Below are 57,671 nucleotides of genomic sequence, written 5' to 3'. Positions count from 1 at the left end.
ACCATTAACGAAGAAGCTTCCTATAATCATACTTGTTCCTGCGGTACCAAGCGCCGCTGAGTACCACTTGACACTAGTACCCTTCTGGTACTTTTCTAAATACTCAGAAGCAATCTTGTCTTTTTCTAAGTAGAACCTCAGTCCTTCCCCTTTTTGTGTTGAGTTTGCATCAACTAGAACCTCTTGCTGATTAATAATAGCGGTTCTAGAGCAGGTTTCCTGAGCAATACAATTCCCAGATAGTAGTATAGTTAACAATATTAGTTTGATTAAATTTATCAATTAAACTCCAATTTCTTCTAGATACTAGCTTATTATATACATTTTATAAATACATGATGGTGGCCGGTTTTACCGTATATTTGTGTTGTGTGTAATATATTATCATTAACTTATGGATTTAATTAAAACAGGTATTGGAATAACTAAAACTATTAGAAATGTTTCTCGATTGAGGGAGATCGTTGTCATCTTTGCCAAGCATGGTTTTGACGAGTTTATTTCTGGTTCCGTTACTCAGCTAATACCAGACTTTGTTCTTCCAAAGAGTAAAAGAAGTATTAAAGAAGAATTAGAGGAAGACAAAACAAAGGATTGGGGAGATGTCATTGGCTTTCGTCTTCGTAAGTGTTTTGAAGAACTAGGTCCTGCTTTTGTTAAATTTGGTCAATTATTATCATCTAGAGAAGATATTTTTGATGAGTCTTTTATAGATCAAATGAAAATTTTAAGGGATCAAGTCAAGCCTGTTCCATTTGATGAAGCTGTAAAAACTATTAATGAAAGTCTAGGTGAGCCTTGGAAGAATGTATTTCTAGAGATAGACCCTCATCCTATTGGAACAGCTTCAATTGGAGTAGTTTTTAAAGGGAAGCTTCTTGATGGTACTAAGGTTGTTATCAAAGTCAGACGTCCAAATATTGAAAAAGAGATGTTAACTGATTTCTCTATTATGAAATATGTTTCATCTCAGATAGAAAAAGTTAGTGAAGAAATTAGGTTCCTAGGTATTTCGAGAATAGTTCATGATTTTTCAATTTCTTTACAAAATGAATTGAACTTTAATATTGAGGCACTTAATAGTGAGAAGTTGAAAAAGAATTTAGACTCTCATGGTGCAAGTGAACTTTTCTATATTCCTAAAGTCTACAAAGAGTTAAGTAGTGAGAAAATGCTTGTAATGGAGCAACTTATAGGAACTCCATTTAGTGAGGCAGAGAAACTTGATGACCATACCTCCCTTATTCAACCAAAGCTTCAAGAAGGTCTGAATGTATTTATAAAAACATTTCTAAATGATGGTTTTTTTCATGCTGACTTACATGGAGGAAATTTCTTCTATCTCGAAAATGGAATGATTGGTCTGATTGATTTCGGATTGATGGGTCATCTAAGTAAAAAAGGACGCGAGAATTTTATAGCAATTATATATTCTTTACTTAGTTTTAACTATGAAAACCTTGTTTTTGAGTTCTTGGATGTTGCTGAGTACGAGAAAGTTCCAGATGTAGATATTTTGATTTCTGATGTTAGAGATAGTCTATCTCCTTTTGTAGGGCTAACTGTTCAACAGACAAATTTTACTATAGTTCTACGCTCAGTCATAACAACCCTGAGAAAGCATGAGATATTTTTACCACGAGAGTGGTTTATTGTATTTCGTGCACTAATAACATTAGATGGTGTTGGGAAAAACTTAAAGATGGATATAGATTTATTTTCTTTAATGGAAAATGATATCTATGAAATAGTTAAGAATAGTTTTAAAAAAGAAGATTTGGCCGAAGAAGCAATATGGCTAGGAAGAGATTTGCTTTCTAGCTCAAAAGTACTTCCGCGGCATATGAAATGGTTTTTAAAGGATTGGGCGAAGAAAGGTTATGCTTTTGAGGTTGTTCATAAGGGCCATGAAAAGCAGTTTGACCAAGTTACTCATGCTATTCTCTTTTTAAGTAACTCACTTCTTGTATCAGTCTTCTTCGCCGCAGGTGTATATCTTGTAGGATCAGGAGATATTGAGCATTTTACAGATATCCCAATGATTACTTATGTTCTTTGGTTTTTAAGTTTTGTTCTCTTTGTTAGAGGATTCGCAATATCTAGAAAAGCCTAAATTGAATCTACACCATTAATAAAAAGAGATGGTAAGATTTCTGAAAATTCTTTTATTTGATTAGGCCCAAATAGTGAGTTCGTAAATTCTTTCAAAGAAAGTGAATATTCTTTTTCATCAAATTTAAATTGAATACTCTTTTCGTCTTTAGAAATTAAATTAATTCTTGAATTAGAAATTTTAGTTAAGAAAATGTCTAATTTCTTAACATTAGCTATCTTAATAAAGTATCCGTAGAGAATCTCTTTTTTTCTGTATATTTTATTAAAATCTTCACTGAGCCACAGTTTATATATATCTAATTGATTTAGCGATTTTTCAGTATTGCTAAAGTAATGTTCATGAATAATTCCTTCAAGATCATGTCCTTTCCCTAAAAGAAAATACTCTAAGATATTGTTACCATCATTTTTGTAAAATATTTTAGTTGAACTAATTTCTCTAATTAAAGACCAATCATTCTTTGTCCTTGTAACTTTAAAGCCCTGTTCTTTTTCATAAAGGACACTAAGAGATTTAAACAGTGGCAAGGGAATATCTTTTAGATTAGATTTCTTCCATTGAGGAGGAAGGGATTCTTCTAGTAGTACTTTCTTTCCTGTCTGAATCATTCCTCCACATTCATAAAAGAAAAATTTCTCATATAAAGAGCTTTGGTCAGACCATAGAAACATTAAGGCGAGCTCTTCATTATACTTGGAAAGGATATCTTTAAAAAAAGTAGAAAAGACTCCTTGTCCTCTATACTTGCTATCTACAGCAATACCTCCAATAAATCCAACATCTAGGGATTGTCCTTTAAAAGAAATTTTTCGTTTCTTAATTGCTACATGAGCTATAACTTTTTCTTCATCTATAATGATATGGCAATCATCATGATTCGACGGACTTATTAAAGGATAAAAGTCAGTAAGAAAGCTATGGTGCTTTGGATAATTAAAAGATCTTTCTAATAAAGATATAGTCTCTTCAAAGAAGCTTGGGTTTTTGGCCAATGTAGATTGTATATATCGCGACATTGTAAAATATTTTAACAGTTCTTTATCTAAAATATATATTTTTTTGTTGTCTCTAGAATATAAAAGCTCTTTTACCAGGCCTTAAGTCTTTGAAATTATGACGAGGTAGGCAATAAGTTCCATATAATTAGAGTGTCTAAAATATAATCACTTTTTTCTAAAGGAGAAAGTTTAACGGTCGATAGGTTGTTTGAAGGATAGGTTTTATATGTAAGACCTAATTAATCGGCGAAAAGGATTTTGCTGAAACCCCATCAAGGAGGATGAAATGGGACTTCGAATTAACACAAATGTGGCGTCATTAAATGCTCAGAGAAATTTGAGTGGTACGCGTCTTAACATGAACAGGTCGTTAGAAAAACTATCATCTGGTCAGAGAATCAACAGAGCTGGTGACGATGCTGCCGGACTCGCAATTTCAGAAAACTTAAAAGCTCAAATCAGAGGTTTAGGACAAGCAGAAAGAAATGCTGAAGATGGTATTTCACTAGTTCAAATTGCTGAAGGTGCCTTAGGTGAAGTTTCAAACATTTTAATTAGACTTAGAGAACTGTCTGTTCAAGCAGCTTCTGATACAATCGGGGCAACTGAAAGAAAGTTTCTAAATGTTGAATTTGAGCAATTAACTTCAGAAGTTGATCGTATTGCAAACTCAACAGAATTCAACCGTGTTCCACTTCTAAATGGAACAGGAGCTGTATTTGATATCCAAATCGGAACGAGAAATGACCCTATTAGTGATAGATTAACGTTTGATGCATCAAGTGCTGACGTTAACGTTGCGGCGTTAGGTCTTAACCTTGCTTCAGTTGCTGATAAGATTTCTGCACAGAACTCATTATCTTCAATTGATCAGGCGATTGTTTCTGTTTCTGGTATTAGAGCGGACTTTGGTGCTCTTCAAAACAGACTTCAATCAACAATTAATAATATTGCTGTAAGTATAGAAAACTTATCTGCTGCAAATTCTCGTGTTAGAGACACTGATATTGCTGCCGAGACTGCTGAGTTAACGAAGCAGAATATACTTATGACAGCGGGTACATCGGTTCTAGCTCAGGCTAACTCAAGTACTAAGAACGCACTGAACTTAATCCAATCAGCCTCTCAAGGGTAATGGTCTAGGGTCGTAAGACCTTAGATAGGATTAGATTTAAGTTTATTAGCTTTTAAAGTACTAGGAGGGTCTATGTTTGGACCAAATGGATAGTTGTAACTATAGTGATTGATTTCCTGCAAGATTCAATCGCTAGTAAAAACATAAGTTATAAAAAGAACAATTTAAAAACTTAGTAATTGCAGAATGAGAAACAAATATTAACTTAATTTTTTTGAACAAGATGTTCGAAGTATGCCACAGGAGGTTGCAGTGTTTGAAGGAGATTAATCATGGGAATGAGAATAAATACAAACGTGTCTTCATTAGCGGCACAAAGAACGCTAAGTACGACAAATAGAAAACTAAACGACAACCTGAGAAAATTATCTTCAGGTGAGAGAATAACAAGAGCTGCTGATGATGCGGCAGGACTCGCTATAAGTGAAAACTTGCGGGCCCAAATTAGAGGAATGGGACAAGCAAAGCGGAACGCAAACGATGCTATATCCTTAATACAAACGGCTGAAGGTGGACTAAATGAGATTTCAAATATCGTTATTAGACTTAGAGAACTCTCTGTACAAGCTGCCAACGACACGCTTGGATCAGAAGAGCGAAAGTTTTCTGACATTGAATTTCAGAATCTTAAAGAAGAGATTGATAGAATCTCAAGATCTAATGAGTTCAATGGGATTAAACTTCTCGATGGGTCAGGCGGTAGATTGGAATTCCAAGTTGGGGTTCACAATGATCCGATCAATGACAGACTTGTCTATGACGGAACTGGCTCAGATGCAACAATTGCAACTCTGGGGCTTTCAGCTGAAAGTGTTTCTTCTAAAGAGGGTGCACAGATTTCGCTTAAGAAACTTGATGATGCACTTGTGCAGATCAACGGTGTTAGGGCCAATATGGGTGCCTTACAAAACAGACTTTCTTCTACGGTCAACAACTTGGGGATCAGTGAAGAGAATTTAAGTGCGGCTAAGTCGCGAATTAGAGATGTAGATATTGCTTCAGAGACAGCCGAATTGGCCAAGCATAACATCCTAATTCAATCGGGTACTTCGGTTTTATCACAAGCGAACCAGTTCCCGAGCATAGCCACTAAATTGCTTGGTTAAAATTGTTCTTTATTGCCCTTGGCTTCGTATGAAGCAAGGGCATTTTTGCGTATTCTTACAACTTCTTTATATTTTTGTTATTATTAATTCATGAATAATGTAACAACTCTCGTACCTAAGAGAGAAAAAACTATTTTAATTTTTGGTATATCTTCATTTGTAGGATCGAACCTAGCAGAGTTTTTCAAAAAAGATTATCGAGTCGTAGGAACCTATAATAAGAACCCTGTTTTTATTCCTGGTGTTTTATCTCTACCTTGTGATGTTTTAAATAAAGAAGAAGTTCAGCTATGCCTCTACGCCTTGAAGCCTGATATTACGATATATGCAATAGGGCTTTCCTCTCTTATGGACTGTTCTCGTAATGAAGACTTAGCCGATGCTTTAAATGCGAGTGGTTTATTCAATGTTGTAGAATATTGCCAAAGATATAAATCTCAAGTCTGTTATATTTCTTCTGGCTTTGTTTTTGGTGGAGAAGATAAAAATTATATTGAAATGGATATTCCAGACCCAAATACGACTTATGGTAAAACTCAGGCTTCTGCAGAGTTTTATATTCAAAAATCTTCCCTAAATTATTTAGTGTTTAGAACATGTAAGCTATATGGACGTGGCTTCTTAGAAAGTCGTACTACTCAATTTGAGAAGTTGCAAAATAGCTTTATGAATCGTAAGAATGTTAACTGCGATGATAAAGTAAAAACAGGCTATTTAGATATTTACTACTTAGCGATGGTTCTTAAAATAACATTTGAAAAAAATGTGAAGAATAGGCTCTTCCAAATTAGCTCCAATGATACGGCTACGTTCTATGAGTTTTCTAAATATTACTGTGAAACTTTTTCAGAAAGTGAATCTTTAATTCAAAAAGGAAGATGGGGATATCCTATTCTTGCTACCGCTGCGACTATACCTACAGGTGAGAAAATTAATTTCAAATTAGATATTTCTAATATTGAAGGTTTTTTAAATATTAAACTCCCTAGTGTTAAAGAGTCTTTAGAGTTTACTTTTAAAAAGTTACATGGAGTTTCAAAAGCTTCAGGTGGAAGAAGCGCAGGTAGCGGAGATGGTGTTACTTTTATCTAGAGCAATAAGAAATTGCTCTAGAAAGTTTATCTTGCAGAGTTTCTAATGAATTCCGATAAGTAGTGTCTAACTAAAGCATCGGTTTCAACTGTTTCACCACCAAATCGCCAAGTTATATTGTTGAATGGACCAAGGTGGGCCCTTACTTCATGAACACCTTGTGAACCAGCACTATCAGTAGATCTTAATCTCGCTGTAAAGACTTCTTTTCCATTTGCGAGAAAACCAATAGTAATTAAATCAGCAGCTTTTCTTGCAATAATTAATCTTAGGCTATTTCTAAAAAGCATGAAGTCGTTTATTGTATTTGAAATCTTAAAGATCTTAATTGATGAACCAGACTGATTAGAGCTTCTGTATTCGTTGAATTTAGAAACATAAATTTCAAATTTTTCTCTAAGGTCTTCCATGAATTCAATTGAAGACTCTTCAAGCATATGAACAGGATTTAGGTGGTCATTCATATTGACGACACCTGACTCCTCCATATTTATTTCTTCAAGGGCCAGATTTTCAATCCATTTTGTAGGTGTTTCATTTTGTTGATTTACTTGATTCATATAATAATAATCAGCAATTAGAGGTCTACTGTCAACTTTAAGAATAAAGTTTAAGTTAAAAAGATGGGTCTTGAGTCAGACAATTTGGAGTTTTCCGCCCGTCATATGACAGGTGGGTGCAGTATTTAATTACTTTAGGCTTCTCACTAACTTTAACCATTTAGTAAAAGTGTAAGCTTGCTCACCATAATCAGGGACCGCCTCCGTTAAAGAGAATGTAGGGCGAAAAAACTATTTTGCCAACTACAAGACCCACATCCATTATACTGCTCTTTGACCTATACATATACAAGAAAAGTGATGCTCCTGTAATTACTATAGGTTAGAGTTTTTCAAGTAGGAAATGTTGTTTTTTGAGCCGCGTTACGGAAAATCACTGTATAATATAGGTAGATACCGGAGTTATCCGGTCGGTTATTTATTAATTCTAATACTTTGAGAAAAATCTTAAGTTTTGGAATGACCGACCGATAAGTTTATCCAAAGGAGAAAGTTATGAAAAAAACTTTGTTAGCCTACTTAAAGGATGAAAGCGGACAAACATCAACTGAATATATCTTATTGGTAGCTGTTGTTGCTTTGATTGTTTTCAAGTTTAAAGATGTCGCTACAACAAGACTGAACGGAATCACTGAGCAAGTGTTTGGTAAAGCCGAAGGTTTCGTAAACGAAATGGATTAAGTCTTAGATATTATTGAGGCGTGCTTCAATATATCTAAGCTATTCTTTTTAAACTCAAAACTAGGAATATAATTCCTAAGAGCGTTGTAATATCTATTCTTCTGTACACTTAAATGTATGTTACACAAGAACTCCGGTCAGGCCCTGATCGAATACCTTATTTTATTTTCATTTATGGCCCTCATAGCAATTAATATGGTTAAAGGCATGGGTGGAATGATGACGACTTCAATTAGAACGATCGGTTATCAGCTGACACAACAATTGACGATTGGTGTTTGTGAAAGAGAGTGTTGGTATTCTGCTTATGAGAACAGGACCTACTAATATGCCAGTTTCGGTCTACTTCTTCTTAATGATCCAATTGTTCTTTGTTGCTTATAATGATTTCAAGAATAAAAAAATTTCTAATGTATGGCCGATTATAAATATTGCTCTATACTTTGCTGTCGTTTTTTTCTTTCCTACTCAGTATAAAATTAATTTTGAAACTTTTATTTTTCCTTTGGCCTTTTTCTTTGTCGGAATTATTTTATTTATGATGAAGATAATGGGAGCAGGTGATTCGAAGTTTCTTTTGTCTTTTTATTTGCTCATTCCTCTTGAGATGCATGAACAGGCATTTATCTTCTTAGCATACTCGACTGTTGTGGTTGGTCTATCTCTACTCTTTACAAATATTTTTAAAAATTTAGATACAATAATAGTGGCACTTAAAACTAAGAATCTCATTCTTATTAAAGGTGTCTTTGGGCAGAGGTTTTCTTATGCTCCTGTAATACTCGTTTCATGGCTGTGGTTTGGATGGACAATAAAAGAAAAAATTTATTTTTAAATAATAGTGGTCAAAGTGCTGTTGAGTATATCTTGTTATTATCAGTAATAAGTGTACTTACTTTCTCTATCGTTAATTCAAAGCGTTTTAAAGACTTCATGGGCCCAGACTCTTCATTCTTTGCAGCAATAAGAGCTAGAATCGAGTTCACCTATAGGCATGGATACGATAATGTGATCGGAAATGATAAAACGAATAATAATTATACAAGAATTCATGAAACGTATTATAATAGTGAATTAAGTACTACTCGTTTTTTCACAGGAGCCGACGGATATCCACAATAATTAAAAGAGATGAAGGTCAGTCTACTATAGAATTTCTAATGACTTTCGTTTTTTCTTTCGGATTTATTTTTCTCTTTTATAAGATTGCTATTGATGCGACAAGTGGTTTCTATATTCACTATGCTAACTATATGGCTTCGAGAACTTATCTAACGTATGAGAATAATACTAATACGCCAGGAAGTAGTGATAACCCTGCTTTAGTTGAAGCTCGTAGAGTATTTGATAGTTATAAACCTACTGTAATGATCAAAGACTTCAATGGAACACTTTCTGCCAATGATCCTGAGAGTGTTGGAAACCAACTCTATGTTGGAACCTTTGTTGAGTATACTATTCCGTTTTCATTTACTGCGATGATCGGAGGTAAGGAGCCTGTGAAATATTTTTCAGAATCTTTTCTTGGTAGAGAGCCTACAAGATCAGAGTGTTCATTAAGAGTTTGCAAATCAATGGAAGACCTGGGGGCCCAGTGTCAGACTAATATAACATTTTACGATAATGGCTGTTAAAAAGAAAAAAAATATATTCCTATTAGGTGATGAAAAAGGTCAAGCTATCTTTGAGTTTGTAATATTTCTACCGTTTCTTATTTTTATCTATACCGCATTTATAAATATCTCTAGCGCTATTAATGGATCAATTAATCAGCAAAAAGCTACACGAGGTTACTTTTACAGAGTATTACTGCACGATTCTAAGGCGCCTAATCGCCATACTATGGAAACATTAGCAAGCGCTGGAAGAAACGTTTTAGGTCCAGTCTCACTCGGCTGGAGGGTTAAGTCTGAAGGAGATACCAAGTCCTATGGAGCTTGTTATAAGTTTTTAGGTTTTTTTGGAAATGGAAGCGACGAAGAGTGTGATGAAAGTAGAAGTGGAGAAAATGACTCAAACTTTATAAAGGTATTCACCTTCTATGGTGTGTGTGGAAATACATATATGCGTTCTACGAATGGATACTTTGAAGAAACAAATTTCCTCAGGATTGGAAACTATGCACCTCTTTTAGACAGCGATCAGTGCGTTCAGCAATAAATTATAAAAGTCCTTAGTGACACTTCTTTCCCCCGTTTTCAAGCATTCGAAATTACTAGTAAAATTAATCGTAGTCATTAAATAAGGTAAGAGCATGAACACTAGGGCACTGACATTAGCATTAATTATCGCATCCTTTGCGATGTTTATGGTTTATACATATATCGAAGATGAAAAAACTAAAATTATAAAAAAATATGGTAAAGAGAAATCTGTTGTTATTGCCAAAGTCGATATTCAGGAACTTGAACTTATTGATGATTCAAAAGTGACTGTAACATCTATGCCTTCAAATTTTGTTCACGAAAAAGCATTTAAAATGATTTCTGAAATTCAAAATACAGTTGCAACAGTTCCTATATTAAAAGGGGAGCAGTTGACTAAGCCGCGAGTTAGTTGGCCTGATGAAAGAAGTGGTCTCTCGAGACAGGTAAGTGTTGGAAAGAGAGCTATATCGTTAGAAGTTACCGAAGGTGCTTCTGTTGGTCGTCTTATTAAGCCGGGAGATAGGGTTGATATTTTAGCAGGTATTGATTATGCCGGTGGACGTAAAGACTTACAAAAGATGAAGACGGTGCTTCAAGATGTATTAATCCTTTCTACAGGTAGAAGTATTTCAGGAAACTTACCAATCATTGGTGTTAAAACACCAAGAGTTATTAAGAAAATGAAATTAAATACATATAGTGACTATCAATCTGTAACACTAGAACTTGATCCTTATGAAGTTCAGAAGCTTGTATTCTTAGTGAACTACAATAGTCAAAGACCATATCTTGCACTTAGAAATAACTCTGATAAAAAGCCTGTCAGAATTAAGTCTACGAAGCTTTACGATATATTAGGAGAGGATGCATCCGAAGCGAAGCTTTTCTTTTCTGAGAAATTTAAAAAACAAGGTAATTAATGAAGTTTACTTTAGTTCTATTTTTAAATCTTTTTTCAATGTTGGCATATTCGCAGCAAGACGCAAAAGTGCCTGAGAAAAAGGTTGAGATAGTTCTTGGTATAGACAAGATCGAAAAGCTTGATTTTGCACCTTCAACAAAAGTTCAGGTTGGTAATGATTCAATCTTGGCCCATACAATAATTCCGCAAAAAAGAGAAATTACTTTCAAAGGTTTAAAACCTGGTAATACTTCTGTGATTATTAGAAATACAGTTGGAGAAAGAAAGGTTAAGTACCTTGTGAATATAACTGCTACCGATCAGTCTAAGGTTGTTCAGAACCTTAAAGATTACTTGGGTGATGTAGAAGGTTTGGAGATTGGAATAAAAGGAAGCAAGGTCTATGTTGGTGGTGAAATTGTTGTGCCATCTGACATAGGGCGAGTCGTAGTTGTTCTTGCCGATTATCCAGATGTTGTTCAGTTAGTTGAACTCTCTCCGCAAACTCAAAGAGTTATTGCAGCCAATATGCAAAAAGAAATTCAAAAAAGTAATATGCCAGATGTAACAGTTCGAGTTGCAAATGGACTATTTATGATTGAAGGAGTCGTAAGCTCAGATGCAGATAGAACAAGAGCTGAGCAGCTAGCTGCTATTTATGTTCCTGATATGATCCAAAACCTAGCAAGAAGAACTGAGGCCGTTCAAACAGCAAAGAAAAATATTATACAAAATTTCATAAGTGTAAATGCAAAGAAAAAGCCTCAGCCTGTACCAAAGATGGTTAAAATTTCAGCTCAGTTTGTTGAGCTTACAAAAGATTATAATAAAATTTTTGGTTTTAAGTGGGAACCGACATTAGGTGGTGGCGGAGGAAGTATCTCATTTGGTAAAGGGGCTGATGGAGGAGTGACCTCCAGTTCAAGTGGAACTCTATCTGGAACAATTTCTAACCTCTTCCCAAGATTAGCTTCTGCAAAAGGAGCAGGGTATGCGAGGGTTATTCAGTCTGGTGTTGTTATAACAAAAGATAAGGTTACGAGTAAAATTGTAAAGAAGAGTGAGAAGCCGTTTGCTATTGGTACTGGTGAGTTTACGCGTTCTGAAAAAGCAACCGCTGGATTTGACTTATCTATTACTCCTACAATTCTTCCTCAGGAAAAGATAGATCTAAATATGGCAATCAATGTTAGTGCTACAATTGGGGACCCTCCTGAGACGATATCAAATACAATTCAAACGGCACTGGTTGTAAAAAGTAAAGAAAGTGCTGTCGTCGGTGGGGTTGTTATTAATAAATCATCAACAGACTTTGATCGAAATCCTCCTGGAGGAGTAGATGAAGTTTCTGATGGACAACAGTTGTTTTCTTTTTTGAAATCAAAAGCATACTTAACAAACAAGTCTCAGTTCGTTGTTTTTGTGACTCCTGAAATTATCGAGTCATCATCAACTGGAACAGAGGAAATTAAACGAAAGTTTAGAAGTAGAAGAAGATAGTGGCCGGATATATTATTACTATTATTGGTGGAAAAGGTGGACAAGGTAAGTCGCAAGTTGCTGCAAACCTTGCCTTTGCATATGCGGGTGAATCTCGAAGTAAAGTCCTCCTTCTCGATTTTGACAAGAAGGCCAGTGGAGACCAGAACTTCATTACAGGTATGAAGTCTCGTAAAACAGTTAAAGACTTGTCTGAATTTTCTGGTGCAATTGACCCTAAAACATTAATGCAGTTCATGGCGCCACATCCTTCGGGAGTTCACTATATAGGAATGCCTACAGATCCAACTGCATCAGAGGGAATCAATGCAGAAGGTCTTGGAAAGACACTTAAAGCAATCACAAATATATTTCCTGTAACAATTATTGATGCTGGCTGCGAGCTTAATGATATGGCCCTAAAGGCCCTAGAGTTTTCAACAGTAATTTTCTTAGTCGTTACGCCGGATATTCTTGCTTTAAATCAAACGAAGCGATTATATAGTGATCTTGTAACAATGATGTTTCCAAAAGATATGTTGCAAGTTGTTTTAAATCAAAGCCAAAAGGGACACCCTGTTACTCCTGAAGTAGTTGGTAAGTCTTTTGGAAAACCGATCTTTGCAGCAATTCCTAAAGATGATCAAACTTGTGTTCTGGCCCTAAACCAGAAGAAACCAGTTATGGTCGTTGCCAAAAATAGTAATTTTGCTAAAGGTGTAGTTGAGTTTTCCAGAAAGATAATACAAAAGAATATACTTAAGTCTCTAGCAAAACTAAATGTCACAATTGATAAAAGTGCTAAAAGTGATAGCTCTCCAGCTGATGAAAAAAAGACCAAGAGTGCATGGACAGAGCTTAAATCTAGAATTCATAAAGCTCTTATTGATGAAATGGATTTAAAAAATAGTGATGATGGTGATCCAAAAGCAGCAATTATCATGCGAGAACAAACGAAGAAAATGGTCGTAGAGCTTTTGGGGAAAGAAGACACAAAGACGATAATACCTACCCGCGATGATATGAATAGAATTGTTAAAGAAATTCTTGATGAAGCGCTTGGGCTTGGACCATTAGAAGATTTACTTGCAAATAAAGATTGTACAGAAATCATGGTAGTTGGACCAGACAAAATTTTCTACGAAATGAATGGTAAGGTTAAAAAATCTGATATTACCTTTACTAATGACAGACAAGTTCTAAATGTAATTGAAAGAATAGTAGCGCCTATCGGTAGAAGAATTGATGAAAAAACTCCTTACGTAGATGCTCGTCTTCATGACGGATCAAGAGTTCACGCGATTATTCCTCCGTCTGCACTTGATGGTTGTTGTATAACGATTAGAAAGTTTCCTGAAGAGGTTGTAACTTATAAAGACTATATTAAGTGGGGCTCTCTCACTCAAAATATGGCTGACTTTCTGAGGATTGCTGTCGAAGGACATAGAAATATTGTTGTAAGTGGTGGTACTGGTTCTGGTAAGACCACTTTAATTAATATCTTAGGTGGCTTTATCCCTTCGAATGAAAGAATTATCACTTGTGAAGATTCAGCGGAACTAAACTTTCCTCAAGATCACGTGGTACGCCTTGAAACAAGGCCTCCATCTCTTGAAGGGGATGGTGAAATTGATATTCGATGTCTTGTGAAACAAACACTAAGAATGAGACCTGAAAGAATTGTTGTTGGGGAATGTAGAGGAGGTGAAACTCTGGATATGTTACAAGCAATGGGAACCGGGCATGACGGATCTATGACAACTGTTCACTCGAATAATCCTCGTGAATGTATCGGTAGACTAGAAACTCTTGTTCAATATGCAGGAGCAGGAATTAGTCCCAAAGCTATTCGAGAGATGATCGCTAATTCTGTGCATATGATTATTCAACAAAAAAGACTCGATGATGGGTCTAGAAAGATGACCCATATATCTGAAATTGGTGGAATTCAAGGTGATGTTATTACATTGCAAGATATTTTTCTCTTTCAGCAAAGAGATATTGATAAGAATGGAAAAATTATTGGTGAATTTCAAGCGTCTGGTTTTATACCTAAATTCATAGAGATTCTTGAGAGAAAAGGATATAACGTTCCTAGAGGCCTTTTCAGTAACTCTAGTCCATCTGGCGGAGGGGGAAGTAGTTCTGGCGGTTCAGCACCACCTAGTCCTTCTGGAGGTAGTTCTTCTGGGAAGAAGCCATCTTCATCAGACCCTAATCGACCTAAACAGCGGCCACCAGGAAATAGACCTGTTAAGAAGAGGCCACCAGGATGAGTTTTTTTATAGCGCTTCTTGGCAAGAGCGGAATCATTGGTCTCATTGGCTGTATTCTCTTTTTATTTTGTTATAAATATTCTCAAGGTATTTTTAACTGGATTGAGAATCAAACCTTTGGAACACGAACGTATATCATGGAGAAGCTTGAGCTTCTCTTTATTGAAATTCCTGAACAAAAAATAACTTATCTTCTATTGGGATGTTCTGTCGGCCTTGGTTGTTTTATCTTTTTACTTTGTGGTCTCCTAGGGCAGTGGCTAGTTGGTTTTATTTTTGGAATGTTCTTTGGTTTTCTTGGATTTAAAATACCTAAGCCATTTATAAATCATCTCGTTGAAAAGCGTATTGATGAGTACTCTGGACAGATGGTAGATGCTCTAACATTGCTTTCAAACGGGATTAGAGCAGGCCTATCTGTACCTCAGGCGATAGGGATGGTCGTCGATGAAATGCCTGCACCTGTTTCTCAAGAATTTAATATGATACTTCAACAAAACAGAATTGGGGTACCTCTTGAGGAGTGTTTTGATAATTTAGCTAAACGTGTACCAACCGAAGATAATGATATGTTTGTATCATCAATTAATATTCTTAGAGAGACTGGTGGTAATCTGGCTGAAGTCTTTGACACAATTGTTGATGTTATTAGAGAGCGCGTTCGATTAAAGCAAAAGATCGATACCTATACGGCCTCTGGAATGTTTCAGGGGATGACAATTTTTATGATGCCTTATGGAATTGGCTTTATCTATTTTCTCTCAGATCCTGAGTCTGTAAAACCCATGTTTACCCATCCCCTTGGAATCATTATGACTGTTGTTGCTATGATGTTCGACTTTGCAGGTGGTTTTGTCATTATGAAGATAGTGAAAATAAAGGTTTAGGTAAATATTAAAATTTAGTTTAAAGTTTTAAAAAAGGATCTCCGATAAATTTACGAGAGAATTATTGTGTTCAAAAAAAGGATTAATACATGAAGCTTGGTAAACTACTCCTATTATTACTTTTAATTCCAGCTACAACATTTGCTGGGGTTAATCTTAAAAATGGAAATTTCTATATTTCTTATACAGATATAATTGTACCTGGTGGAGGTCATGATCTTGAGATCTCAAGAACATATAATTCGAAGTCTACCGAAAAAGGTTGGTTTGGTTTTGGTTGGGGTTCTGACTACGAAACATTTTTAAATATCTCTGCAGATGGTTCTGTAGTAGTTCATGAAAATGGAAGTGGTGCTCAAACGAGATTTACTCCTAAAGAAGCGGTTGATCCTGTTTCTGCTGCCAATAAAATTATTGAAGCAATGAGAAAGAGAACAAGTGTAACTGAACAAGTTGCAAAAACTCTTAAAGTTAAACTTGTTAATGATGCAGAACTTAGACAAGCTTATGCAAGAAAATTTAATGTTAAAGCTCAACTGGCCAACGGGACAGTTCTTTACTCTAATACTAGAGGATTGCAAGAGATTCACAAAATTAGAGATGGGTTTAAAAGAGTTTATAATGACGGAAAGATTCAGTATTTCAATGCTGAAGGACGTTTAAGTAAGATTAAAGACAAGCATGGATACACTATTAGTTTTGAATATAAGAATGGAAATCTATTAAAGATTAAAGATTCTGATGCAAAACAATTATTCTTTCAGTGGTTTCAAAACGGAAGAGTTAAAAGTATCTCATCAACAGCGAAGAAGAAAACAAGCTACAAGTTTGAAGGTGACGACCTTGTAGAGTCAGTAGATGTTGCTGGAAATGTTTTTAAGTACGATTACGATGCTAATCACAATATGAAGTCAATTTCATATAAAGACGGTTCTAAAATGGAGATTAACTATACTCCTAAAACTCAGTTCGTAGCATCAGTAAAGAGTAGAAGTGGTGATCTTACTAAGTACAAGTACGATTCAAACCCTAAGAACTCTGATCTTCATTATTGGACAATTGTTTCTAAGAAGTCTCCTACAGGGAAAGAGGTTTCTAATAGATATGAGTACGAGGTTAAGGCCAGACCAGATGGTTCGCAGTATACTTACAGAATTTTAACTGAAATAAATGGTTTAAAAACTGAGACTATTTACTCTGAGTGTTGTTCTCTTCCTCTGAAAATTACACGTGGAAGTCATGTAACGTCTTTTGATTATAATGACAAAGGGTTATTGACTAAGAAAACTTCAACTAAGGGTGACTATATTGAGTTAGCTTATCATAAGAAGTTTAATAAAATTACTCGTGTAGTTAATAAGAAAGGGTGGACTAACTTTCAGTATGACGAAAAGTCTGGAAACCTATCTAAAGCTGAAAACTCAAGTGGAAAGTCTGTACTACTTCTTTATGATAGAAAAGGTCGTATCAAGAAAATGCACGACTTAAATAAGGAAACAGGTAAGAAGAGATCACTATCGTTTATCTACAATGCTCAAGGTAAGCCAGTAGAAATCTCAATGGATAAAATTGGAAAGATTAATGTTCAATATGACAACTATGGCGAGATTAAGAAAGTAGAGTCTAAAGCAGGTCATAAAATGGCACTGCAAGTAACTCAGGCATTTCAATCACTGTTGGCCATTGTTAAGCCAGCGGGAGTTAACTTGAACCTTTAGAATTTGCCTATAATTGAAGGCACATAAACTTATGTGCTTTCAATGAGTTAGTCAGAAAGAGGCAATTAGTTAGTGATTTTGATATAATAGAAATAGATAAATGGTAGGAGAAATATTATGAAAAAGTTTATTACAATGGTTTTACTTTTAGGTTTTCTAAGTCCGGCCTTAACATTTGCTGCTGATGGAACAGGTGAGCAGTCTGATTCTGAAGTAGATTGCACAAAGATTTTTGAAGGAACAGGACAACCGGCTCCTGAGGGTTCTGGTGAAGAAACTAAGAAGAAGAAAGATTATCAAGGTTAAATAATACACTATAGTTAATGAGAGGCCTGTCTTTGTACAGGCCTTTTTTTTTGCTTATTTTTTTTTCACTGTATAGATATTATTCACTCACTAATGACTTAAGTTCTTGAATTTTCGCTAATACATTGGCACCAATTATGCTTATAAGAAGTTACACATAAAAGGAGTAACTTATGAAAACACTTATTACACTATCGCTACTATCACTTTCTACACTATCTTTTGCTGGATCAGTTGGTGAGTCATCTACTGACTGTTTAAAGAACCAATCTACTCAGTCTAGAGGTTCTAAACAGATTATTAATACTGATACTAGTGCTTCGGTTGAAACTTCATCTAAGAAGCAAAAAGAGCAATAATTCTCTATATATCAGTGATATAATGTCCTCATTATTTAGATGAGGACATATGAATTTAGAAAGAATCGATGAAGTAGTTAAAAATCAGCGCTCGCTGAATCAAAGTAAATCTAATTTTTCATTAAAAGAAAGACTCAGTTTATTAGATAAACTAGAAAAATCTTTATTAAAGTATGAGAAAGAAATAAATGAAGCTCTCTATGAAGACCTAAGAAAGTGTCACTTTGAAGCGCAGATTTCAGAGTTTCTTTTTGTGTTAAATGAATTGAGATCTGCTAAAAAACATTTAAAAAAATGGATGAAAAGAAAGTCCGTCAAAACTCCGCTAATTTACTTTCCTGCCAAGAGCTATATTCTCTCAGAGCCCTACGGAAGTGTATTGATTATTAGTCCTTGGAATTATCCCTTTCAGTTACTTATATCTCCGCTTATAGGAGCGCTAGCTGCTGGAAATAGAGTTGTTGTAAAACCTAGTGAGGTATCAGCGTCTACTTCCAAAGTTATTTCAAAAATAATTTCTGAAACTTTCGATGAAAGTACTGTCTATTGCGTTGAGGGTGGAGTTGAGGAGACGACTAGACTTCTAGATAATAGATTTGATTACATATTCTATACAGGTAATGGTCATGTTGCACGAATCATTATGGAAAAAGCTTCTAAGAACCTCACACCGTTAACTTTAGAGCTTGGAGGGAAAAGTCCTTGTTTTATTTTTGGAGCTCAGAAAATTGATCTTGTCGCTAAACGCATTGTCTCTGGAAAATTCTTTAATGCTGGTCAAACTTGTATTGCTCCAGATTATATTCTCGTTGAAGATAAGCATTATGAAGAACTTGTTAATAAATTAGAAAAATATATTCTAAAGTTCTTTGGCAAGAACGCTCAAAAAAGTTCTAGCTATGGAAGAATCATTAATGAGAGGCATTTTGACAGAATCGTTGAACTGATTGAGTCAGAAGAGCTTTTGTATGGTGGTGAAAGTGATAAAGATGACCTCTATATATCTCCATCTATTATAAGCGCAAAGAAAGATTCACATATTATGAAAGATGAAATCTTTGGTCCTCTACTGCCTATAATAAAAATGCAAAACTTAAAAGAGGCCATTGATTTTGTGAGTGAAGGAGAGAAGCCTCTGGCCAATTATATCTTTTCAGAAGATAAGAAAATAGTTGAAGTCATTTTAGATAGAGTTAGCTCGGGTGGAGTCACGATCAATGATACACTTATGCATATTGCTAATGAAAATCTACCCTTTGGGGGAGTTGGAGAAAGTGGAATGGGTGCTTATCACGGAAAGAGCTCGTTTGATCTCTTCTCTCATAAGAAGAGTGTATTTGCTTCTTCTAGCAGTTTTGACCCACCTTTTAAGTATCCACCATACTTTGGAAAGATGAGGCTTCTTAGGTGGCTGTTGAAGTTTTTTGGCTAGAAATTACTCAGTGTATAATCTTTATACACTAGTTATTATTCTAAGGTGTTGTTTTTACATTCTCTTGTTTGGCATCTGTCTTGCTTAATAGAAGGTAACTAAAAATAAACCTTGGGAGAGCTTTATGAAAAAATTATTTATTGTATTAGGAATGTTTGCAGCACTATCATCACAATCATTTGCAGGAACTGTAGGTGAGTCTTCAACTGATTGTATTAAGAATCAATCAACTCAGGCACGTGGAGCTAAAAAAGTTCAAGAGTCTGAAGTAAGATCTGAAGAAGTGAAAGTTAAAAAACAAAAAGAATCTTAAATTACTTTTACCCCTTAATATGTGTAAGAAGGCCAGCTCTTAGAGTTGGCCTTCTGTATTTAGGACCTTTTTTAACATTTCTTTTTCTTCGATTGTGAAGGATTCATGATTAGACTCAATTGCCTGCTCAATTTTCTTAACTTTCTTTTTCATTGAAGAGTATTTAGTCTTAATTTCATCAGTATTAGGCGATGAGTTTGAAAAAAGCTTTGAACTTTCTTTAATACCTTGAGAAACATTACTCTTAACAGATTTATAAATATTGTCTGTGTAAGGGTGTGCAATTTTATTAACATGCTCAAAAACCGTTTTATCAGCGATTGGAAACGACAAAATTACAAAGCTTATTGCAAAATACAGGGCAAATTTAAACATAAAGAACATACTAATTATCCTTTTCCATTTCTATTTCAATCTTTTCTAGTGATCTAATGAGGTCTTGTTCGCCAAATGGTTTAGTTAAGAAATCGATTGCACCATTGGATATTGATTCAATTATGATACTTTCCATATTTAATGATGACATCATAATAATCTTTATATCTTTACCATTCTCTGTCAGCATCTTTGCCAGCTCGAGTCCACTAACTTCAGGCATTACAATATCTACTAAAAAGACATTCGCTCCTGTTACAAGTAGAGGAACAGCGTCGTTAGCACTGCTTGCTTGTCCAACAACGTTGAAACCATTTTTCTCAAGTATTGTGATTAAGGAGTTTCTTGAAAAGTCAGAATCATCGACAACGACGATTTTTAAATCTTCATTTCTTATATTGCTCATTTGTAACTCATCCATGTTTACATTTTTCTAAAATTATAGCACAAAAAAGGGAGCTGATAAGCTCCCTTTTATATTTATGCCGCTATTGGCGGATGTGAATTCTTGCTCTTTTTTAGCTTTGGCTTAGCTTCTTTCTTTTTCCAGCCAACTAAAGCTATTTCGACAACTTCATCAAAGGTTTTAACCGGAACGAAGTTAAGTTTCTTGCGATACTCTTCTGGAATATCGATCAGGTCCTTCTTGTTTTTCCATGGAATGATAACAGTTTTTATATTCATTCTCATTGCTGCAAGGGCCTTCTCTTTTAATCCTCCAATTGGAAGAACTTTTCCGGTAAGAGTTATTTCACCTGTCATGGCGACACTCTTATCTATTGGTGTATCTGTAAGTAGAGATACAATTGTTGTCGCTAAAGTGATTCCTGCGCTTGGTCCATCTTTAGGAGTTGCGCCTGCAGGTAGATGAATATGAATTTCATTTTCATCAAATGCATCTTCACTTACATGAAATTGATCGGCCTTACTTCTAATGTAACCAATAGCTGTCTGGGCAGATTCTTTCATAACATCACCAAGTTGACCGGTAAGAGTTAGACCTTTTCCTTTCATCTTAGTTGATTCAATGTATAGGATTTCTCCACCATGTGCTGTCCAGGCCAAACCTGTTGCAACACCAACTTCATCACACTCTTTTTCATCTTCTTTTGTATAAAGAGGAGGACCTAGAAGCTTCTCAACTTCTTTTGGAATAATTTGGGTTTTTGACCCTTCTCCTCTTGCGATTTTTGTCGCTACCTTTCTACAGAGAGCACCAATTCTTCTTTCGAGGTTTCTTAGACCTGCTTCTGAAGTAAAGTTTCTAATTACTGACTGGACACCCTCATCAGTAAATTCGATATGATCGTCAGTAATACCATTCTCATTCATTTGTTTTGGAATAAGATACTTCTTACTAATTGCAACTTTTTCTTCTTGTGTGTACCCTGATAAATTTAACACTTCCATTCTATCTCTAAGAGGTCCTGGAATTTGATCAAGAACATTTGATGTTGCTATAAACATTACATTTGATAAATCAAATGGAATATTTAAGTAGTGATCTCTAAACGCACCATTTTGTTCAGGATCTAATACTTCTAGTAACGCACTTGAAGGATCACCCTTGAAATCGCCACCAAGTTTATCAACTTCATCAAGAAGTATAACTGGATTATTTGTTTTGGCTTGCTTAAGGGCCTGAATGAACCTACCTGGCATTGAACCAACATATGTTCTTCTGTGTCCTCTAATTTCAGCTTCATCTTTTACACCACCAAGACTTATTCTTACGAACTCTCTTCCTGTGGCCTTGGCAATAGACTTACCTAGCGATGTTTTACCAACACCTGGTGGCCCTGAGAAACAAAGGATTGGACCTTTTAGCTTTCCACCTTTAAGTTTTCTAACAGCTAAGTACTCTAGAATTCTTTCTTTTACTTTCTCTAAATCCATATGGTCTTCATCTAGAATTGCTTTGGCTTTATCAAGATCATAAATTTCTTCAGAACTCTCAGACCATGGAAGATCAGTAAGCCACTCTAGATATGATCTAAGAATGCTAGATTCTGAAGAATCTGGATGCATTTTCTCAAGTCTTCCAAGTTGCTTTAGTGCTTCTTTTTCTGACTCTTCAGGCATCTCGCTATTGTTTATTTTATTTCTAAACTCTTGGAACTCATCCTCAACGGGAGCAGCTCCTGATTCATCACCAAGCTCATTCTTAATAGCTTTAATTTGCTCTCTAAGAAAGTACTCTTTTTGTGATTTATTAATTTCATCTTTCGCAACATGCTTAATCTTTTGTTGCATCGCTAGGATTTCTAATTCCCTAGATAAAATATCATTTATTTTATGAAGTCTTTCGATTGGATCAAGTACTTCAAGAATCATTTGAGCTTCACCTACATGGAGATTTAGGTTAGAAGCAACAAGATCAGCTAGTCTTCCAGGGTCTTGAATATCCTCAAGTACCATTAGAATATCTGGAGAGAGAACTTTTCCTAGAGTAATAACTTTTTCTAATTGTTCTCTGATATTTCTCATTAATGCATTTACTGCAACATTTCCAGCGTCAACAGCAACGTCCTCAACCTTGGAAACTTTAGAAATAAAGAAAGGCTCAGTTTGATCAAAGCTCATAATTCTTGCTTTGGATAGGCCTTGCACTAATATCTTTATTCTACCATCAGGTAGTTTTCTCATCCTCATGATCATTGCAACAGTACCAAGCTCATATATCTCTGAAGGCTCTGGAGCTTCTGCAGTAATATCCTTTTGACTTGCTAGTAGAATTAATCGATCTGTATTATTAAGAGCATGCTCGACAGCTTGTATTGAGGACTCTCTGCCTACAAATAGAGGAAGGATCATGAATGGATATACAACAATATCTCTGATCGGTAAGAGGGGAAGTTCATTTTTGAACTCAATGTTATCACCCTCGTAGTTAGTAACCATAATATCTCCTTCAGATGGTCTTGTCTTAACCTTACTTATTTCACCTAAAGCATCGGGGAAAAAGAGATAAGTCTTTAAACTTTTTATGAATTTTGTTATATTTTTTTCTATTAATTTAAGTAAGTTAGTCGGGTATTCATACATTAATGGCAACTTAGCCTACTTAATAATGTGGATTGATCGGTTGTTTGAAATATGGGATTATTTCTATCAACTTTAAGAAATAAATAAGGGATATTTTATGAAGACAAAATTAGGCACGGTAATTCTTTCCGCAGGAGCTGGAACTAGAATGAAGATGAAACTTCCAAAGCCTCTCGCTCCTTTTATGGGTAGATGTTTAGTCGATTTCCCTATTGAAGAAGGACTCAAGCTTAATAAAGCAATTGGTGAATCTTATAAGGTTAGCTTAGTAACTGGACATGGCAGCGATCTTGTAAAAGATTACGTAACTTCTAGTTACCCGGAAGAAGAGTTTGGTTTCGCTTATCAAGAAGAACAGTTAGGCACAGCACATGCTTTGAAGTGCTACTTCGATCAGGTTAGCTTTGCAAAAGACTGTGAGTATACACTGGTTCTCTGTGCAGACACTCCACTTATTAATATGGCTTCATTAGAAACTCTTTATAAAGAGCTAATAACTAATGATTTAGATGGAGTCGCAGCAACCTTCTTGGAGGAAACACCTAAGGGGTACGGAAGAATTATTCGCTCCAAAGAAGGAGGCTTTCATATAGTCGAGGAGAAAGATGCTGATGATATTCAAAGAAAAGTTAATGAAGTCAATTCTGGAATGTATGTTTTAAAAACAAAGTTCATTTTAGATCACTTGTATTCAATCGGCTCGACTAATAAGGCCGGAGAATTTTATCTAACGGATCTTTTTAAAGATGATTATAAAGTAAAGCCTGTTCTCTTCGAAGATAAAATGCCATTTGCTGGTGTAAATGATCTTCATCAGCTCGAAAGATCAGAGCAGGCAATGAGAAGAAGAATTGTTTTTAATTTAAGAGAAAAGGGTGTTCGGTTTATTGACTCAAGACATACGTATATTGATACAGAAAATATTGGAGCAGGAAGCGTAATTTATCCTAATGTTCATATTGATCATAAAAGTTGCATTGGTGAAGGAGTAACACTTGAAGCGGGCTCTATCATTATTGATTCAACAATCGAGGATGAAGTAATTCTAAAAGCATATAGTCACTTAGAGGGGGCAATCTTAAGAAAGAGTTCTGTGGTTGGACCTTATGCTAGGATGAGGCCAGGTGCGGATATTGGTAGTGAGTCTAAGATTGGGAACTTTGTAGAGATTAAAAAGTCTGTACTTTCTCGTGGTGTGAAAGTTTCCCACTTAAGTTATGTTGGGGATGCTGAAATAGGTGATCAAACAAATATTGGATGTGGATTTATTACTTGTAATTATGATGGGGCCAATAAGCACAAAACAGAAATTGGTGAAAATTGTTTTATTGGGTCAGATTCGCAAACTGTGGCACCTGTTAAAATAGGTGATAATTGCTTTGTTGCAAGTAGCTCAACGATTACCAATAATATGCCAGATGGAAGCTTTGCAATCTCTCGAACTAAGCAAAGCACTAAAGAAGGCATGGCAAAACGCTTTTTAAAGTCAAAATAATTCAAAAGTGCCATAATATTGATATTATGGCACCTATCTCATAGTTCAATATTGGCAATAGGCCAGTGCTAATGGTATCTTTTAGCGAATATAAATATACATTGTTGCATAGAGTAATAAGGCGAAATATATGTGTGGAATCGTAGGTCACTTAGGACCAAAAAATTCAGTTGATATAGTTTTAGAAGGTTTGAAAAGACTCGAGTACAGAGGATATGATTCTGCAGGAGTTAGTTTTATAGATGAGAGTGATGAGCTTCAAATTTATAAAAAGAGTGGAAAGCTAGATAATTTAAAAGGTGTTCTTGAGGGAAAAGATTTCCAAGCAAGAATGTGTATTGGTCACACGAGATGGGCCACTCATGGTGAAGTCAACGATACAAACTCTCATCCTCATATGAAAGATCATATTTCTATTGTTCATAATGGAATAATTGAAAATGCGAGCGAACTAAGAAAAGAGTTGAGTGCTGGAGGCTATGAGTTTCAGTCTCAAACAGACTCTGAGGTTTTTCTATCTCTTCTAGTAACTGAGCTTGCTAAAGGTTCGGACTTTAAAGCTGCCATGTTGAAAAGTTTTGCTAGAGTTGAAGGTAATTCGGCCTTTGTTGTTTTAAATAAAGATGTAAAAGAAATTATGTCGATTAAAAAAGGTGCACCACTAGTATGTGGAATTAATGAACAGAACTCAGAAGTTTTTGTCTCTTCTGATCCATATGCTTTAGCTGGAATGGCTTCTAAGTTATACTTTCCGGCAGATAATGTTCTTTGTCACTTGAGTGCAAGTAATAAAAACCTTCTTAACTTCTATGGATTAGATGGTAAACCAACTGAGAACTATGTATCTAAGCTTCAAGATATGACAGTTGGTCCAACAGATAAAGGTGGTTATGAGCACTTTATGCTCAAGGAGATTCATGAACAGCCTGAGTTAATTAGATCTCTTACTCAGTTCTATTTCCAAGGTGAAGGCCTTGAGAGTTTAAAAAAGGCAGGTTCTTTTACTCCTACAAAGTTTCATATGACAGCATGTGGAACTGCTTATTATGCAGGACTTTTAATTAGAGACTTTTTAGAATCTATTAATAAGATTCCTTGCTCTCCTGAACTAGCAAGTGAGTTTAGATATAGACAACCTCTTTTACTAAAAGGTGAAGCGGGTCTATTTATTAGTCAGTCAGGTGAGACCGCTGACACGCTAGCAGCACAAGAGCTTTGTACAGAAAATGGTGTTAATACTCTATCGATTGTAAACGTCGATGGTTCAACACTATTTAGAAACTGCGACAATAATTTATTGATTAGAGCTGGAATGGAAATTGGAGTTGCAAGTACTAAAGCATTTACTCAGCAGGCATTGACTGGAAGATTGCTCTCATTCGCTCTTTCACAGAAATTAGGTAATGAAAGTGAAAGAGTTAGCTTATCGGCACGATTTTCATTATTAGCGGAAAGAATTGATTTATTATTTGGAAGAATAGAAGAAATCAAGTCTATTGCTGAATCAATATATAATTTAAAAGGCTTCTTTTATACAGGAAGAGGAAGGTATTTTCCTGTGGCGCTTGAGGGAGCCCTTAAGTTAAAGGAAATAGCGTATGTTCATGCAGAAGGTTATGCGGCAGGTGAACTAAAGCATGGTCCAATTGCAATGATTGATGAAGAAATGGTTAATGTCGCATTAGTTGGTCCTGAATTATTTGAAAAGACTGTTTCTAATATTCAAGAAATAAAAGCGAGAAAGGGTGTAATTCTAACGATAGGACCTAAGAATAATCCGGAATTAGAAGAATTGTCGGATTACTATTTTGGACTAGACTTTGACGGTCTTGATGAGCTTTCCCCTCTTTATGTAAATATTGTAAACCAGTTACTTGCTTACTATGTGGCTAAGTTCAAAGGGACTGATATTGATAAACCAAGAAATTTAGCGAAATCTGTAACCGTAGAGTAGTATGAACTTAGATGGATTAAATGAAGCACAAAGAGAAGCAGTTTTAAAAACTGAAGGTCCTGTGATGATTCTAGCTGGAGCGGGATCAGGAAAGACTAAGACGCTTGTAACTAGGATTGCTTACCTGTTAGAAGAAATTCACGTTAGTCCGTTTCAAGTTTTGGCCTTAACTTTCTCTAATAAAGCTGCAAGGGAGATGAGAGAGAGAATCTCTAGCATGGTTCAGGCCGATATTGGGGCCTTACAGATAACAACCTTTCACTCATTTTGTGCAAGAATTTTGAGGACCGAAGCAAATTATCTTGGCCTTTCTAAAAATTTCACTATCTATGATACCTCAGAGCAAAAAGCGGTTGTTAAGGCAATCTTAGGTCGACATGGGATAAGTACAAAGGAATTATCTCCATTTGAAATCTTATATTATATGGATGATCTTAAAAACCACGGTCACTATAACGGAAGAGATTTATCTGAAGCTGACTACGAAATTGATGAAAGTCATTCTTTCTATACCTATTACCAACAATATGAGGCCGAGCTGCATAAAGCAAATGCAGTCGATTTTGGAAGCTTGATCACGGGGGTTATTCAACTTTTTGAAAAATTTCCAGAAGTTCTAAAGCGATATCAAGATAGATTTAAGTATCTTCTTGTTGATGAGTATCAAGATACAAACCGAGCACAGTTTGATCTCGTTAAAATGTTAAGTGAAAACAATAGAAATATCTGTGTAGTTGGAGATGAAGATCAATCAATTTATTCTTGGCGTGGCGCAGATATAAGAAATATTTTAGACTTTGAAGAAGTTTTCTCTGACGCAAAGATTTTAAAATTAGAACAAAACTATAGATCGAGTAAAAATATAATTGAAGCAGCGACTTGTGTAATCGCGAGAAACTCTCAGCGTAAAGGTAAGGAAATGTGGACTAATAATCCACATGGAGAAGATATAGAAGTTATCGAGTGTTTCAACGATAAAGATGAAGCAGATTATATAGCTAAAGAGATTTTAAAATTATCTAAGAATGGATCACCCTTTAAAGAGATGGCGGTCTTTTACAGAACAAATACTCAGTCGAGATTGATTGAAGATTATTTAAGAAAGTCTAATATACCTTATAGAGTTGTTGGCGGAGTAAAGTTTTACGAAAGAAAAGAAATAAAGGACCTTCTTGCCTATATTCGAATTGTAGTTAATGACAAAGACTCATTAGCACTTTCTAGGATCATTAATGTTCCTGCACGAGGAATAGGGGCGACATCCTTAAGAAAGCTAGAAACAGAAGCAGTAGATAAGAACTGCTCTTTGTGGGACATCTTAGATGAAGTTGTTACTAATCCATCTGACTTTAAACATATTAGACTTTCTGCAAAGGTTAAATCTGCATTAAATCACCTCGTAACTTTAATCAATGATGTGAGAACCTCAAGTGACTCTGTGGCCCCAAGCTCTTTATATGAAAGAATACTTCATGAATCAGGTTATTATGACTTTTTAAAATCTAGTAAGGACTATGAATCTATTGCAAGAATGGAGAACTTAGAAGAACTCGGAAATGCGATTGTTCAATTTGAGCAGTCTAATGAAGGAGCTACGTTACTCAACTTTTTAGAAACAATAACGTTAGATACTACACAAGAGTCTGATAACCCTGAAAATACTGGTGAAGTATCTCTGATGACTATTCATGGAGCCAAGGGACTAGAGTTTCATAATGTATTTCTTTGTGGTGCTGAGGAAAATGTTTTTCCTAGTTATAAAAGTTTAGAAAATGGTGATACTGCAATTGAAGAAGAAAGACGACTTTTCTATGTCGCTATGACAAGAGCAATGGAAAAGCTTCATATAACTTTTGCTCAAGGAAGAATGCTATTTGGGCAATTAAGGTTTAATGGACCGAGCCGTTTTATTAATGAAATTCCGGAGAAGTTCTATCAATGGAAAAAGCCTAATGGCGGAACTAGAAAGACTGGTGATTCTTGGGATTCCGGCAGTTCTTCTTGGGATGATGACTTTAATCAAGACAGTAGCTATGACGATGAGCCTGTTTATCAAACGGCTTCAATTGATAAGGTTATAGATGCTCCTAAGCCTAAGTTTCCAAAGGGTGTTAAGGTCATTCATTCTTTATACGGAGCTGGTACCGTTTTAGACTCTGATGGCTTTGGTAAAGAAGAGAAAGTTTCGATTAAGTTTTCTGATGGTGCGAGAAAGAAGTTTCTTGTAAAGTTTGCTCCTCTAGTCCTAGCTTAGAAGATTAAAATTTGACCCTTACCTTCGAAATGGCGATAATATTTAGACCAATATCAAAAGGAATTGATACATGAAGTCAAATAAGACGAAAATAATTTTTATCGTACTATTTAGTGTTATTACTATAATTTTTGGAGGAGTGTATTTCTATGCGAAATCACAAGTTTCTCCAGAAAAAGTACATCGACACACTCTCAATTTATTAAATAAAACTTTTCCAAGGGCCAAGGTAAATCTAGGTAAGGCGGAGTTAACTTTTGGCCTTTCTATAAAAGTTAACTTTGAAACTTTACAGATTGAAGATGCTGGTCAAGAACTAGTCTCTTTAAAAAATTTAGATTTAGTCATACCTCTTTTATCAATACTAACTGGTGGAGGAGATTTAAAAATTAATCTAAAGAGCCCTTCACTAAATTATAGAGAATCGAAAAAATCAAATAACTGGTCAGATGCTTTGTTAAAAGAAACATCTACTAAGCGTGAAAAAAAGTCTGTTAAAAAGAACGGGGAGTCTCAAAAAAATGAAGCCTTATCGGCCCAAAAGACACTTGCTCTACCGGCATTTCTTTTAAACAGCACACTTAGTTTAGATATAAGGGATATTAAAGTTAATTATCTCTTAAAGGATAAATCAAGTGGAAATATAAAAGTTGAGAAAGTCATATTAAAAAAAATTGGTCTTAGGAATTCTAGTGGTTATGAAATTCAGTCACTAATAGAATATACAATGAAAAATAATGAGAAGTTAAAATTAGACGCTTTATTGATAGGTCAGTTTGATTTTTCTCATTTTTTAAAATCTGGAACACTTGAAACAGTTTCGGAGTTAAACCTTAAGAATATTTCTATTCCAGGAATTAAAGGAACCATTCCTGAGATAAAAACGCACATCGCTACCAATATCGGAAAGTTAGGGAAAATCTCAATTGATTGGAAAAGCTCTTTTTTGCAAAGTAATCATATAGCGCTTAAGGCAGAATTAGACAGTGGTAGAGTAGAGCTAAGTTCTATCTCATCTAAGTTAGCGCTAAAAGATTTATTTTCAATCTTTGCACTGAAGGTAGACGGATTAACAGTTGGAAATGGCCAGGTTGAGCTTTCAGGAAAAATAAATATATCGAAAAAAGGTCATATAAATCCGAAATTAGATTTTTCAATCGGACCAAACTTAAAGTTTGTCAAAAAGAATTTTAGTGCGGAAACAGCGTTTTCTGGATCTTTAAGAGGTAATGAGTTCAAGAGTATGGCGGAGTTTAAACTGCTCGATGGAGTTGTAACTCTTCAAAATACTGCAAAGCTTGATTTAAATAATCCTCCAACTATGAATTCACTACCTAAGGTTATTACGCTGCTTTCAGTTAACAACCTAACAATTAAAGAAGGTCTGATACAAGATTTACTCTATTCGGTAGATACAACTAGCACTTCATCACAAGAGTTTACAAGTAATGGTGCTGATAAAGAAGTATCAAAAGATCAAGAACAGTCTGTGAGCGCTGTTCCTATTATTCCTCCTGGTGAAGTTACGGTTAAATTAAACAATATAAAAATTGACTCAAAGAATTTTAATTTAAACTCTAAATTGTATCTAAGTAAAAATAAGATTGCTCTAGATAAGAGTTTATTTTCATTCTCAAAGGGAAAAGGAGAAGTCTCCGCAACAATTGATTTTAATAAAGCATCGGCTCCAAAAGGAATTTTTAACTTCGACTTAAAGAACTTTGACTTAATTGCTTTGAAACCTTTTCTACCAAAAGATATCTTAAAAGCATTGTCAGGAGAATTTACTGGCAAAACAAGTGGTTCATTTAGTATTAAACCAGGAGCCGTTGAATACGATGTCTTAGCTAAATTAAATGCTACAAACGGAGAAGTTCAAGGTGTTAATATTTCTGAATATTTAACACCGATTGTACTAAAGGTTCCAAAGGTTGGACCAAAGTATGCGGATAAAATTAAAAATATAGATGGCAAGTTTCAACTTCTGAATGTTGATGGTCGATTCAGACAAAACAACTATGAGCTTAAGAATTTTAAATTCATTGGAATAAGTAAGAAGATAGAATTGTCTGGTAGTGGAAATGTTAGTCCAAGCCCTAAAAGAGCAAGCCAGATATTAATGAACTATACTGATCCAACAGGTAAAATAAGCTCAGAGTTAAAAAAAGAAATAGGAATAGATTATCTTCCATTAAGGCTAGCAGGAACCGGATTTTCGCTTAAGCCGGATATTAACTATACGTTAAATAAGATATCTAAAACTGCAATTAAGACACAAGGTAAAAAAGAAATAGATAAGTTCTTACAAAAGGACAGTACTAAAAAGAAAATCAATAAATTATTTAAAGGGCTTTTTAAGTGAAAAATTTAATAAAACCACTCGAGTGGAGAAATGGAGTACTAGAGTTACTTGATCAAAGAAAACTACCATTAGAAGAAGTGATTGTAGAATGTCATAATCTGGAAGATGCTTTTAATAGCATTAAAGATATGGTCGTTAGAGGAGCTCCTCTAATCGGATATACTGGAATTTTCGGCATGGCACTTTATGCAAAGAGTGAAAACCTATCTATTGAAGAGATTTCTAAAGCTGCTGATTATCTAAATTCAGCAAGACCAACAGCTGTTAATCTTGGTTATGAGTTAGGTCGTTGTGTTGAAATGGCTAAAGAGTGTTACGAAGAAACGGGAAGCTTTTCTAGTCTGGAAGAGAAGCTAGTATCATTTGGTTTCGCTCAGCTTGAACAAATTCATAAAGATAATTTGGAGATGGCTAAAATTGCTAAAGCTGACTTAGAGTCTAAGTTTGGAAAGCGAAAATATAGGATCATGACTTTATGTAATACTGGCTATCTTGCTTGTGGTCCAATGGGGACGGCCCTGGGAGTTATTTCTCACTTGGCAAGTAATGATCAAATTGAGCATGTTTACGCTTCAGAAACTAGGCCCTATATGCAAGGGATAAGACTAACTTCATACGAATTAAAGAAACAAAATATTCCTCATGATGTTGTCGTTGAGGGTTCTTTTTCATATTTAATGAAGAATAAATTGATAGACGCTATTTTTATCGGCGCAGATAGAATTGTGAAGAATGGAGATACTGCTAATAAAATCGGCTCTTCAACACTTAGTATTGTGGCAAAACATTATGGAGTTCCTTTTTATGTTGTGGCACCGACGAGCTCTTTTGATTTTGATGCAGATACAGGAAGCTCGATCCCAATTGAAATGAGAGATCAGGATGAGATTTTATTTTGTAAGGGAATGAGGATAGCTCCTGAGGGAGCGAGTGCTCTTAATCCGAGCTTTGATGTAACGGATGCTGCCTTTATAGAAGGAATAATTTGTGAAAAAGGGCTAATTTCTCCTGTATCAACAAACGAGCTTTTAAGAGTAACGGGTAGATCTTAGTGATTAGGGTTTCAATAGATATTGGTTCAAATAGTTGTCTTCTGCTTATAGCTGAAGTTCGTGATGGAAAGATTGAAACTTTGGAGAGCCAATCGAGAGTTACTTCACTTGGAAAAAAACTTGATCTTAATAAGACATTTCTTCAAGAAAGTATGGACGCAACTTTTGAGGCGTTGAAAGAGTACGCTCAATTGATAAAAGGCTATAATGTAAAATTAGAAGAAGTTTTAATTACTGCAACAGAAGCTTCCCGCGTCGCAACTAATGCCGATGAATTCTTCTCCAAGGTCCGTAGAGAACTCGGGCTAATTGTTACTAAAATAAGTGGAGAGGGAGAGGCCCATTATACAGCTCTTGGAGTTTGTTCTGGAGTACATAACTGTAGTTCCGATATCGTAATTATGGATATTGGAGGAGCATCAACAGAGTTAATTAGAGTAAGCTTGGACAGTGGCGAAATAGTGAATTCCATCAGCCTTCCTGTCGGTTCTGTTAGGGCAAGTGATTGGATACTTGATGACTCATTTGATGAGAAAATGGATAAGATATTATCTTCTGATATTTTAAGTTTTAAGATGAATAGTATCATTTGTGTTGCTGGAACAATGACTACGTTGAGTTCCATTTTATTGGGGCAAAAAACTTTTAATGAACAGCAAATTCAGGGGCATAAATTCGATCTTGCTAAACTACTATCTCTTTCACAAGAGCTTTCATCTTTGGATGCTAGTCAGGTTTTGGAGAAGTTTCCACAAAGTGGTAAAAGGGCGTTTAGTCTTTATGGCGGAAGTTTGGTCGCTTTGAAGATTTTAAGTTACCTATCTATTAACGAGATTGAAATCTCAACACTTGGTTTAAGATATGGTGTTGTTTTAGAGGGAAAAATTGATGAACGATTCACTCAAGCAAGATAATTTCAAAGATGTAATTAACTTTAAAAAAGATGCAGTTCTTTTTATTGAAGGGGAAGCCTCTTCGTTTATGTATATTATTGCTAAAGGTAGGATCGGTATTCTTAAAGAGAATGACGGAAAAGTTATGCCTTTGGCAATTGTTGGAGAAAAGAGTTTTATTGGTGAGATGTCTCTTTTTAACGATGAAAAGAGAAGTGCGACTGCAGTTGCTTTAGAAGACTCTGAGGTTTTTATGATTAAGAAGTCTGACATCAAGAAAGTTCTTAAGAATTGTCCTGAGTGGGTAAGTAATATTATGGTTACACTTACGGATAGATTAAGAGATGTGGATGAATTAATGAGAGAACATAGAGTTTTCGATAATGAATTAATAGAGAAATTTGAGGTCAATTCTTCAGAACAAAAGGTTATTTTGAAGTCAATTGATGAGTATAAAAAAAGAAGAGGATTATAGTCCAAGATCTTTAACTTTAAAATATTCTTAAGATTATATATAAAGCCCGTTTTAACTAAACTTTTTTTAATAAATACCGCAAAGATTATTAGTTTATAAATTAAGGAGTATCTTGTGTTAGATAGATTAAAAGTTCTTGTTGTTGAAGATGAAGAAGAGATCAGAGACTTTGTTGGATTTTGTCTTGAAGACTTCTTGGGCAATAGAGTGGAGTACTTTTCTTCTAGTGATGGGCTTGATGCACTTGAGAAGACAAAAACGTGCAAATACGATTTAATTATAACTGATATTAATATGCCTAATATGGATGGAAAAGAATTTATTCAAAGGGTGTTGTCGGATCAGACTATAAATAGAGAGACACCAGTAATAGTTCTATCTAGTTACCCAGATATAGGCTTTGACCAAGATAATTTAATTTATATTATGAAAAAGCCTTTCAAGATTGAAAGGCTGACTAATATTGTAAGAATTGCTTTAGGAAAGAAGCTAGTTAAAGAAGCTAGTTAAGCTTTATTTGCTGTCTTCTGTTAAGGGTTCCTATTGTTTGAACAACTTTCTCGCGGGCTTTCTTTATAGAATCATTCTCGTTACTTAAATTTGCTTTCATCGCGTGATATGCTTTTTCGGCATACTCTCGTGGCAGAAGTGATAAAACTCTTTTTTGAAATTCTACTGAGCTTGCACGAATAGCTACACCAAAAACACCGGAGTGAACGCTACGAGTAAGAGTTTTAAGGTCAAAGTCGTTGAGCTTATAAAGATCATTAAATGAAATACTTTTTTCAATTAGCTCTGCAGCGAGTTGAGGGTTTCTCATTTGAATATTTTTAAAGAGAGTCGCTTTTTCTTCTTCTGGCATGATCTGAAGCATTTCAATAATCTGTGCTTTACCATTAATGAATACACCACTTTCTTTTTTTGAATTTGAATCCATTACTTATCTCCAGGAGAAGGATTATGCGTCAGCGTCCCATTTCATCTTTTCTTTGATGTATTTTTGGCGCGCATTTTCAATTGTTTTCTTATGATTTTGAACGAGGTTTTCAATCTCATTTTCTTGAGTTTCTTTTATCTCACTAACTTGATCCCCATGGGCCTTTTTAAGGTTCATTAGTTCCTCTTTAAGTCTTTCGTTTTCTAGTGAGAGGTTAGTTTTTTGTTTACTACGAACATCTGTTAGCTTTTGTTCTAACTCTAGTTCTAGAGTATTTATTTTTTTCTCATAGTCTTGGTTAAGTCTATTTAAAGTCTCTTCGTTCTTCTTTACTTCAGAAGTGTACTTTCTATTGTGTTCAGATCTGAGTTTCTTTACTGCTAAATTAAACCGTTTCTCCTCAGATTCCTGGAAGCGAGAAGCTTTAACTTGGTTTATATTTGTCATTTTTGACCCATTGAGAAAAGTTTTGCAGAATCATTACCTGCGACACTATAATTTTACAGAATTCTATGCATTCTAAACAAGGCGGAAAATATGGCATCTATTGAAAGTGATAAAATTTACCTGGTAAATGGAAAGAGAACTCCTTTTGGAAAATTTGGAGGCTCTTTAAAAGATATTTCCCCTGTGGACCTTGCTGTTACTGCGGCAAAGGCAGCAATTGATGAGATCGGCCTTGATCCTTCGAAAATTCAACATGTTATCTTAGGTAATGTCGTTCCTTCTACTACAGATACTATCTATGGTGGACGACACTTAGCTCTAAAATTAGGGTGTCCAGTTGAAACACCAGGCTATGTTGTTAACCGACTCTGCGGCTCAGGTATTCAGTCAATCCTCGATGCTTCTAGATTAATTAAAATGAAAGAGGCCCAGTGTGTACTTGCTGCTGGTTCTGAAAATATGTCTTTAGTTCCTCATCTAACTTATGGAGCAAGATTTGGTACCAAATACGGAGCTTTAAAGAATGTAGATATGTTACTTGATTCTTTAACTGATAAATATACTAATTCTCCAATGGGAATAACTGCCGAAAAATTGTCTGAGCAATTTAAAGTTACTAGGTCTGAATGTGATGTTTTCGCATTAAACTCACACATAAAAGCAGCGAAGGCCTATGCTGATGGACACTTACAGGGTGAAATTTCTCCTGTTGAGTTAAAGAGAGGTTCATGTGAAAAAGATGAACACTTAAGAGAGTCAGCTTCTATAGAAGATATGAATAATCTAAGAGCAGCATTTAAGGATGGTGGAGTTGTAACAGCAGCTTCAGCTTCAGGAATTGTAGATGGTGCTGCTGCGGTGATAGTAGCGTCGGGACAATTTTGTATTGATAATAAATTAACTCCGCTGGCAGAAATTGTTGATGGAGAAGTTGTTGGCGTTGACCCAACAATTATGGGAATTGGTCCTTCTCCTGCTATAAAAAATATTTTATCTAGAAATAAGATGACTTTAGAGCAGATAGATCTTGTTGAAATAAATGAAGCCTTTGCTGGCCAAACGCTTTCTTGTGTTAAAGATCTAGGTCTTGATGAGGATAAGCTTAATATTTGGGGGGGAGCAGTTGCACTAGGTCATCCTCTTGGTGCCTCTGGAACGAGGATTTCTCTCACTCTTGCTAGACAATTACATTCCACTGGGGGAGAATTTGGAATAGCGTCAGCTTGTATCGGTGGTGGTCAAGGGATTGCTGTTCTTTTAAAGAGGCATAGTTAGGTTAATGGATAATATTTTTATATATAAAGATGATTACGAGGCCTTTAGAAATTGGCTCGGTTTGAATCTTGAGTCTATCACTTGGCAAGGACGATTTCATAACGAATTTGAAGAGTTTTGGAATCTGTTCTTCTTGGATGGTCTTTCATTAGAGCAAATCTCTCAGCGTTTTGAATATGCTACTACCAATACTAAAGTCGGTCCGATAATTTCTTGGTTTCAATGGATGAGAGAGAAGTTTATCAGCTTTGTTTTCATATCAAAGGATATTTCTGTTTTACGTCTTTCTAAAGAATTTTCTATAAGTGTTTCTGAGACAGCTTCTATTCTAAGACTTTTCTTTATCGAAGTTTTTCCACACTTAGAGGATCAGTTTTCTGAAAGTTTTCAGGTTGGTAATAAAGCGTCAAAGAATATTTACTTATCTTATAAAGATTTAAACTCTAAGTATCATTTAGACGAAATTGTTCGCGGAAGTCATGACGAAGAAATTATGCCTTCATTGGAAGTTACTCTCTATGATGAGTGGTCGATTTTTTTAAGTAAAATGAAAAAAGATTTATTTTATCCTGAATTTAACTTAAAGAAGATTCGCAAGGAAGCAACTTTAAAGAAGCAGGCCATCTTTATTCTAGAAGTATTTGCTTTACTCGTTGTTGGTAGCGCAATTTTCTTCGTTTTAAAATATGGAAATGAAAATTTCGAAAAATATCTAACCGAAAAAATTAGTATTTATGAACCACAGTTTACTTGGCTTGATAAGAGTTTAACATTTAAATCAAATGATAAAGAAGTCGAAGAAAACTTTGACTTAAATATTAGTGATCTTGAAAAAGTTGATGATACGGCAAGCCAGCTAGGGGAAGTTTTAGTTGATGAAAATAGGTATGATGTGGAGTCTGAAGTTGTGTTAACTTCTATGGATTCTTTGCCTAAGAACTTTGAAGTCGTTGATTTAGAACAGTCCAATTATGAAGAATTAAGAAATAGAGGTTATAGAGATTCACGCTATGGTAATACGAAAGTTTACAGAGTGATGATGAAATCAGTAGATACTGGCAAAGTTAGAAGTAATCTTGATAAACTCCTTTCAAAGTATAAGATAACTCAGGTTGATAATGTTAAGCCGGGCTTGTCAGTTCCTGGAGGTTATTATTATAATCTCTATGTTCCTAGAGTTAATTTGCAAGAGTTTATGGCACAAGTTAGTGAAGTCGATGAGACAGTAATTTTTGAAAGTAGAACTAGAACAGTACGAAATCCGCCAGGAAAAAATAAGGTATTTATATGGGTAAAAAGATTGTAAGAATTTTAATATTGATGACTTTTGCAACTACAGTGAGCTCTTGCTCAACTGCTAATCAGAAAAAAGCCTCTGAGAATATTAACAAGAATAGCCAAGAAATTTACAATAAAGTGAAAAAGAAGGAAGGTTATTGTTCTCCGTTAGATAAAGCAACTGGCGGTTGTGATAAAAAGAAATAGTTACATTTGTCCGTCTGGAATTTCAAATAGGCCTTTTACTTTACGTAGTAAAGTATGGCTTTTTCCAAGGTAGTACCACTGTCTGAAAAAGCCAATAACCATAGAGGCAAGAAAGCCATAAATAACTCCAGAGTGAGTCGTTTTAGCAACAAGTCCTGTGTCGTGAGCTCCGCCAAGAAGAAAACCAATCATTCCGAGAATTAACATAAGCATAGTCCATGGAATAGTTTGTCTTTTGCAAAGATCTGCATCGTGAACAAATCTTTCAACCTTCTTTTTATAAGGAGCAAGGTCTTCTGGTGCTTCTTCAAAAAGTTCTGCCAAGTTATTTTCAGAGTGAAGAATCATATGAATATTATTTACTAGCCTAGATACTCCAATGAAATAGAACATTACAAAAGCCTGCGCAAAAATAGTGTAGATAAAAACCATAATTGCCAAATGAATATGTGAAAGATTCACAAGGTCATAGCCAAGGGCCTTTGCTGCAGTGAGTAGCACTGATAAAAGCATAATAAGTATTAATGTTCTAAGAAGGTTTGCCATTTCTGATCTCGATTAGCTTTAATTCAATTGTCATAGCTGTGTAGATTTGTTAGTAAAAACATTAAATAATCGAAACTGAACATAATCTAATAGTAGGCAATTGAAAAGGCTCAATTCCATGAATGAAAATAATGATGAACCAAAGAAGCTAGTTTTAAAGGGTGATAAAAAATTACTTGAAAACCCTTTTCTAGGAAGTCTTGTTGTTCCAATAGCCATCGTATTGGTGGGCGCATTGATCATTTTTGGTGTAACTAAGATGTTGTCTACCGAAACATCTTATAAAGACCATGTTCACGAACTTCAATCAAAGGCATTTGGTAATAAGTGGATAGCTGCTTTTGAACTAAGTAAAAAGATTGCCTCTTCGCAGATTCCTGAGGAAGACATTCCTTGGTTAGTGGAAAGCCTAACTGACGTTTATAAAAATAGTCCTGATCCAAGAACTCGCGACTTTGTTGTTGTTGCTCTTGGAGCTCTTAAGCATGAGAAGGTCGTACCCTCTTTAACAATGGCGCTTGAAGATGAGAGTCCTGATGTTAAGTTTCACGCACTTGTAGCATTGGGCAATCTCGCAGACTCTTCTACAGTGGATTGGGAGAAGTTGAAGCCATTTTTTAGCTCTGATGATCACGCTTTAAGACAGGCCGTAGTTCTGACTGCTGGAACTCATAAGGTTGAATCTTTAGAGTCACTTGTCGTTGCAAGCCTAAAAGATGAAAGTGTTGCTGTTCGATACTCTGCAGCAACAGCATTAATTTATTATAAAAATGAAGCAGCTCTTACAGTGCTTCAGGATTTACTCTTTAACTCTGATAGAAAGGGGTTTGACGTAAATCAGGTTGGAAACTTAAAACTAAATGTATTGAGTGCTATAGAGAAAGTTAAGTGGTCAAGATTAAATAGTGTTGTGCAAGACGTTGTTACGAGGGATAATAACCCAAAAGTTACAACTAAAGCACAACAAGTCTTAAATTCATTGAAAAATTAAGACATTATTTGCATAATCTAACTACGTAATTTTTTTAAAATTTTAATAATTAATAAACCTCGAAATCGAAGTCTTAATAAGCTTGGTTTTCGGGGTTAAAAAGTTTGTTCTAAAAGGTTTAAGAATGAGTGAAGACTTAAAAAAGAGTTTGAATCGAAGAGAGTTTTTTAGCTACCTGTCTGTTGCATGGATTTCTTTTACAGCAGCATGTGCTGGTCTAGCGAGCTTAGCTTTTCGTTTCTCGTATCCTAACGTTAACTTTGAGCCAGAAATGGATTTCATTGCAGGCTTTCCGGCTGATTATGAGGAAGGTGTTGATGAGAGATGGAAGAACGGATTTGGTGTATGGATGGTAAAGCAAGAAGGTAAACTTGTTGCTCTTTCAAATATCTGTACTCATCTTGGTTGTGTTCCGAACTGGCTACCGGCTGAATTAAAGTTCAAGTGTCCTTGTCACGGTTCTGGTTATTATATGACTGGAGTAAACTTTGAGGGACCAGCTCCAAGACCATTGGAAAGATACAAGATATCACTAACTGCAGAAGGAACGATTAAGGTTGATAAGACTAAGGTTTATCGTTCAGAAAAAGGTCAGTGGGATCACCCAGATTCATTTATAAGCGTTTAATCGATAGTAATAATTACTAGTTCAAAGGTAGATAAAGATGTCAGAAAAAGGTTTGGCACAGAAAGTTAGAGAAACACAAGTTTGGAAATCAATTTTCAGACATGGACCACCAGACAATGCTCGTAACAGAGCTAGCGTTGTGGCAGGAAATGTATTCTTACACTTGCATCCAATTAAGTTAAAAAAATCAGGGGTTCAACTTGGTTATACTTGGTGTATGGGTGGATTAACTTTCTTCATTTTCTTAGCGTTAACAGTAACAGGACTTTTATTAATGTTCTATTACAGGCCAACTGCTGAATATGCATACAACGATATTATTGCTCTTAAGGAGCACGTTCCTTTAGGGATAATGAGGGAGATACATAGATGGGGTGCCCATGCCATGGTTATCACCGTGTGGCTTCATATGTTCCGAGTCTTTATGACAGGTTCGTATAAACCACCACGTGAGTTTAACTGGGGGATTGGTGTTATTCTTCTTGTACTAACTCTTTTACTTTCATTTACAGGTTACCTTCTTCCATGGGATCAGCTTGCAATTTGGGCCATTACCGTTGGTTCGAACATGGCGAAAGCGACTCCGTTTATGGGGCATGGTGGTCCAGGTGCGGCTTTAGCGCAAATTGGTGATTTCGTTATGGTGTCTGACAAGAACGACGTTCGCTTTCAGTTACTAGCGGGTCGTTTCGTTGGAGAGCCAGCGTTATTAAGATTCTACATTCTTCATTGTGTATTTATCCCACTTGTTGTTGGTGTGTTGATAGCTGTTCACTTTTGGCGTGTTAGAAAAGACGGTGGAATCTCGGCTCCACTTTAGTTAGAGAATAATTTTTTAAGGATAAGAAATGAAAGAATTAATTAACTGGTTAGCGGATCCTATTAGATCATTCCCGATCTTTACGATTTTGTTCTTCCTGATGATTAGGTATTACAAAGTTATTGGAACTAAGAAATTTGGTGTTTGGTCTGTTATTGTTTCAATACCAGTTGTTGGATGGTTTTTGGCTGATCCAAACTTTTTGGCAATTGTTCTTTGGCCGGATAATATTCCTATCAATATTATTATAATTTTAATTTGTTTTCTTACGTGGCTCACTCTTTATAAGTGTGCTGAAAACGATAAGAGAATTGAGCAAGGACTTTGCCCAATTGAAGCTTTACCTGAGAATAAGGAAAAAGTATGGAGTTGGCCAAACCTAGTATATAACGAATTATTTGTAATGATTGCTACGACTATTTTTCTAGTCGTTTGGGCGATTATCTTTAAGGCTCCACTAGAAGAGCCAGCTAACGTAACTTGGGCACCAAACCCAGCCAAAGCTCCATGGTACTTTCTTGGTCTACAAGAAATGCTTGTTTACTTTGATCCTTGGATGGCCGGTGTTGTTCTTCCTGGAATCATTGTTGTTGGTTTGATTGCAATTCCATATATTGATACGAATCCTAAAGGAAATGGTTACTATACATTTAGTGAAAGAAAACTCGCAATTACTTCGTTCTTATATGGATGGTTAGTTTTATGGATCTACCTTATTATTGTTGGAACGTTTCTGCGTGGACCAAACTGGACTTTCTACGGACCTTTTGAGTACTGGGATTTCCATAAAGTTGTTGCAGAATATAACGTGAATCTATCTGAATATATTTGGATTAAAATTCTAAATGTACCGATGCCTAAAAATCTTGTAATTAGAGAGATTTTCGGGATTATCTTAACAGTACTCTACATGGTTGCTCTGCCTCTGCTTTCTCTTAAGACAAAGCTTGGAAAGGACTTAATGGAAAAGTCTGGAGCGATTAGATATTACATCTTTATTTTCTTATTCATAATTATGATGAGTTTACCAATAAAGATGGTTTTAAGATGGTTAATTAATTTAAAGTATATTGTTGCACTACCAGAGTGGGAACTTAACCTGTAGTAAAAACACTGATAGTGAAAAAAGGAAATAAGCGATGAGCAAAAAGCAAGAGCCAGGTATGGCTTTTAACATGCAAACACTTAACAAGATCTTTGCATTTCTTTCTGTTGCATTTTTGGTGACTGTTGTTTGGGTTTTTCTAGATGATTATATTCGTCCATGGAAAGCCGTGCAGTTAAAAGGAATGAAAATTAAGCAAGAAAAGATTGCTAAGAAAATCGAAGCAGCTGAAGGTGAGATCAATAAAGAGAAGCTTGAAAAGTTTGAGATGCAACTCGAAGCTTCTAGAAAGACTGTGCAAGATAGAAAAGATAAAATTGCCAAAGCACAGGCTACACTTGATCTTATTAAAAAAGATATTCAAAACGAAACGATCGTTAAGGGTATTGCTAACTCGCAAGTATCTGCTGTTGGTTTCCAATATGGTGTAGCACATGCAGAACATGCTCCGAACGCGAAAGAGCTTTATAAAAAACTGCAAGGCCTTAAGGTAGAATTTGCAGAATCTTCTGAAAGAATGAAGCAACTTCAAAAAGAAGAGAAGTCTATAACAAGACAGATTGCTACTTATAATAAAGAAGTTACTGATACAGAAAGAAGTATCGACAAGATAGTTGGAACGAGAGACTTACTTTTAAAAGCAAAAGATAAGCTTAAAATGGATCCGATCTTCGCAATTAGAAATATGCCTTTTGTTGACTTCTTAGATCCAACTCTAAAGATACAACAAGTTGTTTTAGAAAATATTACAGACGATAGATACTTTAGACATGTTCCTAAGGTTGATCGTTGTATGACTTGTCACGTTTTCATCGCCGATGAAGGTTATGAAGATCAAGAGAACCCTTATAAAACTCACCCTAACTTAGACCTTATGGTTGGAGCTAAAGGGATTCACCCAATGAAACAATTTGGTTGTACTACTTGTCATGGTGGAGAAGGACATAGAGTTAATGACTTTAATTCTGCTGCTCACATGCCAAAAGATGAGGAACAACAAAAAGAATGGGAAGAAAAGTATAACTGGCATGAGCCACATAAAGTACCTATCGTTCAGTTTAGAAGAGGTCAGTACGAAGCTGGTTGTGTAAAATGTCACGACAATGTTGAATACATTCCACAGGCAACTGTTGTTAATGATGGTAAGAGAAATATTAGAAAGTTCGGTTGTTATGCATGTCATAAAATCGAAGGTTGGGAACATAATAGAAAGCCAGGGCCAAGTTTAGAAAAAGTTGCTTCTAAATTGGATAAAGAATTCTTTAAGAATTGGGTATGGTCACCAAAGTCATTTAATAAGCATGCGAAAATGCCTCAGTTCTTTAATCAGACAAATAACGATAAGCCGGAATTTGTTAAAAAGAATATTACTGAAGTAAATGCAATGGCCGATTATGTTTACGAAAAGTCAAAAGACTATAAGCCTTTTGCTAAATATGCTGGTGGTAATACTGCCAGAGGTAAGAAGCTTGTTCGTGAAGTCGGTTGTATGGGATGTCACGGAGTTGAAGACTTTGCACCAGAATCTAAGAAAGTAGATGCTTTTGTAGGTCCTTACTTAGATGGAATTGGTTCTAAAGTTAAGAGTCATGATTGGATGGTGTCTTGGTTATTAAAACCATCTCATTATCAAGAAGACACGATTATGCCTTCATTTAGACTATCAAATAGAGAAGCTAATGATATTGCAGCTTATTTAATGTCTAAGAAGAATAAGAAGTTTGAAGAACTTAGGTTCGAGCCTCTTGATACTAAAGTTAGAGACGATCTACTTGTTGAGTATTTCGCAGCTTTCGAGCCTGTAGAAGTAGCAAAAGCAAGGCTTGAAAAGATGAGCGATCACGATAGAACAATGGAGCTAGGTTATAGATCTATTGGAAAGTATGGTTGTTACTCATGTCATAATATAGAAGGGTTTGAGGGAAGAGCTCCTATTGGTCCTGAATTAACTAAACTAGGTTCTAAGCCACTAACTCAATTTGGTTTTGGACATGAGAAGGTTGCTCATTCAAGAGATGCTTGGGTTAAAGCTCATTTAATAAATCCTAGACGTTGGGACAATGGTGCAGATAAACCATTTAAAGATCTTTTAAGAATGCCTCAGTTTTACATGACCGAAAAACAAGCTGATGATATTACTGTTGCTCTAATGGGACAAGTTTCAGATAAAGTTCCTGCAACAGGTGTTAAACAACTTGATAAAGATGAAGCCGTTGTAGCTGAAGGGATGAAAGTTGTTACTAAGTACAACTGTATCGGTTGTCACCAAATTGATGGAGACTTCGGTGATATCTTAAAAATATACGATGAAGATATTAATCAAGGACCTCCACGTCTAGTTGGGCAAGGTCATAGAGTACAGTCTGATTGGTTACAGAACTTCTTAGGAAATGTGTATCCAATAAGATACTGGGATAAGGACTTCGCTTCTAATCCAATTAGAATGCCTTCATTTAACTTAAGTAATGAAGAAAAAAACAAGCTAGTTGCGATGTTCCAGCATAAAGAAAAGCAAAAAACTTTTGAAGACAACTCTAAGCCAGTTGTTTGGGAAAGAGGTGAGAGACAAGCTGCTGTTAAATTGGTTGAGTCATTGGCCTGTAATTCATGTCACGCTGGTCTTCAGGGAAGTCCATCTGAACCAACTGCTCCAAACTTAAAGTTTGCGAAGAGAAGGTTAAGAGCTTCTTGGATTAAGAAATGGTTATCAGATCCTCAAGCAATTATGCCAGGAACTTTAATGCCATCTTTCTGGGAAGACGGAGAAAGTATGGACACTGAAATTCTTGGTGGAGATGCTGAGAAACAAAAGAATGCTTTAGTTAAATACTTATTAGAAATTGGTGAAGATAAACTTTCACCGTTAGATAAATAAATTTCTAGGCCTTTAGTAGGCCTAGTTCTTTAATTCACAATTTGAGTGAACTTAGGAGTAATATATGGCAGGACACAGTAACGAAGTTGTGGCACACGATGGAATTATTGATTATCCAAATGATCCGGAATTCGGAAAAGCTAGTCCAAATAAAATTGGGATGTGGCTATTTCTTGGTACAGATGGAATGTCATTTTCTGGTCTTTTAATTGCTTATGCTGTTTTAAGATGGACTGCGGTTGATTGGCCAAATCCTGTTGAGGCCCTTGGTGGAGTTACTCTTTCTGGGATTATGACTTTTATTCTAATTTGTTCTTCAGTGTCGATGGTACTTTGTATCGATGCATGTAAACAAAGAGATCGTCAGGGAATATTGAATTGGCTTGGGATAACTATTATAGGTGGAGCATTATTCCTTGGTATTCAAGTATACGAGTACTATCACTTAATGCATGAAATGGGGATGACTTTTAGTACATACACTAAAGGTAATAACCTCTTTGCTTCAACGTTCTTCTCTATTACAGGTTTTCACGGTCTACACGTTTTTACTGGGGTAACTTATCTTTGTTATATGTGGAAGCTTGCATATGATGGAAGATTTGATAAGGGTGATTACACTCTACTTGAATTAGCGGGACTGTTTTGGCACTTTGTTGACCTCGTTTGGATTCTAGTTTTTACTTTTATCTACCTGCTTTAATGAAATACTTTTACGCAAAGCTATTTATAGCATTTCTTTTTATTCTTGAATCTGCAATGGCCTGTCCAGGTTGTGCAGGTTCTATGAATAACCCTAAGGATAAGTACTTAGTTTACATTTTGATGGGATTTATAGCTCTTTGTTATATTCCATTCTACTTTATTTATCGTTTGATTATTAAGCACAGAAACTTCAACGAACAACTTGAAGATGCTACAAGAAACTAATTCTTCTCAAAAACCTTATATTGTTATTGCAACACTCAGTTCAATCGTAATTGGCTTTCTAGTGTGGTTAATCTATTTTAAAACACCCGCGGCAGCTAGTGGGGAGTGGGTCGCCTCTCTTCCTGCATTAAATGCTCTTTTGAACTCTGTATGTTTTGTTTTCTTGGTTTCAGGTTATTTTCTAATTAAAATGAATAAAAAAGCAGCGCATATTATGTGCATGTTACTTGCAACGATTAGTTCATTTTTATTTGTTGTAAGTTATATTCTTTATCATCATTTTCATGGTGACACTAAGTTCTTAGCAACAGGCACAATTCGATATGTCTATTTTAGCATTTTAATTAGTCATATTGTTTTATCAATACCTTTGGTTCCTTTAGTTCTTTCTACGCTATGGAATGCTTTTAAAAAGAATTATAGTGCGCATAAGAAATTTGCAAGGATAACATTTCCGATATGGATATATGTTTCTATTACGGGAGTTTTAATTTTCTTGATACTTAATAATTTTAATCTTTAAATATTTTCGAAAACTCATAGTTTAAATCTGTATAAATACTAAACCCAAATCTAAGCCTATTCTTTCTTGAATCAGTTTCCACTCCCTTTGACTCTAGCTTTTTCTTGAGAGCGATAACTGTCTCACTGTCTGGAAGATCAAATGTTAAAAAGTGACCATGACAATTTATATTTCGAAGTATTAAATTTTTAGAATTTAATAAAGAGTGATCTTCTTTTTTCATAGATTCTATAAATCTATTTTGACATTCAATAACGTGATCATGAATATTCGATACTGTTACTGATTCCTTCTTATATAATTCTAAAACACTTTCTAATCTATAGAGTGCGCTAAAGTCCATGGTTGAGCCGGCAAAACGCAGACCATTGTCAGGATAACTTACTTTTTCTAATTCTAAGTTATCAAGGTTTTCGAGATCAGCAAACCATCCTGTATTTCTTGGCGTAAAAGAGCAGTCTTTAGGAATGGTCGTGAAGCAGCAACCTTCACCTGCTCCTGCATATTTATATGATCCAGCAAGGTAGAATATTTTATCACCAATTTTAGATAGATTCGTTGGTACGGCCATGAATCCATGATAACCATCAACTATAATTTGTGAGTTCGTTGTGAGTAACGTTAAAATATATTGTTCGAAATTCTCTAGACATAGGCCTGAATTAAAGAATACTTGTGAAAGGAAAATAATATCGTAGTTATTTTTTGATTCATCTAGAAATCTTTCTTCAAAATTATGGAAAGGAAAAGTCGGTACTATTTTAACTTCAATCATATCGAGTTCGACTAATCTCTTTAGTTGTCTTGAAAAGCTATAAAATTCTGAATCAGTTGTAAGTAAGGATATCTTCTTCTGATATGAGCTGAGTATTCTATATACAAGTTCGTGAGTATTTGGAGCAAAAGCAATATCGCTTGGCCTATCAAAGTCTAGTACTTCCGATAAAAGCTTTTGGACATTGGGAACTTTTTTAGAAAATATTTTTTCCCACTTATTATCTACAAGATCACAGGAGTCTTCCCAGTAATCTAACTGTGCGTCTTTGGTGCAATCAGGCCAGTAGTGATGACTGTGGCAAGCAAAGTGCCCTATGCCTTCATTCTTTTTTAGAAAATTTGAAAAGTACTTTCTATAATTACTCATTGAAGTGATAACCTAGCTTAATTTTAACTTCATTAGGAAGTTTAGGTAATTTCGAAGAAGGAAGTAAGAAGGTTGATAAATTAAAAAGATCGTTATAAACACGATTATTTTCTGCAGCCATTTTTAAATAGTGATGTCCAGAAGATCCACCAGTTCCAATTTTTGTACCAAGCATTCTTTGCGCCATAAGAGCATGTCTATATCTCCAGGTCGTGAATAGTTCGTCTATGTCCATTAGTGCTGTTAAGAATTTATATGGTAGATGTAATATAGGCTCTTCTCTGTATAATAAAATAAAAAGAGCATTCATTGTCGCCGTTCTTGATAAAGATCTTCTACCTAACTTTATAAGGTCATTATGTTTTTGTTCATTAAGTAGAGATGAGAATGTTTCTCTTGTCGCATTTAAATTTTCTATCTGCATGGCCATTGCTCGAGAATCTAAACTGGCCTGATTTTGATGAATAATTTTCTCATCATAATCTAGCATTTTATCAATTTCTTTTTCGTACTCATCCCAAAAGTTAAATCCTTCGATCTTAGTAAATGGAATTCTTTCTAGCCAAGCTTGTGTTAGCTCTAGTAGAGAAGGAGACTTTTCTATTTCAATTATTCTTGCTTTGTCCTCGTCATTAAGCCTTCCGAGAAAATACTCTCTATCTACAGCTTTTCTGTTATTGGTCTTTAGACCCATTAAAACTTCTACCTCTCTAAACTGAACACTTTGAAAACCTGAAGCAGGTACAAGCAAATCTCTAAACTCTAAAAAGTCCATTGGTGTCATTGTCTCCATAACACCGAGTTGATCGACAAGAAGAGCTTGTATTTTTGTAATTCTCTCAAGCCTTGCAACAACTTTAGAAAGATCCTTCTCATCAACTGTCTTACCAGAAAATAAAGTCACTATTGACTTTAGTTCATGAAGTATTTGCTTAAACCATAATTCATAAACTTGGTGAACTAGAATGAATAGAGTCTCATCATGAGCTTCATTTCCATGATCTTTAGACTTTGGATGTTGGCAATCGAGAAGCTTGTTTAGATTTAAGTATTCGCCATAATATACTGGTTCGTGTGTTTTCATTTTCTCACCTTGTTAGATGTAAATAGTATATAAAAATACTGATTATGAAAAATATTTGAGTCCATCTAATTATTAACTAACTCTTTATAATTACTAGTGTAGTAAAATTGCTCATTAGTCTTATTTTTGATATTTGTTCTCTTCTAAATGAAGGGGAAAGAGGATGGATAATAAGAAGCAAAAACTATTTAAAAAGATGCTTAATCTTTGTATTTTTACTGTTTTCTTTCTTATTTTAGTAGGTGGTTTAGTAAGAAGTACTGGCTCTGGTCTAGGTTGTCCTGATTGGCCAACATGTTTTGGTAAATTGATCCCACCAACGGATATTTCACAACTTCCTTTAGATTATAAGGACCAATTTAAGGTTGCAGGAAAGATTATAGCTGACTTTAGTCCAATAAAAACTTGGACAGAGTATATAAATAGACTGGTTGGAGCAACTACAGGAATATTTGTTATTATTCTTGCTTTCTTTTCCCATAGCTACTGGCAAGAGAATAAGAAAGTGACAATTTTATCTTGGGCATCTGTGTTTGCCGTAGGCTTTAATGGATGGTTAGGTGCTGTGGTTGTTGCTTCGCATTTAAAGCCTTTTATTATAACCCTGCATATGCTTATGGCAGTAGTGACGATCTTTATTTTACTGCAAGCAAAAATTGAAAGTGCAAATGATCAATTATCAGCATACTTGGATCAAAATATTGGTAAGAGTATGAAAAAGTTAATTATCTTCATTATTTTTCTTAGTGCTGTTCAGATAGTTCTAGGTACACAAGTTCGTGAAGAGATTGATCATATAAGTCACTCCTTAGGAGCAATGGCCAGAGAAACTTGGATTGGAAAATTAGGTGTTGTATTTTTAGTTCACCGCTCTTTTTCTCTTTTACTAGTGGTAACTAGTTTTATTCTATTTAGAAATTGTCGATCATTAAAGCCTCAGCATAGCTTAATCAAGGGCTGGGTTAATATTTGTCTTTTTCTTTTAGGAATTAATATTGTCTCGGGTGTAACTCTTTCCTATGGAGGATTTCCTGCAGCGGTGCAACCTCCTCATCTTCTGTTTGGATTAATGCTTGTTTCTGCTCAGTATTACTTATTATCAATCGTATCTAAGTCTTCAACTCTTGAAGTGTGATAACTAAGAGAGTATAAAAAGTTTTCATGAAATTAATTCTAAGTTTAACGATATTTCTAACTTATCTCCTTATTATTTTAGGAGGCCTGGTCCATAATACTGGTTCGGCACTTAGTTGCCCCGACTGGCCATTATGCTATGGAGAACTAGTTAACACTACTAGCCAAGGATCTTTCTTAGAGCAAATGCATAGAGTTATAGCTTCGTTAATTGGATTTTTTTCAATGGGGGTTTTTATAAAATGCAGGAGCTATAAGAAAAGTCACCCTAGACTATATAGATTTTCTTTAGCGACATTTATGCTCGTTTTGTTTCAAGGTGGCCTAGGTCTTTCCACTTTCTTATACAAATTACCGACACTAATCTCTACAACTCATCTTGCTTTTAGTTTAATTTTCTTTTGCTGTCTTCTTAGTTTAAAAAATGAGTGGAAGCTCATATTTGAAGGAAATTTTCTATCCTCTGATGATAAAACTGCTTTGCAGAAAACATATAATCCAATGATTAGAGATGGGATTTTCTTTTCTATCTCGATTGTTGCAATTCAGGTTTTTCTCGGTGCTGTCATGAGGCATAGTGGGGCCGGTAATATATGTGGATTAGGTACATCTATTTTTCAGTGTTTTGAAAGGGAGACCACGCAAATTTTATATTGGTCATTAAACCCTAAGGTTCAAATAAACTTAGTGCACAGGTATGTTGCATTACTCGCTTTTGTAGTTGTTGTTTGGAATGGTATGAGAGTATTTTTGATGGCCATGAGAACTAATACGCTTTCTAAAGATCTTAGAGTCAGTATTCTTCTTCACAGTGCTAGTTTAATCTTTCTTATTATTTTACAAGCAATCTCTGGTGCGATTGTTTCGAAATCAAATATAAGTGTTTTTCCTACAACTTTTCATCTTGCCAGTGCCTGTTTGATTATCTGGAACCTATGGTCCCTAAGAAATAGAGTCAGGAATCTAGAATTGAATCTTTTTGGCGAAGTCAGGCACACTTTTGTTAGTGATGTTTTAGAGATCACTAAACTCAGGCTAGGAACCCTTGTTGTTATAACTATTGCTGTCGGTATCTTTGCGGCGCCCGGGAATATCAATTTCTTTAAGGCCATTTTATCGCTCGTTTTAATGACTATGGTTGTATGTGCGGCGACGACACTTAATTGTTACATTGAGCGTGACGTTGATAAGAATATGGAGAGAACAAAGAATAGAGCTCTTCCTTCTGGTAGAATGAAACCTGGAGTTGCACTTTTTATAGGTTATTCATTACTGGCGATTGCTCTTCCACTTCTTGTTATTTTTGTTAATTGGCCAACGATGATACTTTCGTTAATAGCTGCCGTTCTTTATCTCTTTGCTTACACTCCGATGAAATTAAAAAGCGAAGCGGCACTATTTGTTGGAGCAATTCCTGGAGCAATTCCGCCGGTTATGGGTTGGACAACTGTTACCGGCAAAATTGATGCTATGTCCGTAGCTCTATTTTCAATATTATTCATTTGGCAGATTCCGCACTTTTTGGCCATTGCGATGTATCACGCCAAGGATTATGATGCTGCGAATATAAAAGTGTATCCAAATAAAATTGGTTTCTCTAAATCAAAGAGAGATATTTTTCTCTATACTATTATATTGGTACTAGTTTCTCTAAGCCCTTACTGGATTGGGTTTTCGAGTGTTACTTATAGAAATATAGCCTCAGTTTGTGGGATTTCGTTTTTAATTTTATCGTCATTTGGATTTTTTATTAAGGATCATGACGCAGTTCTCTCTTGGGCGAGAACATATTTTTGGGCATCGATTATCTATTTACCACTACTTTTGATTTCTTTAATTTTCTTTAATTGAATTCTGTAGTAGAAGAACCTAGAAAAATCATGCTTTTATATATAGAATATACTGATTTAGAATATATATTTTTTAGTAATTTTAACTTCATAGCGTATTGAAGGGTTTTATCTATGACTGTTTTATCCACTGTGGTTTCTAACACTGCAAAAAATTGGACACTCTGGGAGCAAATGCAAGCTCCTGAGGACATCTCTGTAAATGGCCATCTTATTGATTGGCTATTCAACTACACGACTTACATGAACATCTTTTTCTTTGGATTGGTGTGTGCAGGTCTTTTTGGTTTCTCGTACTTCTATAGTGCAAAAAGAAACAAGAAGGCTTACTACACTTACGGAGATAAAAAGATCCACGTAATCATTTCATGTGTAATTGCACTATCAGTTTTCATTGGAATTGATATGAATATTACAAGAATTTCGAATGATGATTATGTAAATGTTTTTGCTAAGTGGCCGACAGAAGATGAGAAGCCTCTTCGTATACAGGTAATGGCTCAACAGTGGGCTTGGCACTTTAGATATGAAGGTAAAGATGGAGTTTTTAACACTGACGATGACATTGTTCAGCTTAACGATCTTAGACTTCCTGTAGGAAGAAAAGTGCTATTTCAAGTAGTTTCTAAAGATGTTATCCATTCTCTCTATTTTCCAAATACTCGTAGAAAAGTTGACGCAATTCCAGGAAGAGTTACTAGACTTTGGTTTGAATTAACTAAAGATGGTTATTACAACATTGCTTGTGCGGAAATGTGTGGAACTTATCACTATAGAATGAAAGCCTATTTAACTTCATATACTCAAGAGAACTATGATATTTGGCTTAAAGAAGCTCAAGAAAAAGCTATTGCCCAAAATGATCGCGAAAATGCAGATCTATATTGGGGATGGCCTTGGAACTGGTAAGAACGAATTTAATTTTTAAGGAGATATAAGGCCATGGCTTTTTATGAACAACATATTCACGATGCGCCAACTACTTTTTTGTCTAAGTATATTTTTTCTTATGACCATAAAGTAATTGGAAAACAATTTCTTTGGTACGGAATCCTTTTTCTAGGAATCGGTGGGATAATGGCCCTAATGATTCGTTGGACTCTGGCATTCCCTGGACAAGCTTTTCCTATCCTAGGAAATTTCTTATTCCCAGCGACTGGCGGAGTAGTTCCGGCCGATACATATGCGATGCTATTTACGATGCATGGAACGATTATGATCTTCTATGCGATAACACCTATCCTAATTGGCTGTTTTGGAAATTATCTAATACCGTTGATGATAGGCGCAAGAGATATGGCATTCCCATTACTCAATATGCTTTCATTTCATTTAGCTGCATTGTCTGGAGTTTTATTACTTGCTGGACTATTTACTCCTCTTGGAGCGGCAGCTGGTGGTTGGACTTCGTACCCAACTCTTTCTACTTTGATTGGTTCCCCTGGCGTGGGACAGACGTTGTGGACACTGGCAATTTTTGTTTTAGGTGTTTCTTCAACAATGGGTGCAATTAACTATATTACTACTATTATTACCTTAAGAGCACCTGGTATGGGATACTTTGATATGCCATTATCAATATGGGGCCTTGGTTTGACAGCAGTTTTAAATGCTATCTTCTTACCAGTTCTTGGAGCAGGATGTTTACTTTTAGTATTTGATAGAGTTTTCGGAACAGCTTTCTTCCTCGCTGGAGCAGCTGCAACTTCTGGAACAGGTGATCCAATTTTATTCCAACACGTTTTTTGGATTTTTGGTCACCCTGAAGTTTATATCCTTATTCTTCCGGCGTGGGGAATTGTGTCTGATCTACTGTCTTTCTTTTCAAGAAAGCCAGCATTTGGAGCAAAAGCGACTGCGCTTTCTATGACAACTATTACTATTCTTTCAACAGTTGTTTATGGTCACCACATGTATACGACTCAGATGTCTCCACTTCTGACTCAATCATTCATGACACTAACTATGACTATCTCTATTCCGTCTGCAATTTTCTTCGCAAATTGGCTAGGGACACTATGGAAAGGTTCGATTAGATTTCACTCACCAATGTTATTTTCATTAGGTGTAGTATTTGTATTTGGGCTTGGAGGTCTTACTGGATTATACCTTGCAACTGTAACAACAGACCTTTACTTACATGATACTTATTTTGTAGTTGGTCACTTTCACTACACAATGGCCGCTTCGGTTCTTTTGGGTGGTTTTGCTGCTACTTACTTTTGGATGCCAAAGATGTTTGGAACTATGATGAATGAGTTCTGGGCAAAAGTTCACTTCTGGATAACTATTCTTGGTTTAAATGGAATCTTTATGGGGATGATGATTGTTGGTTATGCAGGTATGCATAGGCGACTTTATAACCCATTTATCTATGAATTCGCACAGAGAATGATTGATATAAATACTTTTGTCACTTGGTCAGCAATAACAATGGGATTAGCTCAATTTATTTTTGTGTTTAACTTTGTTCATGCTGTTTTCTTTAAGAAAGAAAAAGCTAGTGCAAACCCTTGGGAAGTAGGAACTCTGGAATGGACTATTCCTTCTCCGGCCCCTCACTACAACTTTAAGGACATCCCTGTTGTTAAGTGTGGACCTCATGAATATGGAAACCCTGCTCTTACTGGAGATGTGGATTTCCAATTTCAAACTGAAGAATTAGCGAAGTCTTAATATGAGTGAAGCAATCAGCATGAATACTATGACGAAGGAAAGATATGGAAGAAGGTTAACTTCTTCCATTGCTATGACAGTCGTTCTAGTCACTTTTTCTATGCTATTTGCTTCTTTCTTCTTAGGATTTACAGTTTTTAGAATTACTTCTGATGTATGGCCTCCGATGGGCTTTGAAAGAATTGATTTATTTCTTCCGACATTGAGCACTGTGATTATTATGATGAGCAGTTTTACTATGTGGAAGTTTGATTCTTTATTCTTTAGTGAGGGTAAAGAAAAGAAAATATGGTTCTTTGCAACTATATTTTTAGGTTTTTCATTTATGGCATCTCAGGTGTTGTTATGGACTGACCTACACTCTAAAGGAATATATGTTCAAGATGGGATTTTCCCGTCAATTATTTATTCTTTTACTTGGGTTCATGCTGCACACGTAATAGTGGCGTGGATGGCATTATTTTATTTATTACCTACTCTTAAAGTAGGTGTGATGATTCCTAGTTATGAAAACCGCGTGATTAACGTAGGTAAATTTTGGCATTTCTTAGGAATTGTGTGGCTTATTATGTATGTAACTTTGTTTCTAATATAGAGGAAAAACATGAAGAAAATTACTCAGTTAACCTTAACTTTTTTATTACTTGGTGCTCTAACATCTTGTAGCGAAAGTCACTTTCGTGAGGATAAGATTTTTGCTGGCGGTAAATTTGTAACAGCAAAAACTTTGAATAAAGGTAAAACTCTCTATACCGAATTCTGTATGCCTTGCCATGGCGTTAATGGAGATGGAAAAGGTGTAGCTTCTAAAGGTATGAAGGTACCACCAAGAGATTTCACTACAGGTATCTTTAAGTTTGGATTAGTCCCTTCTGGTGAATTAGTACACGATAAGCACTTATTTACTCTTTTAGATAAAGGGCTAACTGGGACTGCAATGTTGCCTTGGGATCTTTCTGAAGATCAAAAAGAGTCGGTTGTACAATATATTAAAACTTTCGCACCTAAAGTTTGGGAAGGAAAGGATAAGGACTTAGGAGCTGAAGTACAGCTCGTAAAAGATCCGTATGGTATAGCTCACAAGACTGCAGCGATTGAAAAAGGTAAGAAAATTTATCACGGAGAGGCGAACTGCCAATCATGTCATAGAGCGTATGTTGGTCTTAAGGAACTAGGTCAGCTTTCTGGTGAGAACCCAAGAGAGATCGATATGGAGGTTTATACACAAAAGCCTCAAGAAACAGAGTGGGGATTTCAAAATATTCCGCCTGACTTCACATGGGACCTTGTAAGAAGTGCGAACACAGTTGAAGAACTTGCTCTTCGTCTTGCTGCTGGAGTAGGTGGAACATCTATGCCTGCTTGGAAAGACACTATTACTGACGAGCAGATCTGGGCCGTTGCTTACTACGTAAAAAGTTTAACAGAATTAAAAGATACTGATGCACGTAAAGTTTTAATGGAAGAAATTAAAAATTCTAATAAGGCATACGGTAAATAATATAATGACGACAAGAACTGGCTTCATTAGAAAAAACACACTTATTGAAAAGCTTGTACTAAGCAAGCTTTTCTGGTTTCTTTTAAGTGCCTTCTTGTTCAGTTATCCAATAATTAAATCAGTAAATAGAACACTTCCGCCACCACTGCCTAAAATGTATAAAGTTCCAGAGTACAGCTTAACGAATAGCTTTAATAAGCCATTCGGAAGTAAAGACTTAAAGGGAAGGTTGTATATCGCAGGGTTTATGTTCACTAGTTGTCCGACAACTTGTCCAGCGCTAATGGAGAAAATGGACTTAATTCAAAAGAGAGTTAGAGGGTTAGGTCAAAAAATTGCTATCGTAACTTTCTCTGTTGACCCAGAAGTAGATACTCCGCAAGTTTTACATAAGTATGCTCGTAAGCGTAAGGCAAATCCTTTCGTTTGGACGTTTTTAACAGGTCGTAAAGAAGATTTACGAAGTGTTATAATAGATGGCTTTAAGGTACCAATGGGAGAGCGTGAGCCTATGGTAGGAAACCTTAATGGAGAGGAAGTTACCTTGATGGATATAGCTCATAGTGAGAAATTTGTTTTAGTCGATTGGAATGGATACGTTAGAGAATATTATTCAACAGATAAGAACGGTATTAATAAAATGATGATTGATGTCGGTCTTTTAGTAAACAGTAGTGAAAAAAGATAAGGGGAAATATAATGTCTGAAACTCATCACCATAGTCACAAAAAATTATATATAATAATTTTCTTTGCATTAGCAATTTTAACTGGAGTTGAATTAATTATTCCTGAGTTAAGTGTCGCTTATTCTCTGAAAGCTTCTTCGCTGGTTGGTTTAGCTCTTGGTAAGGCTTTCTTAGTTGCTTATTTTTATATGCATTTAAATGAAGATACAAAATGGTTGAAATATATTGCAGCTGTTCCTTGTTCTGCTTTCTTGTACGCAGCAGTTTTAATTGCTGAATCAATGTTTAGATAAGTGGAAAATACGATTGAAGAAAAAGTCCTTTCTCCAGGAGAGGGCTTAGCTCAAAAAAACCTTAGAATAGATTCATCATGGATTATCTTAGGTATTATTTCTTCTCTTATTATTTTTAAACTACTTTCATCAATTCTAAATTCAAAAAAAATAGGCCATCATAATTGATGGCTTTTTTTATTAATACTTTTCTAAGAGTAGTTATTTATTAGAAAAGAAAACAGCTTTTCATAATAGAAATCACAGATCACTAATTTAAATATCGTTAATTCTTTAGATAGAAAAATGGAAGAGGTTTCATTTTTTTAAGTCGAAACCTCTAGGGAAATTAATTATAACTGTAAAGAAATGGTTATTATTTTATCATTCAAATTAATTAGTTCTAAAACCTCTAAACCGTCTACTACTTGACCAAAGATAGTATAATTTGAATCTAAGTGTGGAAGTGCAGTTAGAGTAATATAAAACTGTGAATCTGCACTATCTTCGTTTTTCGGATCTCTCGCTAATGCAACAGTTCCTTTTATATGTTGAAGTTTGTTAAACTCTGCTTTTAACATTTGCCCGCTTCCCCCTTTACCAGAGCCTGTTGGGTCACCAGTTTGAATTAAAAAGCTAGGCTCAACTCTATGAAAAGGTAATCCATCATAGAACCCTTTTTGAACTAGAGTTATAAATCGAGTCACACTGTTAGGAGCCTCTTTAGGATATAGTTTAAAAACAATATTTCCCTTAGCTGTTCGAAGTATTACTTGTGCCTGAGAGAGCCCGTTTTCATCGACCTTTAGGTCTTTCGAAGTAATAGTTTGATTAGAACTTAAGTCATTAGGAGCTATACTTTTCGACTTTTGATCACAAGAAAGAAAAGAGAAGAGAATAAAAAGAATAGAAATGTATTTTAAAGTCATAAATTTACCAATTTTAAATATATTTTATAGCACAAATTAGTCTGGGCTAATGAGTTGTATTATCAGAGCCTTAACTCAATAAATATGCTCCCTAAGATTATGTAAAAAAAAGTAAAAAAACACAAATTAATTTAAAAAGTATGTTGACAGCTCGACCGATAACCCATAAATTACGTCTCACATCGAAACACAGTAGGTTTTGGAAGCACGGGGGTGTAGCTCAGTTGGGAGAGCACTTGCTTTGCACGCAAGGGGTCGCAGGTTCAACTCCTGTCATCTCCACCATTTACTTATTTGTTTCGGCTCTTTAAAATTCGAATAATAGTTAAAGATATGAAGCTTCGGCTGATTATCAAGATGAGAAGATCCCAAAGAAAAGAAGTGTAATCAAGAATTAAAGTCTTGGCGTAACTAAATCTT

General features: G+C 35.3%; 58 protein-coding genes, 1 tRNA gene and 1 other RNA gene (1 of these 60 running past the window's edge). 47 read left to right on the top strand and 13 right to left on the bottom strand.

Features of this window, described 5'->3' with window-relative positions:
- On the bottom strand, positions 1–282 hold the 5' portion of the coding sequence (locus DPQ89_RS03295) for a hypothetical protein (RefSeq protein WP_127715165.1). Its footprint begins 228 nt before the window's first position; the window shows 282 of its 510 coding nt (coding positions 1–282); the start codon lies at positions 280–282; its stop codon lies beyond the left edge, outside the window.
- Between the two features lie 112 nt (positions 283–394).
- Between DPQ89_RS03295 and DPQ89_RS03290 the strand changes: the two genes are divergently transcribed.
- On the top strand, positions 395–2,113 hold the full coding sequence (locus DPQ89_RS03290) for an AarF/ABC1/UbiB kinase family protein (RefSeq protein ID WP_127715163.1): 1,719 nt from the start codon (positions 395–397) through the stop codon (positions 2,111–2,113).
- Here DPQ89_RS03290 and DPQ89_RS03285 read toward each other — a convergent pair.
- The gene (locus DPQ89_RS03285; RefSeq protein WP_127715161.1) at positions 2,110–3,132 is read right to left on the bottom strand and encodes a GNAT family N-acetyltransferase; all 1,023 of its coding nucleotides are present in this window, start codon (positions 3,130–3,132) and stop codon (positions 2,110–2,112) included. The two genes, DPQ89_RS03290 and DPQ89_RS03285, sit on opposite strands and share 4 nt — an antisense overlap.
- 268 nt (positions 3,133–3,400) lie before the next feature.
- On the opposite strand from DPQ89_RS03285, the gene DPQ89_RS03280 reads away from it, so the two are divergent.
- The 3 genes from DPQ89_RS03280 (at position 3,401) to DPQ89_RS03270 (ending at position 6,447) form a co-directional block, all read left to right on the top strand.
- Positions 3,401–4,249, top strand: a complete 849-nt coding sequence (locus tag DPQ89_RS03280; protein WP_127715159.1) for a flagellin — start codon at positions 3,401–3,403, stop codon at positions 4,247–4,249.
- A gap of 272 nt (positions 4,250–4,521) precedes the next feature.
- Positions 4,522–5,355: a flagellin gene (locus DPQ89_RS03275; protein WP_127715157.1), complete on the top strand. Its 834-nt coding sequence runs from the start codon at positions 4,522–4,524 to the stop codon at positions 5,353–5,355.
- A 90-nt stretch (positions 5,356–5,445) separates the two neighbouring features.
- Positions 5,446–6,447, top strand: a complete 1,002-nt coding sequence (locus DPQ89_RS03270; protein WP_127715155.1) for a sugar nucleotide-binding protein — start codon at positions 5,446–5,448, stop codon at positions 6,445–6,447.
- A gap of 26 nt (positions 6,448–6,473) precedes the next feature.
- On the opposite strand, the gene DPQ89_RS03265 is transcribed toward DPQ89_RS03270, so the two are convergent.
- Entirely contained in the window at positions 6,474–7,007 is a 534-nt protein-coding gene (locus DPQ89_RS03265; protein WP_127715153.1) for a hypothetical protein, read from the bottom strand.
- A gap of 58 nt (positions 7,008–7,065) precedes the next feature.
- Positions 7,066–7,267, bottom strand: a non-coding RNA gene (ssrS, locus tag DPQ89_RS03260) — 6S RNA.
- Positions 7,268–7,502: 235 nt separating this feature from the next.
- Here ssrS and DPQ89_RS03255 point away from each other — a divergent pair.
- The 15 genes from DPQ89_RS03255 to DPQ89_RS03185 all read left to right on the top strand — a co-directional run bounded on the left by DPQ89_RS03255 (position 7,503) and on the right by DPQ89_RS03185 (position 19,506).
- A complete protein-coding gene (locus DPQ89_RS03255; RefSeq protein WP_127715150.1) occupies positions 7,503–7,688 on the top strand; it encodes a Flp family type IVb pilin in 186 nt (61 codons plus the stop codon).
- A gap of 117 nt (positions 7,689–7,805) precedes the next feature.
- Positions 7,806–8,015, top strand: a complete 210-nt coding sequence (locus tag DPQ89_RS03250) for a hypothetical protein (RefSeq protein ID WP_127715148.1) — start codon at positions 7,806–7,808, stop codon at positions 8,013–8,015.
- Positions 7,996–8,523: a prepilin peptidase gene (locus DPQ89_RS03245; protein ID WP_127715146.1), complete on the top strand. Its 528-nt coding sequence runs from the start codon at positions 7,996–7,998 to the stop codon at positions 8,521–8,523. The genes DPQ89_RS03250 and DPQ89_RS03245 overlap by 20 nt, the downstream gene beginning before the upstream one ends.
- Positions 8,493–8,810 carry a Flp family type IVb pilin gene (locus tag DPQ89_RS03240; RefSeq protein WP_127715144.1) on the top strand — a complete coding sequence of 106 codons (318 nt, stop codon included), beginning with the start codon at positions 8,493–8,495 and terminating at the stop codon, positions 8,808–8,810. The genes DPQ89_RS03245 and DPQ89_RS03240 overlap by 31 nt, the downstream gene beginning before the upstream one ends.
- Positions 8,811–8,848: 38 nt before the next feature.
- Positions 8,849–9,322 (top strand): hypothetical protein, encoded by a 474-nt coding sequence (locus DPQ89_RS03235; RefSeq protein ID WP_127715141.1) that lies wholly within the window; start codon positions 8,849–8,851, stop codon positions 9,320–9,322.
- On the top strand, positions 9,312–9,848 hold the full coding sequence (locus tag DPQ89_RS03230) for a TadE/TadG family type IV pilus assembly protein (protein ID WP_127715139.1): 537 nt from the start codon (positions 9,312–9,314) through the stop codon (positions 9,846–9,848). Before DPQ89_RS03235 ends, DPQ89_RS03230 begins: the two co-directional genes overlap by 11 nt.
- Before the next feature lie 94 nt (positions 9,849–9,942).
- Positions 9,943–10,755, top strand: a complete 813-nt coding sequence (gene cpaB / locus DPQ89_RS03225; protein ID WP_127715137.1) for a Flp pilus assembly protein CpaB — start codon at positions 9,943–9,945, stop codon at positions 10,753–10,755.
- Complete coding sequence (locus tag DPQ89_RS03220) at positions 10,755–12,236, top strand: hypothetical protein (protein ID WP_127715135.1); 1,482 nt, start codon at positions 10,755–10,757, stop codon at positions 12,234–12,236. Before cpaB ends, DPQ89_RS03220 begins: the two co-directional genes overlap by 1 nt.
- Entirely contained in the window at positions 12,236–14,491 is a 2,256-nt protein-coding gene (locus DPQ89_RS03215) for an ATPase, T2SS/T4P/T4SS family (RefSeq protein ID WP_127715133.1), read from the top strand. Before DPQ89_RS03220 ends, DPQ89_RS03215 begins: the two co-directional genes overlap by 1 nt.
- Positions 14,488–15,378, top strand: a complete 891-nt coding sequence (locus tag DPQ89_RS03210) for a type II secretion system F family protein (RefSeq protein WP_127715131.1) — start codon at positions 14,488–14,490, stop codon at positions 15,376–15,378. Before DPQ89_RS03215 ends, DPQ89_RS03210 begins: the two co-directional genes overlap by 4 nt.
- Positions 15,379–15,467: 89 nt before the next feature.
- Positions 15,468–17,096 (top strand): DUF6531 domain-containing protein, encoded by a 1,629-nt coding sequence (locus DPQ89_RS03205; RefSeq protein WP_127715128.1) that lies wholly within the window; start codon positions 15,468–15,470, stop codon positions 17,094–17,096.
- Between the two features lie 117 nt (positions 17,097–17,213).
- Positions 17,214–17,402: a hypothetical protein gene (locus DPQ89_RS03200; RefSeq protein WP_127715126.1), complete on the top strand. Its 189-nt coding sequence runs from the start codon at positions 17,214–17,216 to the stop codon at positions 17,400–17,402.
- A gap of 173 nt (positions 17,403–17,575) precedes the next feature.
- A complete protein-coding gene (locus DPQ89_RS03195; protein ID WP_127715124.1) occupies positions 17,576–17,761 on the top strand; it encodes a hypothetical protein in 186 nt (61 codons plus the stop codon).
- A gap of 49 nt (positions 17,762–17,810) precedes the next feature.
- Positions 17,811–19,193: an aldehyde dehydrogenase family protein gene (locus DPQ89_RS03190; protein ID WP_127715122.1), complete on the top strand. Its 1,383-nt coding sequence runs from the start codon at positions 17,811–17,813 to the stop codon at positions 19,191–19,193.
- Between the two features lie 124 nt (positions 19,194–19,317).
- Positions 19,318–19,506 (top strand): hypothetical protein, encoded by a 189-nt coding sequence (locus DPQ89_RS03185; protein WP_127715120.1) that lies wholly within the window; start codon positions 19,318–19,320, stop codon positions 19,504–19,506.
- Between the two features lie 39 nt (positions 19,507–19,545).
- Here the strand turns inward: DPQ89_RS03185 and DPQ89_RS03180 are convergent, their stop codons facing one another.
- From DPQ89_RS03180 to lon, 3 genes are all read right to left on the bottom strand, one after another.
- The gene (locus DPQ89_RS03180) at positions 19,546–19,890 is read right to left on the bottom strand and encodes a hypothetical protein (protein WP_127715118.1); all 345 of its coding nucleotides are present in this window, start codon (positions 19,888–19,890) and stop codon (positions 19,546–19,548) included.
- A gap of 1 nt (position 19,891) precedes the next feature.
- Entirely contained in the window at positions 19,892–20,287 is a 396-nt protein-coding gene (locus tag DPQ89_RS03175; protein WP_164848240.1) for a response regulator, read from the bottom strand.
- Positions 20,288–20,361: 74 nt separating this feature from the next.
- Positions 20,362–22,782, bottom strand: coding sequence for an endopeptidase La (lon, locus tag DPQ89_RS03170; protein WP_127715114.1), 2,421 nt, complete (start codon positions 22,780–22,782; stop codon positions 20,362–20,364).
- A 241-nt stretch (positions 22,783–23,023) separates the two neighbouring features.
- Here lon and glmU point away from each other — a divergent pair, with 241 nt between their 5' ends.
- The 8 genes from glmU (at position 23,024) to DPQ89_RS03130 (ending at position 33,921) form a co-directional block, all read left to right on the top strand.
- Positions 23,024–24,421, top strand: a complete 1,398-nt coding sequence (gene glmU / locus DPQ89_RS03165; protein ID WP_127715112.1) for a bifunctional UDP-N-acetylglucosamine diphosphorylase/glucosamine-1-phosphate N-acetyltransferase GlmU — start codon at positions 23,024–23,026, stop codon at positions 24,419–24,421.
- A 130-nt stretch (positions 24,422–24,551) separates the two neighbouring features.
- Positions 24,552–26,375 carry a glutamine--fructose-6-phosphate transaminase (isomerizing) gene (gene glmS, locus DPQ89_RS03160; RefSeq protein ID WP_127715110.1) on the top strand — a complete coding sequence of 608 codons (1,824 nt, stop codon included), beginning with the start codon at positions 24,552–24,554 and terminating at the stop codon, positions 26,373–26,375.
- Between the two features lies 1 nt (position 26,376).
- Positions 26,377–28,629 carry an ATP-dependent helicase gene (locus DPQ89_RS03155; RefSeq protein WP_127715108.1) on the top strand — a complete coding sequence of 751 codons (2,253 nt, stop codon included), beginning with the start codon at positions 26,377–26,379 and terminating at the stop codon, positions 28,627–28,629.
- A 70-nt stretch (positions 28,630–28,699) separates the two neighbouring features.
- On the top strand, positions 28,700–30,991 hold the full coding sequence (locus DPQ89_RS03150; RefSeq protein WP_127715105.1) for a hypothetical protein: 2,292 nt from the start codon (positions 28,700–28,702) through the stop codon (positions 30,989–30,991).
- Entirely contained in the window at positions 30,988–32,043 is a 1,056-nt protein-coding gene (mtnA, locus tag DPQ89_RS03145; RefSeq protein WP_206611131.1) for an S-methyl-5-thioribose-1-phosphate isomerase, read from the top strand. The genes DPQ89_RS03150 and mtnA overlap by 4 nt, the downstream gene beginning before the upstream one ends.
- Positions 32,043–32,957 (top strand): hypothetical protein, encoded by a 915-nt coding sequence (locus DPQ89_RS03140; RefSeq protein ID WP_164848239.1) that lies wholly within the window; start codon positions 32,043–32,045, stop codon positions 32,955–32,957. The genes mtnA and DPQ89_RS03140 overlap by 1 nt, the downstream gene beginning before the upstream one ends.
- Entirely contained in the window at positions 32,932–33,411 is a 480-nt protein-coding gene (locus DPQ89_RS03135) for a Crp/Fnr family transcriptional regulator (RefSeq protein WP_127715101.1), read from the top strand. Before DPQ89_RS03140 ends, DPQ89_RS03135 begins: the two co-directional genes overlap by 26 nt.
- 114 nt (positions 33,412–33,525) lie before the next feature.
- Positions 33,526–33,921, top strand: coding sequence for a response regulator (locus DPQ89_RS03130; RefSeq protein WP_164848238.1), 396 nt, complete (start codon positions 33,526–33,528; stop codon positions 33,919–33,921).
- Here the strand turns inward: DPQ89_RS03130 and DPQ89_RS03125 are convergent.
- Both DPQ89_RS03125 and DPQ89_RS03120 read right to left on the bottom strand, forming a co-directional pair.
- Complete coding sequence (locus tag DPQ89_RS03125) at positions 33,914–34,348, bottom strand: FliG C-terminal domain-containing protein (protein WP_127715097.1); 435 nt, start codon at positions 34,346–34,348, stop codon at positions 33,914–33,916. The two genes, DPQ89_RS03130 and DPQ89_RS03125, sit on opposite strands and share 8 nt — an antisense overlap.
- A 21-nt stretch (positions 34,349–34,369) precedes the next feature.
- Positions 34,370–34,795, bottom strand: coding sequence for a hypothetical protein (locus DPQ89_RS03120; protein ID WP_127715095.1), 426 nt, complete (start codon positions 34,793–34,795; stop codon positions 34,370–34,372).
- Between the two features lie 90 nt (positions 34,796–34,885).
- Between DPQ89_RS03120 and DPQ89_RS03115 the strand changes: the two genes are divergently transcribed.
- The 3 genes from DPQ89_RS03115 to DPQ89_RS03105 are packed head-to-tail and all read left to right on the top strand — an operon-like array spanning position 34,886 to position 37,555.
- On the top strand, positions 34,886–36,070 hold the full coding sequence (locus tag DPQ89_RS03115) for a thiolase family protein (RefSeq protein WP_127715093.1): 1,185 nt from the start codon (positions 34,886–34,888) through the stop codon (positions 36,068–36,070).
- Between the two features lie 4 nt (positions 36,071–36,074).
- Positions 36,075–37,376: a hypothetical protein gene (locus tag DPQ89_RS03110; RefSeq protein WP_127715091.1), complete on the top strand. Its 1,302-nt coding sequence runs from the start codon at positions 36,075–36,077 to the stop codon at positions 37,374–37,376.
- Positions 37,358–37,555, top strand: a complete 198-nt coding sequence (locus DPQ89_RS03105; protein ID WP_127715089.1) for a hypothetical protein — start codon at positions 37,358–37,360, stop codon at positions 37,553–37,555. Before DPQ89_RS03110 ends, DPQ89_RS03105 begins: the two co-directional genes overlap by 19 nt.
- On the opposite strand, the gene DPQ89_RS03100 is transcribed toward DPQ89_RS03105, so the two are convergent.
- Complete coding sequence (locus DPQ89_RS03100) at positions 37,556–38,101, bottom strand: hypothetical protein (protein WP_127715087.1); 546 nt, start codon at positions 38,099–38,101, stop codon at positions 37,556–37,558.
- Positions 38,102–38,219: 118 nt separating this feature from the next.
- Between DPQ89_RS03100 and DPQ89_RS03095 the strand changes: the two genes are divergently transcribed.
- From DPQ89_RS03095 to DPQ89_RS03060, 8 genes are all read left to right on the top strand, one after another.
- A complete protein-coding gene (locus tag DPQ89_RS03095) occupies positions 38,220–39,092 on the top strand; it encodes a HEAT repeat domain-containing protein (protein WP_127715085.1) in 873 nt (290 codons plus the stop codon).
- Between the two features lie 124 nt (positions 39,093–39,216).
- Positions 39,217–39,720: a ubiquinol-cytochrome c reductase iron-sulfur subunit gene (locus tag DPQ89_RS03090; RefSeq protein ID WP_127715083.1), complete on the top strand. Its 504-nt coding sequence runs from the start codon at positions 39,217–39,219 to the stop codon at positions 39,718–39,720.
- 37 nt (positions 39,721–39,757) lie between these two features.
- A complete protein-coding gene (locus DPQ89_RS03085; RefSeq protein WP_206611130.1) occupies positions 39,758–40,540 on the top strand; it encodes a cytochrome b N-terminal domain-containing protein in 783 nt (260 codons plus the stop codon).
- Between the two features lie 28 nt (positions 40,541–40,568).
- The gene (locus DPQ89_RS03080) at positions 40,569–41,645 is read left to right on the top strand and encodes a hypothetical protein (protein ID WP_206611129.1); all 1,077 of its coding nucleotides are present in this window, start codon (positions 40,569–40,571) and stop codon (positions 41,643–41,645) included.
- A gap of 34 nt (positions 41,646–41,679) precedes the next feature.
- Entirely contained in the window at positions 41,680–44,520 is a 2,841-nt protein-coding gene (locus DPQ89_RS03075) for a c-type cytochrome (RefSeq protein ID WP_127715079.1), read from the top strand.
- Positions 44,521–44,584: 64 nt separating this feature from the next.
- On the top strand, positions 44,585–45,223 hold the full coding sequence (locus DPQ89_RS03070; RefSeq protein ID WP_127715077.1) for a heme-copper oxidase subunit III: 639 nt from the start codon (positions 44,585–44,587) through the stop codon (positions 45,221–45,223).
- Entirely contained in the window at positions 45,223–45,450 is a 228-nt protein-coding gene (locus tag DPQ89_RS03065; RefSeq protein ID WP_127715075.1) for a hypothetical protein, read from the top strand. The genes DPQ89_RS03070 and DPQ89_RS03065 overlap by 1 nt, the downstream gene beginning before the upstream one ends.
- A complete protein-coding gene (locus DPQ89_RS03060; RefSeq protein ID WP_127715073.1) occupies positions 45,434–45,973 on the top strand; it encodes a DUF420 domain-containing protein in 540 nt (179 codons plus the stop codon). Before DPQ89_RS03065 ends, DPQ89_RS03060 begins: the two co-directional genes overlap by 17 nt.
- Here the strand turns inward: DPQ89_RS03060 and DPQ89_RS03055 are convergent.
- Positions 45,963–47,117 (bottom strand): aminotransferase class V-fold PLP-dependent enzyme, encoded by a 1,155-nt coding sequence (locus DPQ89_RS03055; RefSeq protein WP_127715071.1) that lies wholly within the window; start codon positions 47,115–47,117, stop codon positions 45,963–45,965. The genes DPQ89_RS03060 and DPQ89_RS03055 overlap by 11 nt on opposite strands.
- Positions 47,110–48,201: a tryptophan 2,3-dioxygenase family protein gene (locus tag DPQ89_RS03050; RefSeq protein WP_127715069.1), complete on the bottom strand. Its 1,092-nt coding sequence runs from the start codon at positions 48,199–48,201 to the stop codon at positions 47,110–47,112. The genes DPQ89_RS03055 and DPQ89_RS03050 overlap by 8 nt, the downstream gene beginning before the upstream one ends.
- A 163-nt stretch (positions 48,202–48,364) precedes the next feature.
- On the opposite strand from DPQ89_RS03050, the gene DPQ89_RS03045 reads away from it, so the two are divergent.
- The 8 genes from DPQ89_RS03045 (at position 48,365) to DPQ89_RS03010 (ending at position 56,343) form a co-directional block, all read left to right on the top strand.
- Complete coding sequence (locus DPQ89_RS03045; RefSeq protein WP_127715067.1) at positions 48,365–49,336, top strand: heme A synthase; 972 nt, start codon at positions 48,365–48,367, stop codon at positions 49,334–49,336.
- Between the two features lie 26 nt (positions 49,337–49,362).
- Positions 49,363–51,186, top strand: coding sequence for a heme o synthase (gene cyoE, locus DPQ89_RS03040; RefSeq protein WP_127715065.1), 1,824 nt, complete (start codon positions 49,363–49,365; stop codon positions 51,184–51,186).
- Between the two features lie 113 nt (positions 51,187–51,299).
- Positions 51,300–52,094: a cytochrome c oxidase subunit II gene (locus tag DPQ89_RS03035; RefSeq protein ID WP_127715063.1), complete on the top strand. Its 795-nt coding sequence runs from the start codon at positions 51,300–51,302 to the stop codon at positions 52,092–52,094.
- A 33-nt stretch (positions 52,095–52,127) separates the two neighbouring features.
- On the top strand, positions 52,128–53,861 hold the full coding sequence (locus tag DPQ89_RS03030) for a cbb3-type cytochrome c oxidase subunit I (protein ID WP_127715061.1): 1,734 nt from the start codon (positions 52,128–52,130) through the stop codon (positions 53,859–53,861).
- Between the two features lies 1 nt (position 53,862).
- On the top strand, positions 53,863–54,456 hold the full coding sequence (locus DPQ89_RS03025; RefSeq protein WP_127715059.1) for a cytochrome c oxidase subunit 3: 594 nt from the start codon (positions 53,863–53,865) through the stop codon (positions 54,454–54,456).
- Between the two features lie 9 nt (positions 54,457–54,465).
- Positions 54,466–55,362, top strand: a complete 897-nt coding sequence (locus tag DPQ89_RS03020) for a cytochrome c (RefSeq protein ID WP_127715056.1) — start codon at positions 54,466–54,468, stop codon at positions 55,360–55,362.
- A gap of 4 nt (positions 55,363–55,366) precedes the next feature.
- Entirely contained in the window at positions 55,367–56,050 is a 684-nt protein-coding gene (locus tag DPQ89_RS03015) for an SCO family protein (RefSeq protein ID WP_127715054.1), read from the top strand.
- Positions 56,051–56,061: 11 nt separating this feature from the next.
- Positions 56,062–56,343: a cytochrome C oxidase subunit IV family protein gene (locus DPQ89_RS03010; protein WP_127715052.1), complete on the top strand. Its 282-nt coding sequence runs from the start codon at positions 56,062–56,064 to the stop codon at positions 56,341–56,343.
- Positions 56,344–56,675: 332 nt separating this feature from the next.
- Here the strand turns inward: DPQ89_RS03010 and DPQ89_RS03005 are convergent, their stop codons facing one another.
- Entirely contained in the window at positions 56,676–57,251 is a 576-nt protein-coding gene (locus tag DPQ89_RS03005; protein WP_127715050.1) for a peptidylprolyl isomerase, read from the bottom strand.
- 209 nt (positions 57,252–57,460) lie between these two features.
- Between DPQ89_RS03005 and DPQ89_RS03000 the strand changes: the two genes are divergently transcribed.
- A tRNA-Ala gene (locus DPQ89_RS03000) sits at positions 57,461–57,536 on the top strand.
- Positions 57,537–57,671: the final 135 nt, after the last annotated feature.

The sequence above is a fragment of the Halobacteriovorax sp. HLS genome, assembly GCF_004006665.1.
In the GTDB taxonomy this organism is placed as follows: Bacteria; Bdellovibrionota; Bacteriovoracia; order Bacteriovoracales; family Bacteriovoracaceae; genus Halobacteriovorax.
This window is presented reverse-complemented; position numbering and strand designations above follow the sequence as displayed.

Bases quoted from the DNA above. Each gene is read 5' to 3' on its own strand.
- DPQ89_RS03100 (WP_127715087.1), bottom strand. From the start codon at position 38,101: ATGGCAAACCTTCTTAGAACATTAATACTTATTATGCTTTTATCAGTG.
- DPQ89_RS03055 (WP_127715071.1), bottom strand. From the start codon at position 47,117: ATGAGTAATTATAGAAAGTACTTTTCAAATTTTCTAAAAAAGAATGAA.
- DPQ89_RS03080 (WP_206611129.1), top strand. From the start codon at position 40,569: ATGAAAGAATTAATTAACTGGTTAGCGGATCCTATTAGATCATTCCCG.
- DPQ89_RS03035 (WP_127715063.1), top strand. From the start codon at position 51,300: ATGACTGTTTTATCCACTGTGGTTTCTAACACTGCAAAAAATTGGACA.
- cyoE (WP_127715065.1), top strand. From the start codon at position 49,363: ATGAAATTAATTCTAAGTTTAACGATATTTCTAACTTATCTCCTTATT.
- DPQ89_RS03205 (WP_127715128.1), top strand. From the start codon at position 15,468: ATGAAGCTTGGTAAACTACTCCTATTATTACTTTTAATTCCAGCTACA.
- DPQ89_RS03020 (WP_127715056.1), top strand. From the start codon at position 54,466: ATGAAGAAAATTACTCAGTTAACCTTAACTTTTTTATTACTTGGTGCT.
- DPQ89_RS03265 (WP_127715153.1), bottom strand. From the start codon at position 7,007: ATGAATCAAGTAAATCAACAAAATGAAACACCTACAAAATGGATTGAA.
- DPQ89_RS03150 (WP_127715105.1), top strand. From the start codon at position 28,700: ATGAAGTCAAATAAGACGAAAATAATTTTTATCGTACTATTTAGTGTT.
- DPQ89_RS03085 (WP_206611130.1), top strand. From the start codon at position 39,758: ATGTCAGAAAAAGGTTTGGCACAGAAAGTTAGAGAAACACAAGTTTGG.
- DPQ89_RS03025 (WP_127715059.1), top strand. From the start codon at position 53,863: ATGAGTGAAGCAATCAGCATGAATACTATGACGAAGGAAAGATATGGA.
- DPQ89_RS03210 (WP_127715131.1), top strand. From the start codon at position 14,488: ATGAGTTTTTTTATAGCGCTTCTTGGCAAGAGCGGAATCATTGGTCTC.
- DPQ89_RS03200 (WP_127715126.1), top strand. From the start codon at position 17,214: ATGAAAAAGTTTATTACAATGGTTTTACTTTTAGGTTTTCTAAGTCCG.
- DPQ89_RS03075 (WP_127715079.1), top strand. From the start codon at position 41,680: ATGAGCAAAAAGCAAGAGCCAGGTATGGCTTTTAACATGCAAACACTT.
- DPQ89_RS03110 (WP_127715091.1), top strand. From the start codon at position 36,075: ATGGATAATATTTTTATATATAAAGATGATTACGAGGCCTTTAGAAAT.
- DPQ89_RS03280 (WP_127715159.1), top strand. From the start codon at position 3,401: ATGGGACTTCGAATTAACACAAATGTGGCGTCATTAAATGCTCAGAGA.
- DPQ89_RS03185 (WP_127715120.1), top strand. From the start codon at position 19,318: ATGAAAAAATTATTTATTGTATTAGGAATGTTTGCAGCACTATCATCA.
- lon (WP_127715114.1), bottom strand. From the start codon at position 22,782: ATGGTTACTAACTACGAGGGTGATAACATTGAGTTCAAAAATGAACTT.
- DPQ89_RS03120 (WP_127715095.1), bottom strand. From the start codon at position 34,795: ATGACAAATATAAACCAAGTTAAAGCTTCTCGCTTCCAGGAATCTGAG.
- DPQ89_RS03250 (WP_127715148.1), top strand. From the start codon at position 7,806: ATGTTACACAAGAACTCCGGTCAGGCCCTGATCGAATACCTTATTTTA.
- DPQ89_RS03135 (WP_127715101.1), top strand. From the start codon at position 32,932: ATGAACGATTCACTCAAGCAAGATAATTTCAAAGATGTAATTAACTTT.
- DPQ89_RS03155 (WP_127715108.1), top strand. From the start codon at position 26,377: ATGAACTTAGATGGATTAAATGAAGCACAAAGAGAAGCAGTTTTAAAA.
- DPQ89_RS03270 (WP_127715155.1), top strand. From the start codon at position 5,446: ATGAATAATGTAACAACTCTCGTACCTAAGAGAGAAAAAACTATTTTA.
- DPQ89_RS03070 (WP_127715077.1), top strand. From the start codon at position 44,585: ATGGCAGGACACAGTAACGAAGTTGTGGCACACGATGGAATTATTGAT.
- DPQ89_RS03045 (WP_127715067.1), top strand. From the start codon at position 48,365: ATGGATAATAAGAAGCAAAAACTATTTAAAAAGATGCTTAATCTTTGT.
- DPQ89_RS03180 (WP_127715118.1), bottom strand. From the start codon at position 19,890: ATGTTCTTTATGTTTAAATTTGCCCTGTATTTTGCAATAAGCTTTGTA.
- DPQ89_RS03190 (WP_127715122.1), top strand. From the start codon at position 17,811: ATGAATTTAGAAAGAATCGATGAAGTAGTTAAAAATCAGCGCTCGCTG.
- DPQ89_RS03235 (WP_127715141.1), top strand. From the start codon at position 8,849: ATGACTTTCGTTTTTTCTTTCGGATTTATTTTTCTCTTTTATAAGATT.
- DPQ89_RS03005 (WP_127715050.1), bottom strand. From the start codon at position 57,251: ATGACTTTAAAATACATTTCTATTCTTTTTATTCTCTTCTCTTTTCTT.
- DPQ89_RS03105 (WP_127715089.1), top strand. From the start codon at position 37,358: ATGGGTAAAAAGATTGTAAGAATTTTAATATTGATGACTTTTGCAACT.
- DPQ89_RS03115 (WP_127715093.1), top strand. From the start codon at position 34,886: ATGGCATCTATTGAAAGTGATAAAATTTACCTGGTAAATGGAAAGAGA.
- DPQ89_RS03230 (WP_127715139.1), top strand. From the start codon at position 9,312: ATGGCTGTTAAAAAGAAAAAAAATATATTCCTATTAGGTGATGAAAAA.
- DPQ89_RS03010 (WP_127715052.1), top strand. From the start codon at position 56,062: ATGTCTGAAACTCATCACCATAGTCACAAAAAATTATATATAATAATT.
- glmU (WP_127715112.1), top strand. From the start codon at position 23,024: ATGAAGACAAAATTAGGCACGGTAATTCTTTCCGCAGGAGCTGGAACT.
- DPQ89_RS03245 (WP_127715146.1), top strand. From the start codon at position 7,996: ATGAGAACAGGACCTACTAATATGCCAGTTTCGGTCTACTTCTTCTTA.
- DPQ89_RS03090 (WP_127715083.1), top strand. From the start codon at position 39,217: ATGAGTGAAGACTTAAAAAAGAGTTTGAATCGAAGAGAGTTTTTTAGC.
- DPQ89_RS03015 (WP_127715054.1), top strand. From the start codon at position 55,367: ATGACGACAAGAACTGGCTTCATTAGAAAAAACACACTTATTGAAAAG.
- DPQ89_RS03255 (WP_127715150.1), top strand. From the start codon at position 7,503: ATGAAAAAAACTTTGTTAGCCTACTTAAAGGATGAAAGCGGACAAACA.
- DPQ89_RS03220 (WP_127715135.1), top strand. From the start codon at position 10,755: ATGAAGTTTACTTTAGTTCTATTTTTAAATCTTTTTTCAATGTTGGCA.
- DPQ89_RS03125 (WP_127715097.1), bottom strand. From the start codon at position 34,348: ATGGATTCAAATTCAAAAAAAGAAAGTGGTGTATTCATTAATGGTAAA.
- DPQ89_RS03275 (WP_127715157.1), top strand. From the start codon at position 4,522: ATGGGAATGAGAATAAATACAAACGTGTCTTCATTAGCGGCACAAAGA.
- cpaB (WP_127715137.1), top strand. From the start codon at position 9,943: ATGAACACTAGGGCACTGACATTAGCATTAATTATCGCATCCTTTGCG.
- DPQ89_RS03065 (WP_127715075.1), top strand. From the start codon at position 45,223: ATGAAATACTTTTACGCAAAGCTATTTATAGCATTTCTTTTTATTCTT.
- DPQ89_RS03050 (WP_127715069.1), bottom strand. From the start codon at position 48,201: ATGAAAACACACGAACCAGTATATTATGGCGAATACTTAAATCTAAAC.
- DPQ89_RS03195 (WP_127715124.1), top strand. From the start codon at position 17,576: ATGAAAACACTTATTACACTATCGCTACTATCACTTTCTACACTATCT.
- glmS (WP_127715110.1), top strand. From the start codon at position 24,552: ATGTGTGGAATCGTAGGTCACTTAGGACCAAAAAATTCAGTTGATATA.
- DPQ89_RS03290 (WP_127715163.1), top strand. From the start codon at position 395: ATGGATTTAATTAAAACAGGTATTGGAATAACTAAAACTATTAGAAAT.
- DPQ89_RS03030 (WP_127715061.1), top strand. From the start codon at position 52,128: ATGGCTTTTTATGAACAACATATTCACGATGCGCCAACTACTTTTTTG.
- DPQ89_RS03175 (WP_164848240.1), bottom strand. From the start codon at position 20,287: ATGAGCAATATAAGAAATGAAGATTTAAAAATCGTCGTTGTCGATGAT.
- DPQ89_RS03095 (WP_127715085.1), top strand. From the start codon at position 38,220: ATGAATGAAAATAATGATGAACCAAAGAAGCTAGTTTTAAAGGGTGAT.
- DPQ89_RS03060 (WP_127715073.1), top strand. From the start codon at position 45,434: ATGCTACAAGAAACTAATTCTTCTCAAAAACCTTATATTGTTATTGCA.
- DPQ89_RS03240 (WP_127715144.1), top strand. From the start codon at position 8,493: ATGGACAATAAAAGAAAAAATTTATTTTTAAATAATAGTGGTCAAAGT.
- DPQ89_RS03285 (WP_127715161.1), bottom strand. From the start codon at position 3,132: ATGTCGCGATATATACAATCTACATTGGCCAAAAACCCAAGCTTCTTT.